Source organism: Corynebacterium sp. H130, from assembly GCF_037572395.1.
GTDB lineage: Bacteria > Actinomycetota > Actinomycetes > Mycobacteriales > Mycobacteriaceae > Corynebacterium.
On record NZ_JBBHLA010000004.1, the window covers coordinates 288358 to 344327 of the forward strand.

General features: G+C 58.5%; 57 protein-coding genes, 3 tRNA genes and 1 other RNA gene (2 of these 61 only partly in view). 39 read left to right on the forward strand and 22 right to left on the reverse strand.

Going from position 1 to position 55970, the window contains the following annotated elements; all coding sequences use genetic code 11:
* The 8 genes in view from WG939_RS09490 to WG939_RS09525 are tightly spaced (at most 39 nt apart) and all read left to right on the forward strand, a layout consistent with a single transcriptional unit that may run on beyond the window.
* A protein-coding gene (locus tag WG939_RS09490) for a 16S rRNA (uracil(1498)-N(3))-methyltransferase (RefSeq protein ID WP_339985099.1) crosses the window boundary here: on the forward strand, positions 1–345 show its 3' portion. The gene continues 411 nt to the left of window position 1, outside the view; 345 of the gene's 756 nt are visible here — the last part of the coding sequence; the start codon falls outside the window, past its left edge; it ends in the stop codon at positions 343–345.
* A 39-nt stretch (positions 346–384) separates the two neighbouring features.
* Positions 385–1359 (forward strand): PhoH family protein, encoded by a 975-nt coding sequence (locus WG939_RS09495; RefSeq protein ID WP_339985101.1) that lies wholly within the window; start codon positions 385–387, stop codon positions 1357–1359.
* The gene (ybeY, locus tag WG939_RS09500; RefSeq protein WP_339985103.1) at positions 1356–1901 is read left to right on the forward strand and encodes an rRNA maturation RNase YbeY; all 546 of its coding nucleotides are present in this window, start codon (positions 1356–1358) and stop codon (positions 1899–1901) included. The genes WG939_RS09495 and ybeY overlap by 4 nt, the downstream gene beginning before the upstream one ends.
* Positions 1892–3196: a hemolysin family protein gene (locus tag WG939_RS09505; RefSeq protein WP_445227899.1), complete on the forward strand. Its 1305-nt coding sequence runs from the start codon at positions 1892–1894 to the stop codon at positions 3194–3196. The genes ybeY and WG939_RS09505 overlap by 10 nt, the downstream gene beginning before the upstream one ends.
* A complete protein-coding gene (gene era, locus WG939_RS09510; RefSeq protein WP_339985105.1) occupies positions 3193–4110 on the forward strand; it encodes a GTPase Era in 918 nt (305 codons plus the stop codon). The genes WG939_RS09505 and era overlap by 4 nt, the downstream gene beginning before the upstream one ends.
* Positions 4111–4848: a DNA repair protein RecO gene (recO, locus tag WG939_RS09515; RefSeq protein ID WP_339985107.1), complete on the forward strand. Its 738-nt coding sequence runs from the start codon at positions 4111–4113 to the stop codon at positions 4846–4848.
* A gap of 1 nt (position 4849) precedes the next feature.
* A complete protein-coding gene (locus tag WG939_RS09520; RefSeq protein WP_339985246.1) occupies positions 4850–5584 on the forward strand; it encodes an isoprenyl transferase in 735 nt (244 codons plus the stop codon).
* The gene (locus WG939_RS09525; RefSeq protein WP_339985248.1) at positions 5581–6651 is read left to right on the forward strand and encodes a VIT1/CCC1 transporter family protein; all 1071 of its coding nucleotides are present in this window, start codon (positions 5581–5583) and stop codon (positions 6649–6651) included. Before WG939_RS09520 ends, WG939_RS09525 begins: the two co-directional genes overlap by 4 nt.
* Positions 6652–6698: 47 nt before the next feature.
* Here WG939_RS09525 and WG939_RS09530 read toward each other — a convergent pair whose 3' ends face one another.
* Positions 6699–7115 (reverse strand): Fur family transcriptional regulator, encoded by a 417-nt coding sequence (locus WG939_RS09530; RefSeq protein ID WP_339985109.1) that lies wholly within the window; start codon positions 7113–7115, stop codon positions 6699–6701.
* A gap of 57 nt (positions 7116–7172) precedes the next feature.
* Positions 7173–7508: an ArsR/SmtB family transcription factor gene (locus WG939_RS09535; protein WP_339985111.1), complete on the reverse strand. Its 336-nt coding sequence runs from the start codon at positions 7506–7508 to the stop codon at positions 7173–7175.
* Between the two features lie 268 nt (positions 7509–7776).
* Here WG939_RS09535 and WG939_RS09540 point away from each other — a divergent pair, with 268 nt between their 5' ends.
* The 3 genes from WG939_RS09540 to WG939_RS09550 are packed head-to-tail and all read left to right on the forward strand — an operon-like array spanning position 7777 to position 10124.
* Positions 7777–9156, forward strand: coding sequence for a glycine--tRNA ligase (locus WG939_RS09540; RefSeq protein ID WP_339985113.1), 1380 nt, complete (start codon positions 7777–7779; stop codon positions 9154–9156).
* Entirely contained in the window at positions 9156–9662 is a 507-nt protein-coding gene (locus tag WG939_RS09545) for a hypothetical protein (RefSeq protein ID WP_339985115.1), read from the forward strand. The genes WG939_RS09540 and WG939_RS09545 overlap by 1 nt, the downstream gene beginning before the upstream one ends.
* Before the next feature lie 12 nt (positions 9663–9674).
* The gene (locus WG939_RS09550; RefSeq protein WP_339985117.1) at positions 9675–10124 is read left to right on the forward strand and encodes a hypothetical protein; all 450 of its coding nucleotides are present in this window, start codon (positions 9675–9677) and stop codon (positions 10122–10124) included.
* Between the two features lie 3 nt (positions 10125–10127).
* Here WG939_RS09550 and WG939_RS09555 read toward each other — a convergent pair whose 3' ends face one another.
* Positions 10128–12122: a TPM domain-containing protein gene (locus WG939_RS09555; protein ID WP_339985119.1), complete on the reverse strand. Its 1995-nt coding sequence runs from the start codon at positions 12120–12122 to the stop codon at positions 10128–10130.
* Positions 12123–12196: 74 nt separating this feature from the next.
* Here WG939_RS09555 and WG939_RS09560 point away from each other — a divergent pair, with 74 nt between their 5' ends.
* On the forward strand, positions 12197–13456 hold the full coding sequence (locus tag WG939_RS09560) for a deoxyguanosinetriphosphate triphosphohydrolase (RefSeq protein ID WP_339985251.1): 1260 nt from the start codon (positions 12197–12199) through the stop codon (positions 13454–13456).
* Here the strand turns inward: WG939_RS09560 and WG939_RS09565 are convergent.
* Positions 13453–13695 carry a hypothetical protein gene (locus WG939_RS09565; RefSeq protein ID WP_339985121.1) on the reverse strand — a complete coding sequence of 81 codons (243 nt, stop codon included), beginning with the start codon at positions 13693–13695 and terminating at the stop codon, positions 13453–13455. The genes WG939_RS09560 and WG939_RS09565 overlap by 4 nt on opposite strands.
* A complete protein-coding gene (locus WG939_RS09570) occupies positions 13685–14161 on the reverse strand; it encodes a ribonuclease domain-containing protein (RefSeq protein WP_445227895.1) in 477 nt (158 codons plus the stop codon). Before WG939_RS09570 ends, WG939_RS09565 begins: the two co-directional genes overlap by 11 nt.
* A gap of 38 nt (positions 14162–14199) precedes the next feature.
* Here WG939_RS09570 and dnaG point away from each other — a divergent pair, with 38 nt between their 5' ends.
* Positions 14200–16062, forward strand: a complete 1863-nt coding sequence (gene dnaG / locus WG939_RS09575; RefSeq protein ID WP_339985125.1) for a DNA primase — start codon at positions 14200–14202, stop codon at positions 16060–16062.
* Here dnaG and WG939_RS09580 read toward each other — a convergent pair whose 3' ends face one another.
* Positions 16063–16305 (reverse strand): hypothetical protein, encoded by a 243-nt coding sequence (locus WG939_RS09580; protein WP_339985126.1) that lies wholly within the window; start codon positions 16303–16305, stop codon positions 16063–16065.
* A 108-nt stretch (positions 16306–16413) separates the two neighbouring features.
* On the opposite strand from WG939_RS09580, the gene WG939_RS09585 reads away from it, so the two are divergent.
* Positions 16414–17232 carry a cytochrome c biogenesis CcdA family protein gene (locus WG939_RS09585; RefSeq protein ID WP_339985254.1) on the forward strand — a complete coding sequence of 273 codons (819 nt, stop codon included), beginning with the start codon at positions 16414–16416 and terminating at the stop codon, positions 17230–17232.
* 52 nt (positions 17233–17284) lie between these two features.
* The gene (locus WG939_RS09590; protein ID WP_339985128.1) at positions 17285–17866 is read left to right on the forward strand and encodes a CPBP family intramembrane glutamic endopeptidase; all 582 of its coding nucleotides are present in this window, start codon (positions 17285–17287) and stop codon (positions 17864–17866) included.
* 74 nt (positions 17867–17940) lie between these two features.
* Here the strand turns inward: WG939_RS09590 and WG939_RS09595 are convergent.
* A tRNA-Asn gene (locus WG939_RS09595) sits at positions 17941–18013 on the reverse strand.
* A gap of 128 nt (positions 18014–18141) precedes the next feature.
* Here WG939_RS09595 and WG939_RS09600 point away from each other — a divergent pair.
* The 4 genes from WG939_RS09600 to WG939_RS09615 all read left to right on the forward strand — a co-directional run bounded on the left by WG939_RS09600 (position 18142) and on the right by WG939_RS09615 (position 20925).
* Positions 18142–18215, forward strand: a tRNA-Ile gene (locus WG939_RS09600).
* 153 nt (positions 18216–18368) lie between these two features.
* Positions 18369–19643, forward strand: coding sequence for a dicarboxylate/amino acid:cation symporter (locus WG939_RS09605; protein ID WP_339985130.1), 1275 nt, complete (start codon positions 18369–18371; stop codon positions 19641–19643).
* 18 nt (positions 19644–19661) lie between these two features.
* The gene (locus tag WG939_RS09610) at positions 19662–20459 is read left to right on the forward strand and encodes a serine hydrolase domain-containing protein (protein ID WP_339985132.1); all 798 of its coding nucleotides are present in this window, start codon (positions 19662–19664) and stop codon (positions 20457–20459) included.
* Positions 20460–20610: 151 nt separating this feature from the next.
* The gene (locus tag WG939_RS09615) at positions 20611–20925 is read left to right on the forward strand and encodes a hypothetical protein (RefSeq protein ID WP_339985134.1); all 315 of its coding nucleotides are present in this window, start codon (positions 20611–20613) and stop codon (positions 20923–20925) included.
* Here the strand turns inward: WG939_RS09615 and WG939_RS09620 are convergent.
* Positions 20922–21173 carry an acyl carrier protein gene (locus WG939_RS09620; protein ID WP_339985136.1) on the reverse strand — a complete coding sequence of 84 codons (252 nt, stop codon included), beginning with the start codon at positions 21171–21173 and terminating at the stop codon, positions 20922–20924. The genes WG939_RS09615 and WG939_RS09620 overlap by 4 nt on opposite strands.
* 65 nt (positions 21174–21238) lie before the next feature.
* Here WG939_RS09620 and WG939_RS09625 point away from each other — a divergent pair, with 65 nt between their 5' ends.
* Entirely contained in the window at positions 21239–22216 is a 978-nt protein-coding gene (locus tag WG939_RS09625) for an alpha/beta fold hydrolase (RefSeq protein WP_339985138.1), read from the forward strand.
* Between the two features lie 34 nt (positions 22217–22250).
* Here WG939_RS09625 and aceE read toward each other — a convergent pair whose 3' ends face one another.
* A complete protein-coding gene (gene aceE, locus WG939_RS09630) occupies positions 22251–24998 on the reverse strand; it encodes a pyruvate dehydrogenase (acetyl-transferring), homodimeric type (protein ID WP_339985140.1) in 2748 nt (915 codons plus the stop codon).
* 328 nt (positions 24999–25326) lie between these two features.
* Here aceE and WG939_RS09635 point away from each other — a divergent pair, with 328 nt between their 5' ends.
* Both WG939_RS09635 and WG939_RS09640 read left to right on the forward strand, forming a co-directional pair.
* Positions 25327–25752, forward strand: coding sequence for a DUF3052 domain-containing protein (locus WG939_RS09635; RefSeq protein WP_339985142.1), 426 nt, complete (start codon positions 25327–25329; stop codon positions 25750–25752).
* Between the two features lie 78 nt (positions 25753–25830).
* Positions 25831–25903: transfer RNA gene (locus WG939_RS09640), tRNA-Val, on the forward strand.
* Positions 25904–26059: 156 nt separating this feature from the next.
* On the opposite strand, the gene WG939_RS09645 is transcribed toward WG939_RS09640, so the two are convergent.
* A complete protein-coding gene (locus tag WG939_RS09645; RefSeq protein ID WP_339985144.1) occupies positions 26060–26929 on the reverse strand; it encodes a DUF1963 domain-containing protein in 870 nt (289 codons plus the stop codon).
* Positions 26930–26958: 29 nt separating this feature from the next.
* On the opposite strand from WG939_RS09645, the gene cbiB reads away from it, so the two are divergent.
* Positions 26959–27900: an adenosylcobinamide-phosphate synthase CbiB gene (gene cbiB / locus WG939_RS09650; protein ID WP_339985146.1), complete on the forward strand. Its 942-nt coding sequence runs from the start codon at positions 26959–26961 to the stop codon at positions 27898–27900.
* Here cbiB and WG939_RS09655 read toward each other — a convergent pair.
* The 3 genes from WG939_RS09655 to WG939_RS09665 are packed head-to-tail and all read right to left on the reverse strand — an operon-like array spanning position 27817 to position 29845.
* The gene (locus WG939_RS09655) at positions 27817–28671 is read right to left on the reverse strand and encodes an SURF1 family cytochrome oxidase biogenesis protein (protein ID WP_339985148.1); all 855 of its coding nucleotides are present in this window, start codon (positions 28669–28671) and stop codon (positions 27817–27819) included. The two genes, cbiB and WG939_RS09655, sit on opposite strands and share 84 nt — an antisense overlap.
* Before the next feature lie 12 nt (positions 28672–28683).
* Positions 28684–29214 (reverse strand): low molecular weight protein-tyrosine-phosphatase, encoded by a 531-nt coding sequence (locus WG939_RS09660; protein WP_339985151.1) that lies wholly within the window; start codon positions 29212–29214, stop codon positions 28684–28686.
* Complete coding sequence (locus WG939_RS09665; protein ID WP_339985153.1) at positions 29192–29845, reverse strand: HAD-IA family hydrolase; 654 nt, start codon at positions 29843–29845, stop codon at positions 29192–29194. Before WG939_RS09665 ends, WG939_RS09660 begins: the two co-directional genes overlap by 23 nt.
* 34 nt (positions 29846–29879) lie before the next feature.
* Between WG939_RS09665 and cobC the strand changes: the two genes are divergently transcribed.
* From cobC to WG939_RS09710, 9 genes are all read left to right on the forward strand, one after another.
* The gene (cobC, locus tag WG939_RS09670) at positions 29880–30893 is read left to right on the forward strand and encodes an Rv2231c family pyridoxal phosphate-dependent protein CobC (protein WP_339985155.1); all 1014 of its coding nucleotides are present in this window, start codon (positions 29880–29882) and stop codon (positions 30891–30893) included.
* A 1-nt stretch (position 30894) separates the two neighbouring features.
* The gene (locus WG939_RS09675; protein WP_339985157.1) at positions 30895–32022 is read left to right on the forward strand and encodes a Nif3-like dinuclear metal center hexameric protein; all 1128 of its coding nucleotides are present in this window, start codon (positions 30895–30897) and stop codon (positions 32020–32022) included.
* A gap of 8 nt (positions 32023–32030) precedes the next feature.
* Entirely contained in the window at positions 32031–32738 is a 708-nt protein-coding gene (locus WG939_RS09680) for a zinc ribbon domain-containing protein (RefSeq protein WP_339985159.1), read from the forward strand.
* Positions 32735–33835, forward strand: a complete 1101-nt coding sequence (locus WG939_RS09685) for a bifunctional RNase H/acid phosphatase (protein ID WP_339985161.1) — start codon at positions 32735–32737, stop codon at positions 33833–33835. Before WG939_RS09680 ends, WG939_RS09685 begins: the two co-directional genes overlap by 4 nt.
* A 10-nt stretch (positions 33836–33845) precedes the next feature.
* Positions 33846–34439, forward strand: coding sequence for a Type 1 glutamine amidotransferase-like domain-containing protein (locus WG939_RS09690; protein WP_339985164.1), 594 nt, complete (start codon positions 33846–33848; stop codon positions 34437–34439).
* A 73-nt stretch (positions 34440–34512) separates the two neighbouring features.
* On the forward strand, positions 34513–35619 hold the full coding sequence (locus tag WG939_RS09695; RefSeq protein WP_339985166.1) for an S-(hydroxymethyl)mycothiol dehydrogenase: 1107 nt from the start codon (positions 34513–34515) through the stop codon (positions 35617–35619).
* 2 nt (positions 35620–35621) lie between these two features.
* A complete protein-coding gene (locus WG939_RS09700) occupies positions 35622–36248 on the forward strand; it encodes an MBL fold metallo-hydrolase (RefSeq protein WP_339985168.1) in 627 nt (208 codons plus the stop codon).
* Between the two features lie 217 nt (positions 36249–36465).
* Positions 36466–37887: a gamma-aminobutyraldehyde dehydrogenase gene (locus tag WG939_RS09705; RefSeq protein ID WP_339985170.1), complete on the forward strand. Its 1422-nt coding sequence runs from the start codon at positions 36466–36468 to the stop codon at positions 37885–37887.
* A gap of 9 nt (positions 37888–37896) precedes the next feature.
* Positions 37897–38667 (forward strand): nuclear transport factor 2 family protein, encoded by a 771-nt coding sequence (locus WG939_RS09710; RefSeq protein WP_339985172.1) that lies wholly within the window; start codon positions 37897–37899, stop codon positions 38665–38667.
* 47 nt (positions 38668–38714) lie between these two features.
* Here WG939_RS09710 and WG939_RS09715 read toward each other — a convergent pair whose 3' ends face one another.
* On the reverse strand, positions 38715–40175 hold the full coding sequence (locus tag WG939_RS09715; RefSeq protein WP_339985174.1) for an NAD-dependent succinate-semialdehyde dehydrogenase: 1461 nt from the start codon (positions 40173–40175) through the stop codon (positions 38715–38717).
* A gap of 15 nt (positions 40176–40190) precedes the next feature.
* Complete coding sequence (gene gabT, locus WG939_RS09720) at positions 40191–41519, reverse strand: 4-aminobutyrate--2-oxoglutarate transaminase (protein ID WP_339985176.1); 1329 nt, start codon at positions 41517–41519, stop codon at positions 40191–40193.
* Between the two features lie 122 nt (positions 41520–41641).
* Between gabT and WG939_RS09725 the strand changes: the two genes are divergently transcribed.
* The 3 genes from WG939_RS09725 to WG939_RS09735 all read left to right on the forward strand — a co-directional run bounded on the left by WG939_RS09725 (position 41642) and on the right by WG939_RS09735 (position 44993).
* Positions 41642–43144, forward strand: a complete 1503-nt coding sequence (locus tag WG939_RS09725; RefSeq protein WP_339985178.1) for a PucR family transcriptional regulator — start codon at positions 41642–41644, stop codon at positions 43142–43144.
* 16 nt (positions 43145–43160) lie between these two features.
* An RNA gene (gene rnpB, locus WG939_RS09730) (RNase P RNA component class A) lies at positions 43161–43557 on the forward strand.
* A 29-nt stretch (positions 43558–43586) separates the two neighbouring features.
* Positions 43587–44993 (forward strand): RNB domain-containing ribonuclease, encoded by a 1407-nt coding sequence (locus WG939_RS09735; RefSeq protein WP_339985180.1) that lies wholly within the window; start codon positions 43587–43589, stop codon positions 44991–44993.
* Here the strand turns inward: WG939_RS09735 and WG939_RS09740 are convergent.
* A complete protein-coding gene (locus tag WG939_RS09740) occupies positions 44980–46203 on the reverse strand; it encodes a galactokinase family protein (protein ID WP_339985182.1) in 1224 nt (407 codons plus the stop codon). The two genes, WG939_RS09735 and WG939_RS09740, sit on opposite strands and share 14 nt — an antisense overlap.
* Positions 46204–46329: 126 nt before the next feature.
* Here WG939_RS09740 and WG939_RS09745 point away from each other — a divergent pair, with 126 nt between their 5' ends.
* Positions 46330–46542 carry a hypothetical protein gene (locus tag WG939_RS09745; RefSeq protein ID WP_339985184.1) on the forward strand — a complete coding sequence of 71 codons (213 nt, stop codon included), beginning with the start codon at positions 46330–46332 and terminating at the stop codon, positions 46540–46542.
* A gap of 1 nt (position 46543) precedes the next feature.
* Here the strand turns inward: WG939_RS09745 and WG939_RS09750 are convergent, their stop codons facing one another.
* Entirely contained in the window at positions 46544–48160 is a 1617-nt protein-coding gene (locus WG939_RS09750) for a CYTH and CHAD domain-containing protein (RefSeq protein WP_339985186.1), read from the reverse strand.
* Between the two features lie 107 nt (positions 48161–48267).
* Here WG939_RS09750 and WG939_RS09755 point away from each other — a divergent pair, with 107 nt between their 5' ends.
* The 3 genes from WG939_RS09755 to WG939_RS09765 are packed head-to-tail and all read left to right on the forward strand — an operon-like array spanning position 48268 to position 52993.
* Positions 48268–49602 carry a glutamine synthetase family protein gene (locus tag WG939_RS09755; protein WP_339985188.1) on the forward strand — a complete coding sequence of 445 codons (1335 nt, stop codon included), beginning with the start codon at positions 48268–48270 and terminating at the stop codon, positions 49600–49602.
* Positions 49603–49614: 12 nt separating this feature from the next.
* The gene (locus tag WG939_RS09760) at positions 49615–52683 is read left to right on the forward strand and encodes a bifunctional [glutamine synthetase] adenylyltransferase/[glutamine synthetase]-adenylyl-L-tyrosine phosphorylase (RefSeq protein ID WP_339985190.1); all 3069 of its coding nucleotides are present in this window, start codon (positions 49615–49617) and stop codon (positions 52681–52683) included.
* A gap of 10 nt (positions 52684–52693) precedes the next feature.
* Positions 52694–52993, forward strand: a complete 300-nt coding sequence (locus tag WG939_RS09765; protein WP_339985192.1) for a hypothetical protein — start codon at positions 52694–52696, stop codon at positions 52991–52993.
* A gap of 24 nt (positions 52994–53017) precedes the next feature.
* Here WG939_RS09765 and WG939_RS09770 read toward each other — a convergent pair whose 3' ends face one another.
* The 5 genes from WG939_RS09770 to WG939_RS09790 form a co-directional block, all read right to left on the reverse strand.
* Positions 53018–54241 carry an MFS transporter gene (locus tag WG939_RS09770; RefSeq protein ID WP_339985195.1) on the reverse strand — a complete coding sequence of 408 codons (1224 nt, stop codon included), beginning with the start codon at positions 54239–54241 and terminating at the stop codon, positions 53018–53020.
* Positions 54234–54914: a sortase gene (locus WG939_RS09775; protein WP_339985197.1), complete on the reverse strand. Its 681-nt coding sequence runs from the start codon at positions 54912–54914 to the stop codon at positions 54234–54236. Before WG939_RS09775 ends, WG939_RS09770 begins: the two co-directional genes overlap by 8 nt.
* An 11-nt stretch (positions 54915–54925) precedes the next feature.
* Complete coding sequence (locus WG939_RS09780; RefSeq protein WP_339985199.1) at positions 54926–55654, reverse strand: hypothetical protein; 729 nt, start codon at positions 55652–55654, stop codon at positions 54926–54928.
* A 62-nt stretch (positions 55655–55716) separates the two neighbouring features.
* Positions 55717–55914 (reverse strand): hypothetical protein, encoded by a 198-nt coding sequence (locus WG939_RS09785; protein WP_339985201.1) that lies wholly within the window; start codon positions 55912–55914, stop codon positions 55717–55719.
* 8 nt (positions 55915–55922) lie between these two features.
* Positions 55923–55970, reverse strand: the 3' end of a protein-coding gene (locus WG939_RS09790) for a PRC and DUF2382 domain-containing protein (protein WP_339985203.1). The gene runs 789 nt beyond the window's last position; the window shows 48 of its 837 coding nt (coding positions 790–837); the start codon falls outside the window, past its right edge; the stop codon is at positions 55923–55925.

A 55970-nucleotide genomic window follows, 5' to 3' on the forward strand; every position in this document is an offset into this window, starting at 1 on the left:
TCGATGGCGGTTTCCGCATCGAAGCAGTCCCGAAGGATGTACATTCCGGAAGTGACGGAGCTTGCGACGACGCAGCAGGTCATCGAGTTGATTGCGGAGCATACCGGGCGAGGCGGGCTCGCCGTCATGCTGCACGAAGAAGCCGCGGTTGCCTTTACCTCCCTGGATTTTGGGGAGCAGGAAGTACTATTCGTGGTCGGCCCGGAAGGCGGCCTCGCGCCCGATGAGGTCGCGGCATTTGGTGAGGCCGGTGCTGTAACTGCATTGCTAGGCCCGGAAGTGCTACGCACGGCGAGTGCTGGGCTTGTGGCACTAGCAGCGCATGGGGCGCTTGCGCGTTGGTAAAGTGTGACCCAATAGCTGACAGCAAAGAAAAGGCATAACTTGGCGATTTACAAGCGCGAGGACATCATCACCCAGAATTACGTGTTGGATGAAACCCATGCGAGCACAGTGCTGGGCATAGCTGATGACAACCTGCGAGTGTTGGAAAACCTCATTCCAGCGGACATTTTCGTGCGCGGGACCGAAGTGACTCTCACTGGGCCTGATTACGAAGTTGCTCGGATGAAGAAGGTGCTGGACGAGCTGCAGGCTATCGCCCGCCGTGGTCATGTGATCAGCACGGATACAGTGAAGAACGCGGTGAAGATCGTCACCCAAGAAGCTCCGAAATCGGTGCGCGAGGTGCTCGCTGCCGACATCATTGCGCGCAAGGGCAAAGTCATTCGTCCTAAGACGCTGGGCCAGAAAGACTACGTTGACGCCATCGACCAAAACACCATCGTTTTTGGCCTGGGACCCGCAGGTTCCGGTAAGACGTACTTGGCGATGGCCAAGGCCGTCCAAGCGCTGCACTCCCGCCAGGTTAGCCGCATTATTTTGACCCGCCCGGCCGTGGAAGCAGGCGAGAAGCTCGGCTTCCTGCCAGGCACGCTGAACGAGAAGATCGACCCGTACCTGCGTCCGCTGCACGACGCACTTCGCGACATGGTCGATCCGGAGATCATTCCGAAGCTCATGGAATCGGGCATCGTGGAGGTCGCCCCGCTGGCCTACATGCGTGGCCGCACGCTGAGCGATTCCTTCGTCATTCTTGATGAAGCCCAGAACACCACGCCAGCGCAAATGAAGATGTTCCTGACCCGTCTTGGATTCGGTTCGAAGATGGTAGTCACCGGCGATATCACGCAGGTAGACCTGCCGGGTGGTCAAAAGTCCGGTCTGCGCGTGGTGCGCGACATTCTGCGTAATGTGGAAGACGTCCATTTCGCGGAACTGACCAGTGAAGACGTCGTCCGCCATGCGCTGGTGGGACGTATTGTGGACGCATACGACAAGTACGAGGAGCAACTGTGAGCATCGAGGTTTTCAACGAATCCGGCTACGACGGCGTCAATGAGGAAATGCTCATCGACGTTGCCTCCTACGCCCTCACCCGCATGGACATCCACTCCGCTGCGGAGATGAGCCTGCACATCGTCGACCTGGACACCATCGCAGACCTGCACGTGCGCTGGCTGGACCTCGAAGGCCCAACTGATGTCATGAGCTTCCCAATGGACGAGCTCACCCCAGGTGGCGGACGTCCAGACGCGGCAGCCCTCGGTCCAGCCATGCTCGGCGACATCGTGCTGTGCCCAGAGTTCGCCGAAAAGCAAGCGGCGAAGGCTGGCCACGACCTCGGACACGAACTCTGCCTGCTCACCGTGCATGGCTGCTTGCACCTGCTGGGCTACGATCACGTCACCCCAGCTGAAGAGCAAGAAATGTTCGCGCTGCAAAATGAACTTCTGGCGGACTGGTACGAAGACGTCGAAAAGCGCGGCGTTAAATACCAGCCAAAGCCGAGCGGCTCTGGGGCGTTCCCCAGCGCTGCAGATAGGGAGCAATTAGGGTGATTCAGAGCGCTGCTCTGTTAGTGTCGGCGCTCGTTATTTCGGGCGCCCTCACCACGGTGGAATCGGCAGTCGCCAGCATCTCGCGCGCCCGCGTCGAGGAGCTGGTGAAGGACGAACGCCCCGGCGCCGAAGCGCTGCTGAAGGTGGTGTCCAAGCGCGCCGAACACATCAACTTGTTGGTGCTGCTCCGCACGCTTCTCGATGCCGTCGCCGCCGTATTCACGGTCTCGCTGTGCATCGAGATTATCGATTCCCGCCCACTCGCGATCACCGTGGCCGTGGTGGCGCTGACGCTCGTCACCTTCGCGGTAATCGGTGTGTTCTCGCGTACCGCTGGCCGGCAGAACCCGTACACGGTGTCGCTGAATTCGGCGCTGATCCTCAATTCGATGTCTTACGTTTTGGGGCCGATTCCGAAACTGCTGATTTGGCTGGGCAATCGCCTCGCCCCGGGGTCGGGCTTTCGTGACGGCCCATACGCGACCGAAATTGAACTGCGCGAGATGGTCGACATTGCGCAGGAGCACGGAATCGTGGAGGTCGAAGAGCGACGCATGATTCAAAATGTGTTCGATCTCGCGGGTACCTCTGCGCGCTCAGTCATGGTGCCGCGCCCGGAGATGATCTGGATTGAACGCGATAAGACAGCAGGTCAGGCGACGGCTTTGTGCGTGCGATCTGGGCATTCCCGCATTCCGGTGATTGGCGAAAATGTCGATGACATCGTCGGCATCATCTATCTGAAGGACCTGGTACAGAAGACGTACCACCTGCCGGATGGCGGCAAGTCGGTTCGGGTAGATGAGATTATGCGTGGCGCTACCTTTGTGCCCGATTCCAAGCCTCTCGATAGCTTGTTGCATGACATGCAGTTGCACCGCAACCACATCGCGATGCTGGTGGACGAATACGGTGGCATTGCTGGCCTGATTTCCATTGAGGACATCCTGGAGGAGATCGTGGGTGAGATTGCGGATGAGTACGACCACACAGAAATCGCCCCAGTTGAGAAGCTAGGGGAGCGCGAATTCCGGGTTGTCTCCAGGCTGTCGCTGGATGATCTCGCGCAGCTGATGGACGAGGAGTTAGACCTTGACCTGGACTTTGAGGAATACGCCGAGCAGGTTGATACCGTTGGCGGCCTGATTGCTTACGAGCTCGGCCGGGTGCCACTTCCAGGTGCGCAAGTCGAGGTCGAAGGACTGAAATTCACCACTGAGGGCAGCCGGGATCGTCGCGGGCGAATGCGTGTGACATCGGCGATTGTCGAAGTGGTTGATACACTCGAGGCATGACAGAACTTGGTTTTACCGAAGATGGCTTCCGTTCCGGCTTCGTCAGTTTTGTGGGCCGGCCAAACACCGGTAAATCCACACTGACCAATGCATTGGTGGGCGAGAAGATCGCCATCACCGCCAATCAACCAGAGACCACCCGCCACCCGATTCGTGGCTTGGTGCATCGGCCAAACGCGCAGATCATCGTGGTTGACACACCAGGTTTGCACCGCCCGCGCACGCTGCTGGGTGAGCGCCTTAATGAGATGGTCAAGGAGACCTACACTGACGTAGACCTCATCTGCCTCGTCATTCCGGCTGACGAAAAGATCGGACCTGGCGATCGCTGGATCCTCGACGCGGTGAAGAACTCTGCGCCGAAGACCAAGCTCATGGGCGTGGTGACCAAGATCGACAAGGTCTCCCGCGATGAGGTCGGCGCCCAGCTCATGGCGCTCCACGAACTGCTGGAAGGCGCCGAAGTCGTTCCAGTATCTGCGAAAAAGGAAGAACAGCTTGACGTGCTCGTCGACGTTATTTCTTCCCAGCTTCCCGAGGGACCGAAGTTCTACCCAGACGATCACATCACTGACGACGACACCGAAAAACGCATGTCCGAGCTCATCCGCGAAGCTGCGCTCTCTGGCCTCAAGGATGAACTACCGCACTCTGTGGCGGTGGAAATCGATGAAATCCTGCCGAGCGAGGAGCGCGAAGGCGTCCTTGATGTCCACGCCGTGATTTACGTGGAACGACCAGGTCAGAAGACGATCCTCATGGGTAAGGACAATCGTCGATTCGGACGCATCATCCACAACTCCCGCCAAGAAATCATCAAGCTGCTGGGACAAAACGTATTTCTCGACCTGCGCATCAAGGTGCTGAAAGATTGGCAGTCCGATCCGAAGGCCCTGGGGCGCCTCGGCTTCTAAATGCAGTCCTACCGTGCCCGCGCCCTCGTGGTGCGCACCTATGACTTCAGTGAAGCCGACCGAGTGGTGGTGCTGCTGACTTCGCGTGGGGTGGTCAGGGCCGTCGCAAAGGGCGTGCGGCGGTCCAAGTCGCGCTTCGGCTCGCGCGTGCAGCCGTTTGTGCTTCTCGACGTGCACCTCTACCCAGGCAGAAACCTCGACACCATCACCGCCGCGGACACGGTGGAATTTTTTGGTGCGGGCATCATCGAAAGCTATGAGCATTACACCGCGGCCAGCGCTGTCATGGAAGCTGCCGAAAACCTCAGCCTGTACGAGGGCGAGCTGTTTGATCTCACGGTGGCGGCGTTGCGCCGAATGCAGCACAGCCCGTATCCAACCGCGGTACTGGACGCTTTTCTACTGAAAGCCATGGAGATCGCAGGCTGGGCCCCAAGCCTCTTTGACTGCGCCCACTGTGGTGCGCCCGGGCCACACGAGGCTTTTCACCCCGCGGCCGGCGGTGCGCTGTGTGAAAACTGCCACCTCTCGGGTTGCGCCACACCACCGACTGAGGGGCTTCGCTTGATGTGGTGGCTCGCCAACGATGCGTGGGATGCAGTGGATGCAGCCTCTTCAAGCAGCGAGTTCACTGATCTGCTAAGCACCGCCCATCAACTCACCAAAGCGCACCTACAGTGGCACCTGGAACGCAAAGTGAAAGCGCTAAACTTCGTGGACTCAGGTTGGAGCCAGTAGGATAGTCAGAGTGACTGCACCAAACATTCCACTCGAGTTTCGCCCGAAGCACATCGCACTAGTGATGGACGGAAACGGCCGTTGGGCCGAGCAACGAGGAATGAAGCGCACCGAAGGGCACAAGCGCGGAGAAGCAGTGCTCATGGACGTCATTGACGCCTGCTTGGAATTGGATATTCCTTACCTTTCCGCTTACGCATTCTCCACGGAGAACTGGCGTCGTTCCGCAGACGAGGTCCGCTTCCTCATGGGCTTCAACCGGGACGTGCTTCGCCGTCAACGTGACGTCTTGAACGAAAAGGGTGTGCGCGTGCGCTGGGCAGGTCGTCGCCCACGCCTGTGGCGCTCGGTGATCAAGGAGCTGGAGGCAGCCGAAGAGCTCACCAAGAACAACACGCGCATGACCTTGGCAATGTGTGTGAACTACGGTGGCCGCGCTGAGATCGTCGATGCCGCGCGAGAAATTGCGAGGCGCGCAGCTGCGGGTGAGCTACGCCCGGATGATATTTCAGAAAAGAACTTCGGACAGTTCCTGGACGAACCAGACATGCCCGACGTCGACCTCTTCCTGCGCCCTTCCGGTGAAAAGCGCACGTCGAACTTCCTGTTGTGGCAGTCGGCGTACGCGGAAATGGTCTACCAAGACAAGCTGTTCCCCGACTTCACCCCACAAGACCTCTACGACGCAGTGCTGGAATACGCCAAGCGCGATCGTCGCTTCGGGGGAGTGAAATAGCGGTGCCTTCCAAGCAGCAAGTCAAACGTTGGCAGCGTTATCTTGCTAACGAACGGGCTGAGGCTGCGGTCTATCGCAAGCTCGCCGACCGCAAGGAAGGCGAAGAACGTGAAATCCTGCTCTCCCTTGCAGACGCGGAATCCCGCCACCAAGCTCACTGGGAAAAGCTCCTGGGTGAGGATGCGATGCGGAAGATCCGGCCGGATCTGTCCACACACATTCACGGCTTCCTGGCCACCCATTTCGGCTCAGTGTTCGCGCTGGCTCTGATGCAGGCTGCGGAATCGCGCAGCCCGTATGAACGCGACGAGGACGCAACCGACCAAATGTCTGCGGACGAACGCATTCACGCGGAAGTCGTCCGCGGGCTTGCCGAGCGCGGCCGCGAACAAATGTCCGGCAACTTCCGAGCTGCTGTGTTCGGTATGAACGACGGCCTCGTGTCCAATCTGGCCCTCGTGCTGGGCATCGTCGGGTCCGGTGTCTCCAACCACTTCGTACTGCTCACCGGCATGTCCGGATTGCTTGCCGGCGCGTTGTCGATGGGCGCTGGCGAATACGTGTCTGTGTCGTCGCAACGCGAGCTTCTCGACGCCTCAAAGCCCAATCCCGATGCGGCCACAGCGATCCCCGCTTTGGACGTTGACGCGAATGAATTGGCCCTGGTCTACCGGGCTAGGGGAATGTCGATTGATGAGGCTGAGCACAAAGCCCAGCTCGTGATTCGCTCCATTCATCATCCTTCGAGCAACAGCGCATTGGAAGCGGGCGGAGACAAGTCCGAGGTGGTGGGTAGCGGAATGGCGGCCGCTGTGTCGTCGTTCTTGTTCTTCGCTTCTGGAGCCTTGATTCCGATCATTCCATTCCTCTTCGGCCTTTCCACTGCGGTAGCTGCGACGATAGCGTGCGTACTGGTGGGGCTGGCCTTGATGATGACCGGTGGCGTTGTTGGTGTGCTCTCTGGTGCATCGCCACTGCTCCGTGCACTTCGCCAGGTTGCCATTGGTCTGGGTGCCGCAGCAATCACCTATGGCCTTGGCTGGGCGTTCGGCGTTTCTGTGGCGTAAAAAAAAGGGGCAAGACGAACGATCGTCTTACCCCTCTTGAGTGTCTGCTAGGCGCACTTGGAACACAGACCAAAGACCTCAGCGGTATGGCCCATGAGCTTGAAGCCGTTTTCCTTCGCTACCTTTTCAGCCCACGTTTCCACTTCAGCGCCAGGGATTTCGACGGTGGTGCCACACTTCTGGCACACCAGGTGGTGGTGATGATCATCGGATTCGCAGTGGCGGTACAGTGACTCGCCACCGGCCATGTGCAAAACATCAACCGCATTGATTTCAGCGAGAGACTGGAGGGTGCGGTAGACGGTGGTGAGTCCTACGCGGGCTTCTCGCTCGATGAGTGCCTGGTGGATGTCCTTGGCAGAGGAGAAAGTATCGATGTCTCGCAGTACCTCGATCACAGCTGCACGCTGGCGAGTGCTACGTTGTCCCAGCTTTGGGATTGAGGAATCAGAGCGTGAAGCCATCGCTACCGGGGGCCTTTCATAATCTTCTAAGTATTGTTGAAAATTAAGTTACCATGTCTACAAAATTTTGCTCGCGGTATGGGGGACTCGCGCAAAAGTAGCTTCCAAAATAGGGATAGCGTCGATGGAGGATAGGGAGTAAAACATCTCGCGGCCTCTCCGTTCGCTTTCGACAAGCCCGGCGTTACGTAGCACCTTCAGGTGTTGGCTGATTAGGGGCTGGCTGGACCCTAGGATCTTGACCAGCTCATGAACGCACTTGGGTGCGGGACGAAGGAGGTAGAGAATCTTCATACGCATCTGTGAATCCAGTGCGCGAATAATCTTCTCAGCGCCGGCAAAATCCCGGTCCGAGGGGAGTGGCCCTTCCGTTGTTTTCACTTGACGATTCACTTCCTAAACCCTGGCTAGTGAAACACGCTAGAAATACCTTATGTATCCAGTTAAGCCCACCCCTGAATCGCTGGTCAAGGGGTAGTTAAGGGACATTGGGCACACTTCGTTACACTTGAGGGCACAAGTAAAGCTCGGCAGCCAGTCGAGTCCAACCTTATTTTGTTTTGCAGCCCTAAGCGGCTCGGGTTTTGCCAGTTCACTCCGGAATGTGGCACACCGAGGGTTTGGCGGATGATCTGCGAACAGTGATCACTCAAGGAGTGTCGTGGCCTCAGTAATTGATTCCGTAGTTAGCCTGGCGAAGCGCCGTGGATTGGTCTACCCATGTGGTGAGATCTATGGTGGTACCCGTTCTGCCTGGGATTACGGTCCGCTCGGAGTAGAGCTGAAAGAAAATATCAAGCGCCAGTGGTGGCGTACCTTTGTGCAGGGGCGCGACGATGTTGTGGGTCTGGATTCCTCGATCATCCTTCCTCGCCAGGTCTGGGAGGCTTCCGGACACGTGGAAACCTTCACCGATCCTCTCGTTGAATCCCTCCACACGCACAAGCGCTACCGTGCTGATCACCTCATCGAGGCATACGAAGCAAAGCACGGCCACCCACCTGCAAACGGTCTTGCGGACATCAATGACCCAGAGACTGGACAGCCAGGCAACTGGACCGAGCCAAAGATGTTCTCGGGCCTGATGAAGACCTACCTCGGCGCCGTGGATGACAAGGAAGGCCTGGCCTACCTGCGTCCAGAGACCGCACAGGGCATCTTCATTAACTTCAAGAACGTGGCAACCACTGCCCGCATGAAGCCACCATTCGGCATCGGCCAGATGGGTAAGGCTTTCCGTAACGAGATCACCCCAGGCAACTTCATTTTCCGTACCCGCGAGTTCGAACAGATGGAGATCGAGTACTTCGTGCACCCATCTGAGGTGGATGCTAAGTTCGACGAATGGGTAGACGCCTGCTGGAACTGGTTCATTGACCTCGGCATCAAGCCTGAGAACCTGCGTCAGTTCGACGTGCCTGCGGAAGATCGCGCACACTACTCCGACCGCACCATCGACTTCGAGTACCGCTTCGGATTCGGTGGCAACGAGTGGGGCGAGCTCATGGGTGTGGCTAACCGTACGGATTACGACCTGTCCCAGCACACTGAGCATTCTGTTGACGACATGAAGTACTTCGACCAGGTCACTGGCGAAAAGTACCACCCATACGTCATCGAGCCTTCCTTCGGACTGACCCGTTCCCTGATGGCCTTCCTCATCGATGCGTACACCGAGGATGAGGCACCTAACGCAAAGGGTGGCGTCGATAAGCGCACCGTGCTGAAGCTGGATCGTCGTCTGGCACCTGTCAAGGTTGCCGTCCTGCCGCTGTCCAAGAAGGATGAGCTGGCTGCTCCTGCGCAGGAGATCGCTAAGGAGCTGCGTCAGCTGTGGAACATCGACTACGACACCTCTGGTGCAATTGGTCGCCGTTACCGCCGTCAGGACGAGATCGGCACGCCGTTCTGTGTCACCGTTGACTTCGACACCCTCGAAGACAATGCCGTCACCGTCCGCGAGCGCGACACCATGAGCCAGGAGCGCGTCCCTGTGGCTGAGCTCCAGGCCTACCTCGCGGCACGTCTGGTTGGCTGCTAATGATGCAGTGGGGTAAACGCCAAAACGGTCGCATTTCCCTGTCCGAAAACGGGGAGCAGGTCACCGAGTTCGTCCTTGATGGCGACAGCAAAGCCACTGCGCTTATCGACGGCGAAAGCTGGGAATTCACCCTGGAGGATACCGTCGCATCGGCAACGAATGGCGAAGTGACCTGGTCGGCCACGGCCGACAAGGGCTTCAAGAAGGCGAAGCAGTTTGTGGCCCAGGTGGGCGACCGCTCGATCGACTTCATCAATGAGCAAAAGACCGACTGGATCATTGATGAAAACGATGTGAAGCTGGGCCAGTTCACCGGCGCGGCCAACGGCGTTCGCCATGTTGAAGTTGATTACGAACCGGATGTAAAACTGGACGTCAAGCAGCGAGTTTTCCTCGCGTGGCTGGCGCGCATTGCCCTTGAGCAGCGACTAGTTAATTCCACGTGGATTTTGACGCTGGTTCTGCTTATCCTGGCACCGTTCATCCTGTTTGTTTTCTTCCTCTAGATAAGGGGTGCCATGTCGGATCAGTTTCCGCGCTGGACATGGACCGGCAACGAGTTGCATGACTCTGCCGGTCACTTGGTGGCGACGGTTCGATCCGACGTTATCGACCTCGATGGGGATCGTCTCCTCATCGAGTCCACCCCCGGCCCGTTTCGATTTCGGGCTCGTGCCACCACGACTAATGGTGAAGTGTTCACCGTGAGCCAGCGCAGTTTCACGGTGAATACGCTGGTGGCCCAATGTGGCCCATCAGGCTATATCCTCGAACGCACCTCGATCTGGCGCAAAGAGCGCGTCATTCGCGACGCTATCGGAGACCTGGCCTACGTTCGCCCCATGGTCAGCGGAAAAGTTGAAATGGTGGGCACCGAACTTGCTAACAAGCTCCCTGACCTTCACGCAGTCTTTCTGAGCTGGGCCTGCGTTCTTGTGGATTCCCCAGTACGCAGGCCCCGGGTGTAGCGGCTAGAATTTGCCGCCGGTGACGCCGCCACCGCCGAACCCTCCGCCACCGCCACCGCTGTAGCCGCCTCCGAATCCGCCACCGAATCCGCCGCCTCCGCTGAGCATTTCACCCAGAATCATGCCGGTGACCAGGCCGCCCATGTTTGAGTTGCTACCGGAGTGGCGACGCCGGTAATCGTCGATGTCTTCCTGAGCTGATGCCGCTGCGCGCTGGGCAGCAGTGAGTGCCTTGCGTGCGAAATCAATCGCTTGGCGAGTATCAGCAACCCGGATGTTGAGGGCTTGGGCATGAAGGTTCTTGGCGTCGGCAAGCTGCGTGCGAGCGGTGGAGCCAACGATGCGTCCACGGGTAGCAATCAGGTCCTCAGCTCCCTGAATGGCGCTAGCTGCGGAACGCGCAGTGTTGTCAAAGACTTGCAGGGTACGGGCCTGATCCGCAGCGGATGCTCGAACCTTGTCCAGCTGCTCATCGACGTGTGAATCTGCGGTAACCAGCGCGTCGTATGCGCCGAGTGGATCAGCCTCGAATGAAGCCTGGGACGTTCCCAACACCTCGCGGGCCTCAGCGATGACGGCATGCAGGGCCTCCCAATCCGCCTTGGTGCCGGTTGCCATGCCTTGCTGCTCGAGGTGCTGTGCCTCCGCGATTTCGCCTTCTACTTCAGCAACCAGGGCAGGGAAGCGGTCGCGGGCCACCGCAATGTTTTCCTCGGCGTGCTCGATACCGGAAAGCAGGTGATCGGCCTTCTGCACGGCAGTTTCGGCGCGACGAATATCTTCGATCAGTCGGCCCTGTTCACCAGCTGGCAAGTGCACGACAGCGCGGGCAGATTCCAGCGACTTTTCTGCCTCTTCCAAGGCCGCGGTTGCCAACTCGACGTTGTCACCGAGCCGTGCGATCACAGAGGAGTCGTAGCGGCTCTGCAGTGCAGTGAGCTGTTCCGCAGATCGCGGCAGGCGAGTACGCACGTCGATGGTTGCCCGAGTGAGCTCTTCCACCTTGGTGTCTGCATTGATCAGCAGATTGCGCATGTTGGCAAAATCTGCCGCTTCCTTGTCTAACGCGTCATCGGCTTGGCCACAGCTGGAGATGATGTCGACCAGCATGGCGCGACGATCTTCCTCAGATTCTGGAATGGAATCATTGAGGCGCTGCTGCAGGCCGAAGGCCCGCTGCAAGGTTGCAGTGGAGTTGTTCATCGCCTTGGTAAATGGGCGAGCTCGTTCTGCACCAAACTCGGCGATAGCGATGTCGAGTTCTTCCCGGCCCCGGCGAATCGATTCGTCAGTGGACACCAGTTCCTCGTGGGCGCGCTGCTCCAGAACCTCCGTTGGCAGGGAATTGAGGGCGCCGATGTTCTTCGGATCAATGTTGCGAGCATCGGTCACCATCGCCTCATTCGTCCGCTTGCGGTTTCGCTTGCTCCACGCGTACGCGCCAATGCCAAGGCCACCTACAGCGGCTGCGCCACCACCGAGCCAGCCAAGATCAGAGGAGTCCATAGCAGGGGCACTGGAGGAGCCTTTGCCGTCGACGGCGTCGACAAGCGCGAGGGCTGCGCCGTTAAAGTCGCGGTCGACGAGCTTGTCGTAGGCAGCCTTGTCGATGCGTTGCTGATCGGAAGACGAGAATTGGTTTCCGTAAGAAATGCCGTAGTCATTGGTGGATGGGGAAACACCGAAGACGATTACGTTGCCACCCTGATTCTTCTGCATTGCAGCGGTGGCCCATTGATCGCCAGTCATCCCAGCGAAGTCCTTGGCAAAAACGACGTACACCTTTTTCTGGGTGTCCTTCTGCAGCTGCTTGATCTTGGCTTCCAGTTCAGCTTCCTGTGCTGGAGTCAGGACGTCGGCGGTATCAGTGACCGTCTTGGTGTACTGGACCGGTGCTTGCGCCACAATATGCTCCATGGCAAAAGCAGGACCTGCGAAGCTAAGTCCAAGTCCCGCAGTGGCGAGCGTGATGACGCTAAATTTCTGGAGGCCGTTCATATTGGACAAGGTTACCCGCCTTTCGGCGAGGTGCGCACGAATTGCGCAGGAAAACCGGCAGAATCGATGTCGTGATGAAGCAGTTTGAATACGGTGTAGCCGACACAGAGAGGCGATTTTTCGAGCCCGAAAAGGGGAGCTCGATGCCTGGCTCCGAACCGGAACATCGTGGGGCGTTTTCGCGAGATCGAGCCCGCGTGCTCCATTCAGCTGCGCTGCGCAGACTGGCAGACAAAACCCAAGTGGTTGGGCCTCGGGACGGCGACACTCCTCGCACCAGGCTGACTCACTCGTTGGAAGTTGCCCAAATTTCCCGTGGGATCGGCAGCGGGCTGGGCCTTGACCCTGACTTGTGCGAACTCGCCGCGCTGTCACACGACATCGGGCATCCACCTTATGGGCACAACGGGGAAGTGGCCCTCAATGAGATCGCTGACCTTTGTGGCGGATTTGAAGGCAACGCTCAGACGCTTCGTATCCTGAGCCGGCTGGAGCCAAAGGTGATGCGTGGTTCGGAAAGCTTGGGGCTCAACCTGACCCGCGCCTCCCTTGACGCGGCCTGCAAATACCCGTGGACCCGCGCCGAAAACAGTCGCAAATACGGCGCCTATGACGACGATGCCGAATTGCTAGCCTGGCTGCGTGAAGGCCACACTGACCTGCGCAAACCCATCGAAGCGCAGGTGATGGACTGGTCCGATGACATCGCTTATTCCGTCCACGACGTCGAAGACGGTATCGTCGCAGGCCGCATCGATCTTGCAGTGTTGTGGGACCTCGTCGAACTCGCCGCCCTCGCTGACAAAGGAGCGCGCGCCTTCGGCGGCAGCGCAGAGGCGCTTGTCTACGCCGCCGACCGACTCCGCCAGCTCCCCGTGATTTCCAGGGCCTCGGAATACGATGGGACGCTTAGCTCCATGGTCGCCCTCAAGGCAATGACGTCTGAACTGGTCGGCCGCTATGTCGGAATCACCGTCGCAGCTACTCGGGAGGCCAATGAGCTGATCGGGCGCCAGCACGGCGACCTCGTCGTACCCGAAAACGCCGCCAACGAGGTCAAACTGCTCAAGACGATTGCTGTGCTCTACGTGATGGACGACCCCGGGCACTTGGCGCGCCAGGATCGCCAGCGCGAACGCATCCACCGCGTCTATGACTATCTGGCGATGGGCGCGCCGGGAACGCTTGATCCGATGTTCCAATCCTGGTTCAACGCTGCCGATTCGGATGCTGCTCGCCAACGGGTGATCATTGACCAGATTGCGTCGATGACCGAAACGCGACTTGAACGGGTTGCCCGCAGTTCCGCAGAAGTCTCGGGCTTCTTCGGTTAGGAGTCAGCCGTAGTGACCGAAACACCCTCGTCTCGGCACACATTAGCCAGGAGGGTGTAGTCACTGATGGAGAGGCGACAGCCCCTGAACACGATTGCTTTCACGCGGGTTTCGCGAAGGAAATCTGCAAAGCCATCGAGGTTGCGTGGGGTGGGCTGGTAGGTACCGGACAGCGCGCTGAACACTTCCGGGAGGGTGGAGTGGTGGCGGGCGTCGATAAGCAAAGTCTTATTCGGCATCAGGGATCTCGCAGAAGGATTCGTAGTGATTGTCGGTGTAGTACCAAACGTCAGGGTCTTGCTTGGTGCCACCACCAGTGATGATGCGGCGCTCGCCACGGTGGTTGAGGCCAGGGGTGTCCACGGTGTACTCGCGGTAATAATTGCTGTCTTGCTTAGGCAGGTGGCCCTCGTAGTTGCCGAAACGCACGCCGTCATTCTCTGGATACTTAGGCTTCTTACCTGCGAGGATACTGTCGATGACGGGGTGGACCTGCTCAGGCAAAGTATCGACCGGGCACTGGCCGTCCTTTGCCTTCTTCTGGGCGCTTGGCTTAGGCGCCTGGCTGGATGGCTTGGCGGTTGCCTGCGTGGTCGGCTTTGGTTCCTTTGATTGTTCGGGACCGAGGTCCAAACCGAAGAAAGCGCTGGCGAGCAGCACGAGCACGCCGCCCACTCCAGCGATAGCTTTACGTTGAGATGCCATAGAAACCATCATGTCAGATAACAACTAAGGTGTATGTCATGGCCAAAGGCAGGATCCCACAAAGCGATATTGAAGCAATTCGCGAACGAACTCCGATCGAGGAGATTGTTGGCGAATACGTGCAGCTCAAACCTGCCGGTGCTGACTCGCTCAAGGGCCTGTCCCCATTTAAGGATGAAAAGACGCCGTCCTTTCACGTTCGGCCGAATCGCGGATATTTCCACTGTTTCTCCACTGGCGAAGGTGGCGATGTTTTCTCCTTCCTGATGAAGATGGAGCACATCACCTTCCCCGAGGCTGTCGAGGTCTGCGCCGACAAAATCGGCTACCGCATCAACTACGAGGGTGGGGGACCGGGGCGCCGGGAAGAACCGGGAACGCGCCAGCGGCTGATCCTGGCCAACCGGCACGCGCACGAGTATTACATGCAGCAGTTGGAGACCCCAGAGGCCGCGCCCGCTCGTGACTTCCTCACCCAACGCGGTTTTTCTGCCGAGCACGCCCACCAGTTTGGTTGTGGCTACGCGCCAGCGGGCTGGGACACCATGACCAAGCACATGCTGCGCAAAGGTTTTACATTCGAGGAACTGGAGGCTGCAGGCCTGTCCAAGATGGGCAAACGTGGTCCGATCGACCAGTTCCATCGCCGCCTGCTGTGGCCGATCAAGAACACCTCCGGCGACGTGATTGGCTTCGGCGCCCGCAAGCTTTTCGACGACGACAAGCTCGGCAAGTACATGAACACGCGCGATACGCTCTTGTACAACAAATCTAAGGTGCTTTTCGGTCTAGACCAGGCGAAGAAGCACATCGCTGCAGGCCACCAGGCTGTGGTCGTGGAAGGCTACACCGATGTGATGGCCATGCACGCAGCTGGCGTCACCACTGCTGTTGCTTCTTGTGGCACCGCCTTTGGTGAGGAACACCTGCAGATGCTGCGTCGTCTCATGCTGGATGACAGCTACTTCCGGGGTGAACTTATCTACACCTTCGACGGCGACGAAGCAGGCCAAAAGGCAGCGATGCGCGCCTTCGAAGGCGACCAGAAGTTCACCGGACAGTCTTTCGTTGCCGTCGCTCCTGACGGCATGGACCCTTGCGACTTGCGGTTGGCGCGTGGCGACGCAGCTGTGCGCGACCTTGTCGCCTCCCGCATCCCGATGTTTGAGTTCGTGCTGCGCGCGCTTATCGCCGAATACAACTTGGACACCGTGGAAGGTCGCTTGCAGGCGCTGCGCCGGACGGTTCCTGTCCTAGCCGATATTCGCGACGCCACCTTGCGGGGCGAGTACGCGCGTCAGCTTGCTGGGTGGATCGGCTGGGCGGATCCGGCAGAAATCGTGCGTCAAGTGGCTAATGAGGCGCGTAAGCCTCGGGCGGGTCGCGCGGAGCCTCAAGCGCAGCCTGATGCACGCGGGGCATTGCCAGATCCTCGTGATCCCTCGCTCTGGCCTGAACGTGAATCGTTGAAGCTTGCCCTGCAATTCCCGATGCTTGCGGGCAACTATTTCGACGGTCTTGCTTCCGAATGTTTCACCGCCGAAGGCTACCGGGCGGTTCACGCTGCCATTTTGAGTACTGGTGGGTGCTCAGCTGGCATTGAGCAGGGGATGGAGTGGTTGCCAAACATCGCCGAGCATTTGGATCTCGCCGGACGCTCGCTGCTCTCCGAGCTTGCTGTCGAGCAGATCAACTGTGAGCAAGAGGATCTGGAAAAATACACGGATAGTGTGCTCTCCCGGCTGCAGGAAGTGCGCGTGGGTAATCAGATTGCCAGGCTCAAGGGGCAATTGCAGCGCATGCGACCTTCGGACAACGAAGAGGCCTACAATGCGCTATTCGCCGACTTGTTGGCATTGGAGCAGGCGCGCCGCGAGTTGTTGGCGCGTGCCTTCAAGTAATTAATCGTGGTCGGGCTCGAGGACGTGGGTGCCGTCCTCACGGCGCAGGTTCTTGACTTCCTTCATGCGAGGTTCTGGGTCGAGCTTGTTCGCAATGGCACGCCGGGTCGCATTGATAGCTGCCTTGGAAGCGGGGGAGTTGACGGCAAATTCGTAACCCTTCTTGATCTGCTCATAGCGACGGCGCCCGGCCTTAGTTCCGAGCACATAGCCAGCAGCGACACCAACGACTAGTTGAATCATGGGAAGAGTTCGCACCTTCGGTTCCGACGACAAATTCTGGCTCCACACTACCAAGTGCTGAGCGACCGCGAGAAGATCAATCGTTAGACATCATCTATGGTGATACTCATGGTCTCAGTGGGGATTTTCGGTGCATTTATCGCTGGCATCTTTTCGCTTCTCAGTCCCTGTTCCGCACTGCTATTACCTGCGTTCTTTGCTTACGCATTCAGTTCCAAGCGGCAGCTAGTATCCCGCACCGTGGCCTTTTTCCTCGGTTTGGCAGCTGTGATGGTCCCGCTGGGCGTCGGTGTGGGCTGGTTCGGGCAATTGCTCATGACCCGTCGCTCCACCCTCATTCTCCTAGGGGGACTCGCGATGATCATTTTCGGCATCATCTCCTTCTTCGGCAAGGGCTTCAATATCCCCCTTATCTCAGGACTGAATAATCGCGTCCGGGGCACCAGCTGGCTGGCTGTCTTCTGCCTAGGCGCCGTCTACGGCTTCGCGGGTTTCTGTGCCGGCCCACTCCTCGGCGCCGTCCTCACCACCGCGATGCTCTCCACCAACTCTGTCTACGGCGGGCTGATCATGGCGATGTACGCGCTGGGGATGACCCTGCCCCTTTTCCTGCTCGCATGGGCGTGGGATGCCCGCAAGCTTGGCGACGCCCGATGGCTCCGAGGTCGGGAAGTCGTAGTCTTTGGGCTGCAACTGAACACGATTTCGATGGCCTCGGGCCTCTTTTTCATACTCATCGGGGCGCTGTTCATTAAGACCAACGGACTTACCGGAATGCCATCTGTGGTGTCGGTGGATCGGCAGCTGTCGATGCAGGAATGGATGCAATCTTTCTTGGATGGGCGAGAGTTGATGTTTTTACTGGGAGCCCTCGTGATTGCCCTTGTGGTGGCAATATGGATGTATGCGAAAAGTGAGCGAACTTGAGCCGGCAAGGAGCTGGCTCGTTTGGCTGTGCGCAGTAGCCGGATGGGGCTACATGTCTGCACAAACTCTCCAGGAGCTTGGCGTGCCTTCGGCACCAGGTCCAGTGCTTTATCTGGTAGCTGCGATAGCGCTCGTTCTTGTCTTCCGGCATTCGATTTCAGGGCTCAAATCCGGCGGCTGGCGGATCTGGGGAACGATCCTGCTAGGTGTTGCCATCACGTTCACCTTTGAGACGATTTGGTACAGCTTGCTGGACACTATCGGTGTTGCCCCCAACTCCAACACGGAAGCCATTCGGCAACAACTGCTTGACAACCCCATTGGCATGGGAATTGGCGCCATAGTCATCGGGCCCGTGGTGGAGGAAATGCTCTACCGTTTCGGCATCTTCCGCGTGCTAGCAAAACTCAATCTCATCGTCGGTTATCTCGGCACTGCGGTCTTCTTCGCCTTTCAGCACGTCGCAGTGGGATGGATAGTGGGAGGGGATCCTCAGCAACTGTGGTATGTACCCGCGTTTGTGGTGTTTAGTCTGGTCACGTGCACTCTGTACCGGCGGGCGGGATCAATTCTGGCGCCAATTTTGATGCATGTTGCTAGCAATGCGATCGGCGTGGCAGCCATGCTTGCTTGAGCTAGCGCACGTGCCGAGTTGGCAGGCCTTAGAAAAGCAAAAAACCCGCTGTTTCCAGCGGGTTTTTCATCTTGCTCCTCCAACTGGGCTCGAACCAGTGACCCTGCGATTAACAGTCGCATGCTCTGCCAACTGAGCTATGGAGGAATACTTTGTTTCAAGGTCTCCCTTGCAACGAGAACTAACTATATAGAAGGCCTTGGTTTGAAATCAAATCGGCAGGTAGGGGGTGGATTTCGTCCCTCAATGTGGTGATGGATATACTCATTCGAGTTGGGGCTATAGCTCAGTCGGTTAGAGCCGTGGACTCATAATCCATTGGTCCCGGGTTCGAGCCCCGGTGGCCCCACGCGGCAGTAAAAGCCCAGGTGGAAACGCCTGGGCTTTTCTCCTGTCTTAAATTAGTAGACCGTTCGGTCTGAATTTTAATTTGAACAACCGTTCCGAGCAGCGTAATCTCCATTGAAGTAAATTTAGTGCAAAATAGACAAGGTTGTCTGAAATGAAGAAGTATTTCACGAGCTTTGGAGCTCAAATCGGTTATGGCTTGATCGCCGGTCTCGTGCTTGGCCTCATTGCCCGGCAAATGGGGGATGGGAACTGGCTTACCAAGGGCCTGACGGAAGTTGGCAGCGCTTACGTCAGCCTGCTCAAGGTCCTTATTCCGCCATTGATCGTGACGGCGGTAGTTACTTCGATTGCGAACTTGCGCCAGGTAACTAACGCAGCTCGCTTGGCGTGGCGGACCATCGTGTGGTTCATGATCACCGCCTTCGCGTCCGTGGTTGCGGGTATCGGTGTTGGTCTGCTGGTTAACCCTGGTTTGAACACCAGCATCGATCCTTCCACCGCTAAGGCTCCGAGCTCAGTTGGTTCCTGGTGGGCCTTCTTGCAGGGGCTCGTACCGAGCAACATCATGGGCTTGGGTGTGAGCCTGAAAGGCGATTCTGCGAGCGTGAACTTCAATGTTCTCCAACTGCTCTTACTTTCCATCGCTTTTGGCATTGCTGCCGTCCAGGTGGGCAAAAAGGCCGAACCAGTTCTTGAATTCGCAGCTAGCTTGCTCGAGATCGTGCAGAAGGTACTTTGGTGGATCATTCGACTCGCTCCGATCGGTACAGCTGCACTCATCGGTAAGGCGGTAGCTGTCTATGGCTGGGAGGCTCTCGGCAGCCTGGGCAAGTTTGTATTCGCGATCTACCTTGGCCTGCTTCTTGTCATCGGCGTTATTTACCCTGCGATTCTCAAGCTGCATGGCATCAGTGTGCTGCAATTCTTCCGCAAGGTGTGGCCTGTGACGTCGCTGGGCTTCGTCACCCGCTCGTCCATGGGCGTTATGCCGGTCACCGAGCGTGTCACCGAGCAGGCGCTGGGCGTGCCTCGTGCGTACGCTTCATTCGCAATTCCACTTGGCGCCACCACCAAGATGGATGGTTGTGCTTCGATTTATCCAGCAATTGCTGCGATCTTCGTATCGCAGTTCTATGGAATGCCACTGCACGCCACTGATTACCTGCTGATTGCTTTCGTCTCCGTCATTGGTTCCGCAGCCACGGCCGGCACCACTGGTGCAACGGTGATGCTCACCCTGACGCTCTCGACCCTTGGCTTGCCTCTTGAAGGCGTGGGCCTCTTGCTTGCCGTGGATCCGATCGTAGATATGGGCCGCACTGCAGTGAACGTAACGGGCCAGGCGCTGGTTGCCATGGTCGTCGCGACGCGCGAGAAGATTTTGGATCGCGCTGTGTTTGAGGACCCTCGAGCTGTGGCTCGCTAAGCATCTACACTAGGTCTCATGACGTTCTTTGCAGGCCTAGACCAGTGGCCGGTAGACAATGTGTCTGCCGGCCTTGTTGGCGTTCAGGAAGAAACCTTTGGGGACATCGATCGCGTTTACGAGCTTGCGAGCGTAACCAAGCTCCTGAGCGCCTATGGCTTCCTCGTCGCCCTCGAGGAAGGCGTTTTCGAGCTCGACACCCCTATGGGGCCTGCCACAGTCGAGCATCTGCTTGCGCATGCCTCTGGCGTCGGTTTCGCAACTCGCGAACCCGAGCGAGAGCCGGAAGATCGACGCATCTACTCCAGTGCGGGCTTTGAAATCCTTGCCGATGGCGTCGAGAAGCTCGCTGGCATTCCTTTCCCTGACTACCTGCGCGAGGCGGTCTTTGAGCCACTCGGCATGGATGCCACCGAATTCCACGCCTGGGCTGGGCACGGCGCCAAATCGACGGTGCGGGACCTGATGAAGTTTGCCAAGGAGCTGCTCGAACCGCAGCTTATCGACGCCACAACGCTGCACGACGCGACGACTGTGCACTTCCCGGAACTTGCCGGCATCGTTCCAGGCTATGGGCGGCAAGTGCCGTGCCCTTGGGGACTTGGATTCGAGATCAAGGGGGAGAAGTCGCCGCACTGGACCGGAGCGTCGATGCCGTCGGACCTTTTCGGGCACTTTGGGCAGGCAGGAACCTTCCTGTGGGCTCACCCGGCCACGGGGCATGCCTGCGTGGTGCTCACCAACCGCCTGTTTGGTGAATGGGCGAAGCCGCTGTGGTCGGATTTCAACGAGAAGCTGTGGCTAAGCCTGAACTAGAGCTTGAATAAATGGGGGAGTCAACCAGCACTTTAGGGTTGCTGGTGTGAATTCTGGTGCGTAAAAATGCGGGTGTTGCTTCAAGTTGTCGCACGAGTCCGTTGGGGAAGACGCTCTCGTCTTGCACGCCACAAACTTGAAGGACTTAATCGTGACTACTTTTCTTACACACACGCCCGTAGCTTGCACTGCGGTGCTGCGAATCTCGCGCCTGCCCAGGCGACTGCGGCCGGTTGTAGAAGAACTCATGTACCGGCTCATTCCCAGTGATTCTGAGCTAGAAATTCCAGGAGCAGACCCGCTTGGCACTGCCTGGTGTACGCGCTGGGAACGCTCCGGTGTGGGCACCGTCGAAACTCGGCAGGTTCTCACGGGGCTTCCAGATGAATTGGCCGAATTTGCGACCTCGCTGGGCGAACTGTGCGCCCAATACGACTGCGAAGCGGAGCTACGCCTCGTAGACTAATCCTGGGCTCGATGAGAGTCGATGTAGTTGACTACATCGCCAACGGTCTCGAATTGAGCTGCGTCCTTGTCGCTGATGTACACGCCGAAGGCGTCCTCAGCGCGAACCGAAATTTCAACAATGGACAGCGAATCGACGGCCAGCTCGGAAGCGATTTTCGAGTCGAGGGTGATGTCCTCAGGGTCGTAGCCAGTGCTGTCGACGATGATGTCGCGTAGCGTGGCAAAGGTACTCTGAGCATCAGTCATGTGGGGACTCCTCATCTGGCCGAATCGTTGACCCTTCAAGAATACCCTGTAGAAAGCGAAGCTATATGGACGTGCCTCCGGTGCCCCAGTTCCTCGCCCGACTCATGCGCGGCGTCTCTTCAGAAGAAGTTGAACTCGGGCTTTCGGGGCTGTGTGAACAGGGCAAAGTGGCGTCGACAAGCGTGCCCGTAGTCACCTACACCGCCGGGCCCGTCGACGCCGACCTCACCGTCGTGTTCGTCCATGGCTTCACTCTCGCCGCGGACTGCTATTTCCTGCAGGTAGAGCACCTCGTGAAGAATCACCCAGAGGTGCGCAGCGTACTGCTCGACCTGCGCGGACACGGCCGAACTGGGGAAGTTCCGCCCGAACAATGCACGATTGAAGGGTCGGCGCAGGACGTGCTCTCTGTCATCGATGAACTGGTGCCCAACGGCAAGATCATCTTGGTTGGGCATTCGCTCGGCGGGCACGTGGTGCTTAACGCCATCCGAACCTGCTCAGACGAGATTTTCCAGCGGTTGGCGGGGGTAGTTTTGATCGCGACCTCGATCGATTCGCTCTCGGCCCAAGGTGTGCCACGACTACTCACGACCAAGCTTGCCGACGAAGTGTACGGGCGCATGGCATCGACCCCGGAAGCGGTGGCAAAGCTACGCCAAGACATTGGCAAGATGCTTGCGCCAGCGTTGGCTGCCATGGTGTTCAAACGGATCAGCACCCCGTACAACCTGGTGAAATTCCACGCCCAGATGATCAACGACACCCCACTGGCCACCTTCATTGGTTACTTCGACGACCTCGAAACCCACTCCGAGGTGGCAGCAGCCGAGCGACTGTCACAACTTCCTGGGTACGTTCTTGTTGGCGACGACGACCATGTGACTCCACTTTCCCAAAGCAAGCGGATCCTCGAGCTGTGGCCAAACGCGCAATTGCGTGACTGTGACCGCTGTGGCCACATGATGATTCTGGAAGCACCGGAGCTGGTCAACGAAGTGCTTGATGAGTTAATTGAAAGCGTGAAAAAGCCCCGATGCTAGGACGTGAAGTCAGCATCGGGGCCTTGGGTGGGGTTTAGACCGAGGTTGGGTCAGTCAGATTGAACTTCTTGGCAGCGTTTGCTGCGACAGACATCTCAATCTTGCCCTCTCGTGCCAGGCCAGCCAGGACTGCAACAACGACAGACTCAGCGTCGATGTTGAAGAAGCGACGTGCCGCAGCGCGGGTGTCGGAGAAACCGAAGCCGTCTGCACCGAGAACGGTGTAGTCGCCCGGAATCCACTTGCGGATCTGCTCAGGGAGAGCAGTAGCAAAGTCAGACACTGCTACGAATGGGCCGGATACGCCGTCCAGCTGCTTAGTCAGGAACGCAGGCTCAACCTTTGCGGAAGGATCGCGCAGCTGCTCCAGATCGCGGGCCTGGCCGTCGCGGGCCAGCTCGTTCCAGGAGGTGACGGAGAAGATGTTGGACTTCACTCCGTACTCGTCGCGCAGGATCTCGGCTGCGCGCAGCGCCTGCTGCATGCCGATACCAGAAGCCAGGATGTTAGCCTCGTGGCCTTCGCCCTCAGCAGCGGAGTACTTGTAGATGCCCTTGTGTAGACCCTCGATGTCGAGGTTCTCTGGCTCTGCTGGCTGTGGGGTTGGCTCGTTGTAGATCGTCAGGTAGTAGATGACATCCTCACCACGGCCAGGGCCGTACATGCGGTCGATGCCTTCGCGGACCAAGTGAGCGATCTCGTAGGCGAACGCAGGGTCGTAGGACACCACTGCTGGGTTCGTAGAAGCCAGGACAGGGGAGTGGCCGTCCATATGCTGCAGGCCCTCACCGGTCAGGGTGGTGCGACCAGCAGTTGCGCCCAGCAGGAAGCCACGAGCCATCTGGTCTGCAGCAGCCCAAATGGAGTCTGCGGTGCGCTGGAAACCGAACATCGAGTAGAAGATGTACAGCGGAACCATCGCGTGACCGTGGGTGGCGTAGGAAGTGCCAGCCGCGATGAAGGATGCGGTGGAACCTGCCTCGTTAATGCCTTCGTGCAGGATGTGGCCATCAGTGGCCTCACGGTAGGACAGCATCAGATCGTGGTCCACAGGGGTGTAGTTCTGGCCGTGTGGATTGTAGATCTTCAGCGTTGGGAACCAGGAGTCCATACCGAAGGTACGTGCCTCATCCGGGATGATTGGCACCAGGCGATCAGCCAGGTCCTTGTCACGCATGAGTTCCTTGAAGGTACGCACCACAGCCATCGTGGTTGCCACCTGCTGCTTGCCGGAGCCCTTGCGCAGGGACTTCAGAGCGTCAATCTCAGGAACCTGGATTGGCTCGTAGGTGCTGCGACGCTCAGGCAGGAATCCGCCCAGTTCCTTACGACGCTCCAGCATGTACTTGATCTCTGGGGCGTCCATACCTGGGTGGTAGTAAGGAGGAAGGTATGGATCCTTTTCGAGCTGCTCGTCGGTGATCGGAATGCCCTGCTTGTCGCGGAACTTCTTCAGATCATCCAGGGTCAGCTTCTTCATCTGGTGGGTCGCGTTGCGGCCCTCGAAGTTGTGGCCGAGGCCGTAGCCCTTAATGGTGTGAGCAAGGATCACGGTTGGGCGCTCGGTCTCTTCCATCGCGCGCTTGTAGGCAGCGTAGATCTTGCGGTAGTCGTGGCCGCCACGTGGCAGGTTCCAGATTTCCTCGTCGGTCATGTCTTCAACGAGCTTCAGGGTGCGAGGATCGCGACCGAAGAAGTGCTCGCGGACGTATGCGCCGTCGTTAGCCTTGAAGGTCTGGTAGTCGCCGTCCGGGGTGTCGTTCATGATATCAACCAGGGCGCCGTCCTTGTCCTTTTCGAACAATGCGTCCCACTCGCGACCCCACACGACCTTGATCACGGACCAGCCGGCGCCGCGGAAGAAGGATTCGAGCTCCTGAATGATCTGGGTGTTGCCACGGACCGGGCCGTCGAGACGCTGCAGGTTGCAGTTGATGACGAAGGTCAGGTTGTTCAGGCCGTACAGCGTTGCGGTCTGAATCAGGCCACGAGACTCTGGCTCGTCCATTTCGCCGTCGCCGAGGAATGCCCAGACATGCTGCTGGGAGGTGTCCTTGATGCCACGGTTGTGCAGGTACTTGTTGAAGCGGGCCTGGTAGATGGCGTCCATTGGGCCAAGGCCCATGGACACGGTTGGGAACTCCCAGAAGTCCTTCATGCCGTGTGGGTGTGGGTAGGACGGGATGCCGCCCTGTGGGCGGGAAACTTCCTGACGGAAGCCGTCGAGGTCGTCCTCAGTCAGGCGACCTTCGAGGAACGCGCGGGCGTACATGCCTGGGGAAGCGTGACCCTGGAAGAAGATCTGGTCGCCGCCACCTGGGTGGTCCTTGCCCCGGAAGAAGTGGTTGAAGCCAACTTCGTACAGCGGGGCAGCGCCTGCGTAGGTGGAAATGTGGCCACCGACGCCGATGCCTGGGCGCTGAGCGCGGTGCACCATGATGGCTGCGTTCCAACGCATCCAGCGACGGTAACGCTTCTCAATAGCCTCATCGCCAGGGAACTCCGGCTCCTGGGAGGTTGGAATGGTGTTGACGTAGTCGGTGGACGTCAGGGATGGCAGCTCAACGCGCTTGGCGGTTGCGCGCTCCAGCAGACGCAGCATGAGGTAGCGAGCGCGCTCCGGGCTGGATTCTTCCAGCAGGCCGTCGAGCGAATCCATCCACTCCTGAGTCTCTTCAGGATCGGAGTCATTGAGGTAGGACGCCACACCATCGCGGATCAGGGCGATGTTGGAGTCGTCAGGTGAATGACCACCGAATTTCGGTTCAGTTGCGTCAGCCATGGCATTCCTTACGTCTACTTGGGTGTTGAATATCGGCAATCCCACGCCAATGGTGGGGTGCCGGTCTGTGCACCAGGATACGGGTTTCAGCCCCTCGACGTACAGATCGCAATAGTTTGTCCTGGTAGCGACGTGCTTCTTTGCAAAGTTAACTAAAATTTAGGGTGAATTTTGCATCATTTTTGGTTATGTGGTTTTTGCGAGTTGGGAGCAAAAAACTCCACATAGTCTGTAATTTGCCACGAGACCTGGTATTTTCAACCCTTGATACGAACATTTGGCTGTCATACAAGGTGTGTCAGCCTAAGAAACTAGGAGGATAACTACAGTGGTCGACGTTCCGGGCGTCACCAAAGCGAGCGCCCAGGATTACGCGCTTGTCTTAGGTGTGGAAGCAGGACAGCTTGTCCAAGAAATTGGATGGGATGAAGACTGCGACAGCGCCATCAGTGAAGCAGTAGAAGATCGCATCGGCGATGTTCTGCTCGATGAAGATACTGACGAAATTTGCGACGTCGTACTGCTGTGGTGGCGAGAGGAAGACGGCGACCTCGTCGACGGGCTTGTCGACGCCATCCGCTCCCTCGCAGATGCCGGCCGAATCTGGCTACTGACCCCTGGCGCAGGAAAGCCTGGACACATTGTCGCGGGCGAAATCGCAGAATCCGCGAAACTTGCTGGTCTGGTGCAGACGAAGGCAACTCGCCTTGGCCAGTGGCAGGGTAGCTGCCTGGTGCAGCCTGGAAAGAAGTAAAACTGCTCACTAGCTGGCGATTTTGTCAAGAAAGTGAGTGCATGATACGCTTCTTCGAGTCGCTAAGCAGTGACGTGCGCGCCTTTAGCTCAGCTGGAAGAGCAGCTGGTTTACACCCAGCAGGTCGGCGGTTCGAGCCCGTCAGGGCGCACAATTGAAAGCCCCTTCGTATGAAGGGGCTTTTCTTGTTTGTTGAGGCAGTTTGACGAGGTTGTTTGGACGAAGATCCGAGGTCACTCCTCGTAAGTGGATCGCATATCCAGGAATCCTCGTCCAAACAACCTCGTCAAACACAACCGGTGGAGCACTAGGTTTGCATGTACACGCCTGCCACCTTGGTGAAATCCCTGGCTGCCAAATCGCTTTTCCGAATCAGGAAGTACACCTCGCCCTCGCGCACTTCCACGTTGGCATAACAAAGCAGATTGACCCACTCGTCGGCGGAATCAGGGGCGATGTAACCTCGGGGATCTGACTGGCAAGGAACCGGGATACCGAGCATTTGGTGGTGCCTCCACTCTGGCTCAACGAAGCAATCGTCAGCCTCACAGAACTCATCGAATTCGTCCGCCCACGGGGACAGCGGGTGGTTGCCTTCGTCGATCAGCTCAAAGAGTGGCTCAGTTTCCGGGCAGAGGGAACCTCGTTGGGGCGTCGTGACGCTAGCGAAGAGCTCACTGGGTTTCGGTGGGTAAATGAGGTGCGCACCTCGGGAAACCAGGGCGGCAGGCGCCTGCGCTGTTTGGAGCTTGTCGACGGGGCTGCGGTCCCATATCACGCGGACTGCCTCGGGGCCTTCCAAGTAGCTGCCGGCGATGTGGTCAAAGAAGAACAGCAACCGTCCGTGGTCGGGCAACAGTTCCGCAACTTCTCCTAGCGCGTGAGCTTCAGCCAGATCGACTTGGGCGAGAAACCATAGCGGTGACGGGCCAGAGGGTAGTTCCTCGGCGGAGACATCGAAGCGCGAGAGATCCGGGTGCACGGACAAATCTGCCACGGGCCACTCAAATTCAGGTGAAACGTCGGGCGTACCGTCAATTCGGGTGCCACCGATTCGGTCAGTAGACACCGGACGGATACCAATAGCAGGGATAAGCTGAGCCATCGCTGGAACGATCGCATGTGCTGGAAGAATATCTACGGCTGTAGCGTGGGCATGGTCCAAACTTTCAAACATGCCCCTTTTCTACCGCCTAGGATGAATGAGTGCATTCAAAAGCTATTCTTCTGGGCCTAGCGCTCGATCGCCTGCTGGGAGACCCGCAAAAGTATCACCCCGTGGCGCTCTTCGGAACAGCCGTAACCAAAGCGGAGAAGAAGCTTTATCAGGACTCTCGGGCGGCAGGGATGGCATTAGTTGGGGTCACGGTCACTCCGGTTGTTGCCACCACCTGGGTGCTCCACAAGAAGGCCCCAACCATCATCACAGCGCTGGCCTTGTGGATCGCACTGGGCGGTCGAACCCTGGAAGAAGTCGGAACGAAGCTGGCGACTGATCTGGAATCCGGGGACGTCGAAAAGGCTAGGCAATGGATTCCATGGCTGTGTTCCCGCGACCCGAAGCTGTTGGATGAGCCGGGAATGGCGCGCGCAGCAGTGGAATCGATAGCTGAGAACACCTCCGATGCTGCGATTTCGCCTATCGTATGGGCTGCCATCGGGGGAGCGCCGGCAGTAGTGCTGCACCGTTGCGTCAACACGCTTGACGCCATGGTCGGATATAAGAGTGAGCGCTACCTAAAGTTCGGCTGGGCAGCTGCGAAATTTGACGATGTGCTGGCGTATTTACCTGCTCGTATTACGGCAGCGACTCACGTTGCCATTGCAAAGGCCAGAGGCAGGGGAAGCAGCGCGATTCGGGCGTGGAAAGAAGACGCTCCACAACACCCGAGTCCCAATGCAGGGCCAGTGGAAGCAACTGCTGCCGCTGCGCTAGGCGTGCAGCTTGGAGGTAAAACTCACTATCACTACGGGGTGGAACTGCGGCCGACGCTGGGGAAAGGTCCCACGCCGACAGTGCAGACGATCAAGGATGCGGTGAAACTAGCCCAGCTGACTCAAGGATTAGTAGCGCTGCTCGTCGTCACGCTGCCAATTGGCTCGCGGGGTATTCGTGCCATAACGGCTACGCTCCGGCGCGCTAACTGAGCCCGCCGCTAGCTCAGCCTGCTCGGCTTCCTCACGGCGTCGCTCTCGCAGCTCGGCAAAGACAAAGTATCCCAAACCAATTGGGGCTAGCAGGCCGAAGGCGATCCACTGGATGCCGTAGGACAAGTGCGGGCCATTATCCAGCTGAGGGAGGGGGAAGGCGGTGATGACTCCGGGTTGGTCCGCAGCCAGCTGGACGTAATCCTTGGCCAAAGTCATACCGGTTAGCCCGGAGATTTCCTCGGTGTCGATGCCAGTGACCATCTGGCGGCCGGATTCGATCGACGGCGCAATGTGCGGGGTGGCCTCGTCTACGCGGGCGTATCCCACGATGGTGACTTTCCCGGAGGGAGCTGCCGGAAAATCAGCAGGGAGCTGGCTGTTTTCCGGACGGGCCCAGCCACGGTTGACGAGGACCACGGTGCCGTCGTCAAGCTGAAACGGCGTGAGTGCGTGGTAGGCGGGGCCGGATTCGACCGGGCGTACGCGCATGACAACCTCGGACTGTTGGAGGTAGTGGCCGGTCATGCGGACACGGAGGTACTCGTTATCGGGCTCCAGAGCGCCATCGGTGCCGAAGACTTGGCTGAAAGGGGCAGGCTCGCTGTCGAAGTGCTCGGCGATCAAATCGTTGCGGTGACTGACCGTCGTGTTCTTGTGGAGCTGCCACGGTGCCAACACGCTGAAGGCCAGGTACGTGAAGGCGATGATGATGGCGAACGTGAAAATCCAGCCCGGCTTCAGGAAGGTTTTCCACACTTTGGAGTTCATAGTTTGCTTAGTCTAGCGCGCAGAGGCACTAGCAAGCATAGTCTTAACCCACTGCAGCATGCCCGGAACCGCAGCCTCGATTTGAGTGCGGGTGGTGACGAAGTCAGATTCGTCGCCGTAGTAAGGATCCTTCACGTCAGCGTCCTCGGGGGAGGCCGGATCGAAAGAACGCAGGAGCCGGATGCGCTCAGGGTAAATGCCACGAGCGGTGAGGTCGGCGACGTGACCATTGTCCAGCGCGACGAAGAGGTCGGCGGTGCGATGGATGTCGCTCAGCTGTGCAGCGCGGTGCTGGGAGCCGTCGTGGCCGGAGTTACGCAGCTCGGCAACAGCACGGTGGTCCGCTTTTTGACCAATGTGCCAGCCACCAATGCCACAGGAGCGAACGCGCACGAAACGAGTGAGACCAGCGTCTTCGATGGCATCCCGGAAGATCACCTCCGCCATCGGGGAACGGCAAATGTTGCCCGTGCATACGAACACCACGTACAGGCTCTCGGTCCGTTCGGTGTCGAAGGCGTTAACGGCTACGCGACCATTCATCAACAATGCTCTCTAACTCAGCTGGAGAGGCCGCCTGGTAGGCAGCCTGTGTGCGTTCTTCCTCGGTTCCGTATCCCCAGGCCACCGCAACTGTGTCGATTCCGAATTCGCGGGCACCTTCAATATCGTGAATACGGTCACCGACCATGAGGATAGTACCTTCCTGTCCGTGAAGCGTCATCGAGTCCAATACGTGGGCAATGACAGCGGACTTGGTGCGTCGTTCCCCATCCTCCTGCGCAGCGCCCATGAAGTCGAAAAACTCCCAAAAGCCGTGGTGGCGCAGTGCCTGTTCGGCAAAGTACTCACCCTTCGAGGTGGCGGTGCACAGGCGGAATCCGGAATTGCGAGCCCAGGAAAGAAACTCGTGCATGCCCGGAAACGGAGAACTCATTTTCCAGCCGGTGTGGCCATAGAAATCTAGGTAATGGGCGAGAGCCATCTGTGCCAGCCCCGGATCCATTCCCAGGGACAGCATGGTGTCGATCATCGGCGGTCCCGCAATTTCCGCGATGCGTTCCTCCGGCGGAATCGGCCAATCCACCTGCTCGAGGGCGTAAAGGAAGCTTGCGCGGATGCCTGGGAAGGAGTCGACAAGGGTGCCGTCGACATCAATGAGTAGCGTATTCACGCACTCCAGTGTGTCAGACAATAGAGTGGTACGGGTGAGTGCCTTTGACCCCTACCGTTTTCACGGCGACATCGATGCCGCCGGCGCTACTGTCGATTTCGCCGTTAACGTGCGCGGCACGAAACCACCTGAGTGGCTGCAACGCACGCTTATCGACGCCATCGGTGACCTCGCCGCGTACCCTTCGACCGCCGATGAACAGCTAGCTCGCAAGGCCATTGCCCAACTTCACGATGTCTCGGAAGAGTCGGTGTTGCTGCTTGCCGGGGCTTCTGAAGGGTTTGCTCTGCTGCCACAACTTGAGCCCAAGAGCGTGGACATCATTCACCCAGGGTTCACCGAGGCCAACGTGGTGTTTCGTCAGGCAGGGATCCAGGTCACCAACCGCGTTCTGCCGGCTCCGTTTGAACTAGATCTGCTCATGGATTCCGGTGACGGGGACATGGTGATTATTGGCAATCCCACTAATCCAACAGGCGTGCTGCACGATCACGAGGATCTCCTGGCCCTCGGCAAGGGGCGCATCCTTGTGGTTGACGAGGCCTTCCTCGATGTCACCGATGAAACCGAGTCCCTTGCACAGCAGGCGGCGATTCGGGAGGACATCATCGTCCTTCGCAGTTTCACCAAGACCTGGGCGCTCGCCGGACTTCGCTGTGGCTATGCGATTGCGCATCCACGGAACGTCGAGAAGCTTGCGGCTAGGCGCCCGCAGTGGCCACTCGGCACCCTCCAGCTTCGCGCGATGGCAGCGATTGCCATGGCTGCAGCGGATGAAGCAGAGAAGGAACGTGGCATCATTGCGGCGGAACGAGCCACGATGCTCGAGGCGTTGGGGCGCGCTGGGTTCGAGATTGCTGCCGCTACTCAGGCACCATATGTGCTGGTGAGGCCTCCGGGAGATGATCCGGAAGGGATGCGACTGCGTTTGAAGGAAGCCGGGATCGCCGTTCGTCGGTGCGATACGTTCCCAGGACTAGATAAAACCTATTGGCGCCTGGCGGTGCGCCCGGCGAATCAACTGGCCAAGCTACTCAAGGAGCTGTGAGATGACCACTGTCGGTGATATTCGGGATGTGCTGGAAAAGGCGTATCCGCCTTATTTGGCTGAGTCCTGGGACAAAGTCGGACTGATCTGCGGCGACCCAGCAGCTGAAGTGACACGCGCGGCCTTTGCCCTCGACTGCACGCAATCCGTGGCCGAAAAGGCAGTGGAGATGGGCGCGCAGATGCTCGTCGTGCACCACCCGCTGCTCTTGCGTGGTGTTACCTCGGTAGCAGCCGATACTCCGAAAGGCAAGGTCATTCACCCCCTGATCACCGGGGGAGTGGCACTGTTCGCTGCGCACACGAATGCTGATTCGGCGCGCCCTGGCGTCAACGATCGGCTCGCGGAGCTGGTTGGCATCACGCCAGGTAGGCCGATCTTGCCAAAGCCTGCTGCTAGTACCGATAAGTGGGGTGTCATGGTGCCAGTCGCAGATGCGGACGCCGTTAAAGCCGCGATCTTTGCAGCCGGTGCCGGGGCGATCGGGCAGTACAGCGAGTGTGCGTTCCAGTTCGAAGGCACCGGGCAATTCCGTCCTTCCGAAGGGGCTAACCCGACGATCGGGACTCGAAATGATCTGGAGAAGGTCGCCGAAGCCCGCATTGAATTCGTGGCCCCAACTGCGCTTCGGGGCGCAATCCACAACGCCCTGCTCGCCGCGCACCCGTATGAGGAACCGGCCTTCGATTGCGTTGCCATGGAAACCTTTGCCGACCTCGACCAGGCCACCGGCTTGGGGCGCATCGGCGAGCTGCCGGAGCCGATGACGCTGCGCGAATTCACCCAGCAGGTAGCTAATGCGCTGCCGGTTACCGAGTGGGGAATTCGCGCCGCCGGAGACCCAGACAAGCTAGTACGCAAGGTTGCCGTATCCTCCGGCTCCGGCGATAGTTTCCTCGACACGATTCGAGGCCTCGACGTAGACGTCTACGTCACCTCTGACCTGCGACACCACCCAGTGGATGAATATCTTCGCGCCGGGGGACCAGCCGTGATCGACACTGCTCACTGGGCAAGCGAATTCCCGTGGTGCCAGCAAGCAGCCGAGATCGTTTCAACAACCGGCGTCGCCACCGATATCATCGATATTCGAACCGATCCGTGGACCTTGTCCGCACACGCCCAGTAGGAGAAGACATGAAGATCACTACCGCAGAACAGAAACTCCTCCTGGAGCTTGCCGATCTCGAACGCACCCTCGATCTGGGGCTCGCTGCTGGATCCGCGGAGCGCACCGAGCTTGCAGCCTTGGAAAAAGAACGTGACCGCCAGCGTGAAGTGACTGCGTCTGCGCAGCTCAATGTTGCAGACGTTGAGTTGGAAATCCGTCGTATCCAAGACGACATGGGCAAGCTCACTCGCCGACTTAATGCGGACCGTGAAGGCCTCGGTGCGGCCACTGACACCGAGCACCGTCGCGACCTCGAGCATGACATTGCTGCTACCTCTCGTCGCCTCTCCGACCTGCAGCAAGAGCTCAAGGAAGCCCACGACGAAATCGCTGCCATGCGCGCCAACGTCGACCGCAACGGCGCGCTTCTCGACGAACTGGAGCGTAAAGTCGCAGCGGCCGCTCGCGCCGCAACAGCAGCAGAGGATGCGCACTCAGCGGAGGACGCAACTGCTCGAGTAACCGAGCTGCGTGAGCAGCTTTCCGTCCAGATCCTTTCTGAATATGACGATCAACGCGGCATTTTTGGTGTTGGCGCAGCAGCTTTCAAGGGCCGTTCTTGCGGTGGCTGCCACATCGTCCTGCCACCAGCTGCGCTGTCCGAAATCCGCGCGACCCCGGCAGACGAAATGCCACGTTGCCCTGACTGCGGCACGTTCCTGGTGCGCGTATGAAAGTAATTATCGAAGCTGACGGCGGTTCCCGCGGAAATCCAGGCGTTGCCGGTTCCGGCACTGTTGTCTACTCGTCTTCCCGGGATGTGCTGCGCGAAATTGCCTACGTTGTGGGCAAAGCCTCCAACAATGTGGCTGAGTACCACGGTTTGTTGCGTGGCTTGGAAGTAGCAGCAGAACTGGGCGCCACCGAGGTTGACGTCTACATGGACTCGAAGCTCGTTGTCGAGCAAATGTCTGGTCGCTGGAAGATCAAACACCCGGACATGAAGGAGCTCGCACTCAAGGCGCAGCAGATCGCCAGGGGGTTTGAACAGATTTCCTACACCTGGATTCCGCGCGAGAAGAATAAGAAAGCCGACGCGCTGTCCAACGTCGCGATGGATGCCTGCGCTGCTGGCAAACCTGTTGGCATCCTTGCGGAGGAAGATCCTGAGCCGGCCAGCGAAAAGAAGGCCGAGGCGACGTGGACCGGAGCGGTAACCAGGCCATTGCGATTGCTGCTGCTTCGACACGGTGAGACATCAATGAGCGTCGCGAAGCAATACAGCGGTACCTCGGATCCGGCCCTCACGCCGCGTGGGGAGCAGATGGCGCAGCAGGCAGCGGCGCGCATCGCTTCAGTTGGCGGTATCGACGCGATTGTGTGCTCGCCGCTGGGCAGGGCTCGTCAGACGGCGCAGTATTGCGCTGATGCGCTCGGCATGAAGGTCGACGTGATGGATGAGCTCGCCGAGCTGGACTTTGGACTCTGGGAAGGGAAGACTTTCGCTGAAGTTATCTCGGCCGATCCTGAGCTGCACCAGAATTGGCTCGCTGACACCAGTGTTTCGGCGCCAGGCGGTGAATCCGTACAAGCTGTGAATCGGCGGGTGAAGAAGGCACTGGAGTCGCTGAAAGAGCAGTACCCTGCGGGGAACGTGCTGGTTGTCAGCCATGTCACCCCGATCAAACTGCTGCTGCGTGCTGCCCTTGATGCGCCGACCTCGGTAGTGAACAAGATCCACTTGGATTTGGCGTCGCTGTCGATCGCCGAGTTCTATGCCGATGGGCCGACCACAATAAAGTTGGTCAACGATACTGCGCATATTCGTTAGGAGTCTTTCCATGAAGTTGCTTTTAGTGTCATGGGGTATCGGTGCACTGCCGGGATTTCTTCCTTCTGGAAGTCGCATTGGTTACATTAACGAAGCGGTCCGCTTGGAAGGTGAGGCCGACTGGATCAACGCTGAGTCCCGTCGGTTGAGCGATCTTGGCTATGAGGTGGTCCATGTGTCGCTTGAGAATTTGGCGACCGAGCTTGAGGACATGGATGCCGTGTATGTGTGCGGCGGAAACACCTTCGTGCTTCTCGACGGCCTAAAGCGCACCCGCGCGGACCAGATCTTGATTGAGCGAGTTCGCGCGGGCTTGCCTTACATTGGTCTCAGTGCCGGGGCAGCCATTTGTGGCTCGCCCATTGAACCCATTCGCTTGATGGATGATGCTGGTGCCGCTCCGGAGCTAGCCTCCACTGATGCGCTTGGCTTCGTACCGCAGGTCATTGTCCCGCATGCCGACGGTGGCTTTGGGCCTTATGACGTTGCCCTGAATGAGCGGATCAACGCCGAATACGGCGGGCAATTCACGTTGCGGAATCTGGGCAATTGTCAAGCACTACTTGTGACGGATGAGGGAGTTCAACTCATCAAGTCCCCTTAATGAAAACCCTCCCCAAAACTGCAGCGTGGGTAGGGTGGGGCATGTTCATTAACCTCAACCAATTGGAGTGTTCATGTCTTACAAGGTGGCAGGCATCATCGCGCGAGAAAAAAGGGCGCCCGTCGAGCGGACGACTATCGTCATCCCGGATCCGGGTCCCAATGACGTGGTGGTTAAGGTCCAGGCGTGCGGTGTTTGCCACACGGACCTCGCGTACCGTGACGGCGACATCGAAGATGCCTTCCCATTCCTCCTCGGACATGAAGCTGCTGGCGTAGTGGAGGAAGTCGGCTCCGCCGTTTCACACGTGGCTGTTGGCGACTTCGTTGTGCTCAACTGGCGCGCGGTGTGCGGTGAGTGTCGCGCTTGCAAGAAGGGCGAGCCAAAGTATTGCTTTGCCACTCACAATGCCTCCAAGAAGATGACGCTGGAAGATGGCACTGAGCTCAAGCCAGCACTGGGCATCGGCGCGTTTGCGGAAAAGACACTGGTTCACGAAGGTCAGTGCACCAAGGTCAATCCCGACGAGGATCCGGCAATCGCTGGTTTGCTCGGATGTGGCGTCATGGCTGGTCTCGGCGCAGCGGTGAACACCGGAAACGTAAGTCGCGGTGACTCCGTCGCTGTTTTCGGTGTTGGCGGCGTCGGCATGGCTGCCATTGCAGGTGCAAAGCTTGCTGGGGCGACGACCATCATTGCCGTCGACCTCTCTGACGACAAACTTGAGATGGCCCGCCAGTTTGGCGCAACCCACACCATCAATTCTTCCGGAACCACTGGAACTGGCGATTCTGACTCCACCGTCGCCAAGATTCGCGAGCTTACCGACGGTTTTGGTGTCGATGTTGCCATCGATGCCGTCGGCCGACCAGAGACCTGGACCCAGGCTTTCTATGCTCGCGATCTTGCCGGCACCGTTGTTATGGTCGGTGTGCCAAACCCAACGGCGCGCATCGACGTTCCCGCCATCGACGTCTTTGGTCGTGGCGGCTCCCTCAAATCCTCCTGGTATGGCGACTGCCTGCCGGAGCGCGACTTCCCAATGTATGTTGACCTGCACCTGCAAGGTCAATTCCCACTGGGAGACTTTGTTTCCGAGCGCGTCGAACTCGACGATGTTGAGGCTGCCTTCGACACAATGAAGACCGGCAAGGTCTTGCGATCGGTGGTAGTGCTGTAACCATGACTCTTCGCATTGATCACGTAGTAACCAACGGAATTTTCGCCCTCGACGGAGGCGAATGGGAAGTAGACAACAACATTTGGATCGTCGGCGATGATTCTGAATGCTATGTCATCGACGCCGCCCACAGCGCAGCGCCCATTATCGAGGCTGTCGCCGGTAGGAAGGTCAAAGGCATCATCTGTACACATGCCCACAATGACCACATCACCGTTGCCCCGGAACTCTCTGAAAAACTCGACGCCCCGATCTTTGTGCACCCCGGTGATCAGATGCTGTGGGAGGAAACCCACGGCTCCTTGGCGCACGAAAACCTGGAGAACCTGCAGAAGTTCCAGATCGCAGGCACCGATCTGCAGGTGCTGAACACTCCGGGCCACAGCCCAGGGTCCTGCTGTCTTTACCTGCCTGAAGCTGGGGAGCTGTTCTCCGGAGACACCCTCTTCCAAGGCGGACCTGGCGCCACAGGGCGGTCCTACAGTTCCTTTGACACGATCATCGACTCGCTGCAGAAGTCGATTTTGACCCTGCCTGCGGAAACCATTGTCCGCACCGGACATGGCGATCACACCACCATCGGCTCCGAGGCACCACACCTGGAAGAGTGGATCAAGCGCGGGTATTAATCAACACGTGCCGAATGTAGCGTCCGAAACGGATCTTTTCTTGCTGAAAAGCTTGTTTCGGACGTTATTTTTATCCCATAGACATTCTGTCGATTATGTATCGGCCACTTTGTACATTTTGTACATTGTCCCTTCCGTGTTCTGTAGGCAAACTGGTCCCAACTGAGAGGCCCGTCACATTTGGGCCCGGTTTCGTAAACAGACACAGGAGGCTAGGATGCAAAAGCTACAGAACTACATCGGTGGAAAACTCGTTGATGCCAACGCAGCCGACACCTTTGAACTGATCAACCCTGTTGACGAATCCGTCAACGGTCTTTCTCCAATTTCCAATGCTCAGGACGTGGATGCCGCTTATGTTGCAGCCAAGGAAGCGTCCAAGGAATGGGGAGCTACTACTCCAGCACAGCGCCAGGAGGCTCTGCTCAAGTTGGCGGATGCGGTGCTGGAGCGTGCGGATGAACTTGTCGCTGCACAGGTCCGCAACACTGGACAGCCTGCATACCTGGTGAAGTCGGAGGAAATCGAGGCCGGTGCCGATCAGATTCGCTTCTTTGCCGGAGCTGCTCGTCAGCTGAACGGTCTGTCTGCCGCGGAATACATGGAAGGAATGACCTCTTACATTCGTCGTGAGCCAATTGGCGTCGTTGGCCAGGTAGCTCCGTGGAATTACCCATTCATGATGGCAGTGTGGAAGATCGCTCCGGCTTTGGCAGCCGGCAACACGATCGTTCTGAAGCCAAGCGAAACTACTCCAGAGTCCACGCTGCTCTTTGCTCAGATCGCTGGCGAGTTCTTGCCGAAGGGTACGCTCAACGTCGTTCTGGGTGACGCTTCCACCGGTGACCTCGTCGTCTCCCATAAGACTCCTGGTCTGGTGTCGATCACTGGCTCAGTCCGCGCAGGTCGCGAGGTGGCCAAGTCGGCAGCTGAAAACCTCACCCGTTCTCACCTCGAGCTGGGTGGAAAGGCACCATGCGTAGTGTTCGGCGATGCAGATCTGGATGAGGCGGCAGCAGGCATCGCAGAAGCTGGCCTGTTCAACGCGGGCCAGGATTGCACGGCCGCCACGCGAGTTTTAGTGGAGAAGTCAGCAGCTGAGGACTTCATCGCCAAGTTAACCAAGGCTGTCTCCGAAACTCAGTTCGGTGATCCCGACAGTGAAGACGTGTTGTACGGACCGCTCAACAATGTGCGTCAGCTTGAGCGCCTGGAGAAGATTTTCGCGGACATGCCAGGCCACGCAAAGGTGGAAACCGGTGGTAAGCGTGCAGATCGCAAGGGCTTCTTCTTCGAGCCGACCGTCGTGACCGGCCTGAAGCAGGATGATGAAATGATCCAGAACGAGATCTTCGGCCCAGTCATCACTGTCCAGACCTTCGACAATGATGATGATGCACTCGAGAAAGCCAACGGGGTGGAGTACGGTCTCGCATCCTCCGTGTGGACCGCTGATGTCAAGCGTTCCCAGCGCTTCTCCCGCGAACTGGACTTCGGTTGCGTGTGGATCAACACCCACATCCCGCTTGTCGCTGAAATGCCACATGGCGGCTTCAAGAACTCCGGCTACGGCAAGGATCTGTCGATCTACGGCCTCGAAGAGTACACCCGCATCAAGCACGTCATGAGCGCGAACTAGGAGACAGCAATGCATAAGGATTTTGTAAAAGACGCACACGTTCGACTTTTCGACGGCCATGACCTCGCAGTCCTCGATGAAGCCTTCGCCCCCGACTTCATCGAACACTCGCCGCTCGTGACTGGCGATCGCGCCGGTCTCGCTGACTTCGTTAAAGAGTGTGGAGAGGCGCTTTCCTACACTCCGCACCGCGTCCTGGGTAACGACGAATTCGTCGCACTCCATGGCCGTTTCGACGGCATCGAGGGCGAATCCTACGTCGGGTTCGATCTCTACCGAGTAGAAAATGGTCTGATAGCCGAGCACTGGGATGGACTGGTTCCGCTGGCCGAACCGAACCCATCTGGTCGCTCCCAGTTGGACGGCCCGACCGAACAGGATGACTCGTTTGGGGACGAGGCTGTTTCTTTTGTCGAGAAGTTCTTCGATGACTTCCTCATCAACCAGAACTACGGCAATATCAGTGAGTACACGGCAAGTGATCAATTCGCCCAGCATGCCAGCGACATTGCAGACGGCGCCAAGGAGATGGCCGATTTCCTCACTCAGCTCAAGAAAGATGGGACACCGTTGGTGTACCACAAGCGCCACCGCGCCCTGGGATTCGGCAACTTCGTCCTCACGCAGTCCGATGGTGAGATCGATGGCGAACGCCACTTCTTCTACGAGCTCTGGCGCGTAGAAAAGGAAGAAGGTCGCTTGGTCGTTGCAGAGCTCTGGGACTCCATCGGCCCGTTGCCAGCGGATTCCGATATGAAGCACCAGCACGGCGCGTTCTAGAGCAATACCAAATAAGCCTCGGCCTGAGTGGCCGAGGCTTATTTCGCTTACAGCGCGATGTACTTTACGTCGAGGTACTCCTCGATTCCTTCGGAACCGCCTTCGCGCCCAAAACCGGATTGCTTGATGCCACCGAATGGTGCCGCAGGATCAGAGATCGCAGCGCGGTTGATGCCAACCATGCCCGCGCGTAGTTCGCGAGCAAGTTTTCGAGCTAGTTGAAAATCCCTGGTGAATCCGTATGCTGCTAGACCAAACTCGGTGCTGTTAGCCATCGCAATGCCCTCGTCGAGCGTTGAGAACGTGGAAATCGTAGCGACGGGGCCAAAGATTTCCTCACTCAGGATCCGAGCATCCGTAGGAACGTCGGCCAGCACAGTGGCAGGGTAGAAGTAGCCGGGGCCGTCGGGGACATCGCCTCCGGTTGTTACTCGTGCTCCTTGAGCAACTGCCTCCGATACGAGTTCGGCAATCCGGTCACGCTGCTTGGACGTGATGACGGGGCCGAGCGTGGTGCCGCCGTCAAGCCCATGCCCCATGCGGACAGCTGACATCGTCTCAGTGAGGCGAGACGTAAATTCTGGTGCGATCGCTGCATCGACAAGGAAGCGGTTAGCAGCAATGCACGCCTCGCCGCCGTTACGCATCTTCGCCTGCATGGCGCAACCAAGCACGAGGTCGAGGTCTGCGTCGGCCGCCACAATGAATGGCGCATTTCCGCCCAACTCCATCGACGTGCGCAACAATTGATCCGCAGATTGGCGCACCAGCAGCTTGCCCACCGCAGTCGAACCAGTAAAGGTGACTTTCCGCAACCGCGGATCGTTCATCAGGCGCGTGGACATCCCAGCCGAATCAGTGGTGGGCAAAATAGCAATGATTCCCGTCGGCGCATTGTGCTTGGCCAACACTTCGCGGACCACGTCACCAAAGAGCAACATAGTCAACGGGGTTTCCGCGGCAGGTTTTACCAAGACCGGGCAACCGGCGGCAAGAGCCGGGGCTATCTTGCGCGTAGCCATCGCAAGCGGGAAATTCCACGGCGTAATCGCCAGCACCGGACCGACCGGAGTGCGGGTGACAACCATCGATCCCGTTCCAGCTGGGGCGGTGGAAAAACGCCCGGGAAGACGCACCGCTTCCTCTGCAAACCAACGTAAGTACTCGGCACCATAAGTTACCTCGCCATGCGCTTCAGCCAGTGGTTTTCCCATCTCCAGCGTCATGGTGCGCGCGAAATCCTCTGACCTAGCGCGCACGACATTGAAGATATCCAGCAAAATTTCTGAGCGCATTCGAGGTGAAAACTTCGCCCATTCGGACTGTGCTGCGACTGCAAGAGAAAGAGCTTCGTCCCATTCACAGGCAGATGAATCTGCAACCTGCGCAAGGATTCGGCCTGTGGCGGGGTCTTCGACATCAAAGGTCTTTCCATCAGTGGCGGGACGAAACTGCCCGCCAATCAAGATGGATGTTGGAACGTTTTTCGGGAGATCGTAAGAGGTCATAGTTCTCCTTTGAAGTTAGAAGTGCTTGCGAAGTGCGTCGATAAGCACTTGCAGACCGTCGCGAAGCAATGCCTCTTCAATGACAAGCGGTGGCAAAAGGCGGATTACGTTGCCATCGAGTCCGCAAGTGAGGATGAGTACGCCTTCCTTCTTGCATTCAGCAGCCACGGCTGCGGTGAGTTCAGCGTCGGGCGCGCCGTCTGCGGTGACGAGCTCGAGGGCGACCATTGCGCCACGGCCTCGTAACTCGGCAATGCGCCCGGTGGAAAGGAGCGGTTCCACCATTTCCCGAACGATCTTCTCAATCTCCAGCGCGCGTTCGCATAGCTGCAGCGTATCCATTTGTTCAATCGCGGCAAGTGCTGCGGCGCAGGCAACCGGGTTGCCACCGTAGGTACCGCCCAGCGCACCTGGTCCGGGAGCATCCATGATCTCGGCGGTGCCAGTCACAGCGGACAGTGGCAAACCACCGGCGATGCCCTTCGCCAGGGTCACCAGGTCAGGCACGACCCCTTCGTATTCACAAGCAAACCATTGACCCGTGCGGCAAAAACCAGCCTGAATTTCATCGGCGACGAACACTACGTTGTTGTCTTCGCACCAGGTCTTAAGCGCAGGTAGGAATCCCTTTGCCGGCTCGATAAAGCCGCCTTCGCCCTGGATGGGTTCGATTACGATGCAAGCAATATTGTCCGCACCTACCTGCTGCTCCATCATCTTGATCGAACGGCCAGCTGCATCAGCGCCGCTGAGACTGTCCCGCAATGGGTAAGACATCGGGGCGCGGTAGACCTCGGGGGCGAGGGGGCCGAACCCGGACTTGTACGGCTTGTTCTTGGCAGTCATTGCCATTGTCAGATTCGTGCGGCCGTGATAACCGTGATCAAATACGATCACCGCCTGCTTTTTCGTGTATGCACGCGCAATTTTGACAGCGTTTTCTACAGCCTCGGATCCCGAGTTGAGCAGCACCGACTTCTTAGCATGGTCTCCAGGAGTGATTTCATTGAGCTTTTCGGCTACAGCAACGTAGGACTCGTAAGGGGAGACCATGAAACTGGTGTGGGTGAGGTGCGCGACCTGTTCCGCCACGGCACGTGCCACCGCAGGGTTCGATGCTCCGACTGAAGTCACAGCGATTCCGGACGCGAAGTCGATAAAGGAATTACCGTCGGCATCGACGAGGACGCCACCGTCGCCGTCGACGACAAAGCCAGGAAGCCCCGGGGAGAGGGCGCGTGCGACCGCAGCTTCTCGACGGCGGGTGAGTTCCGCACTCTTTGGACCCGGCAGTTCGTTGGCGATGCTGCGCTGTTGCGAAATTCGGTGTTCTAGCTCTTTCATTTCTCTCCTTGAAAATGGGTAATGGTTGAGAGGATTCGATTAATTCTTTCAGGAATTTCGTGATGTAGGCCATGTACAATTTGGTGAATTAGTAGCGCTAAACATGACGAAATGGCCAGGGGATGAGTGATCAGATTTCACTGAAGTGGCTCTATGAGCAACAGACATTGGCCCTTGTTCCAGTCCATAAGGTTGGTGCAGGGTTTGAGGTGATCGCACCGACCGAACTTGCTGATCCGACCGAGTTTCTTCCTCCCTCCTGCCTCGTGCTCACACTTGGGCTGTCCTTTGTGGAGAAACAAGCCGGCTGGAGCGAGTATGTCTCCCGGCTAAAGTCGGCAGGGGTAGCAGCAATTGGGTTTGGCACCGGACTTGGGCATCCAATCGTTCCAAAGGAGCTCGTTGCTGCGGCTAGAAAACACGAAGTTGAGCTGTTTGAAGTCCCGCGCCACATTCCTTTTGTTTCGATCATTCGTACCGCTCATGAAGAATTCGCGCGGCGCGGGCAACGTGCGACTGAGCAATTACTGGACATCCAGGAAAAGCTCAACCGCTCGGCACTAGAAGGCGGTTTGAGCAAAGTTCTGGAGCAAGCAAGTGTTTTGCTGCATGCAGGATTGTGCGTTGTGGATAACGACGGTCGAATAGTTTCCTGCGCTGATTCTCAACGAATGGGGGCCGCTGCATATGCCGAGTCGGTGATTAGCAGGGGCTATCGGGCATCGCGTGCGTTTCAAGAAGGCGATAACCACGTACTCGCGCACAGATTGATGGGGCAGGGGGAGCGATTTCATTTCCTCGTCGCGGTGTCAGCAAGCCCCTTCCCTTCGGAAATCCGGAGCGCAATCCGACATTGCGCGGGCTTGCTCGACATTTTGATCCAGCGTCCGCTGTATCTGCGCTCGAAGCAATCAGAACTCAACACCATGGCATTATCGATTCTTCTCGGAGCTGAAGGATCCCATCAATCGATGTCGCCACTTTTTGCTCATGTGGCAGACGCAGAGGGCAACGTGAGGCCGGTTGTGATCTCAGCTGATGGCAATCGAAACATTCAACAGGCTTTGAAACGCATTAACACGAACCTCGAAAGCGATTCGCGTGGCTTATTCGCACTTGAAATTCGTCCCAACGTCGTTGCCTTACTCTTTCGTGGCACCCGCGGAGTGGCCAATGTGATTGAGATGTTCGGGGAAACTCGAGAGCGGATACGGCTAGCAGTTGGCGCCCCAGTTCCCTGGCGCAGCCTCACCATGGAAACGTTTCAAGAGCTGGAAATGCGAGCAAAAACTGTTCCCGTCGGTGAGGTCGCAGGTCCTGGTGACGGAGTGCTTCGGTGGACTCAGGATACGCACGTGCAAACTTTGCTCAAGGTTCGTAGTGAAGAAACCTACGGCAGGCTCGCTTCGTACGATTCAAAACACAACTCCGAGCTCTCCAGTACTCTTGCCGCTTTTCTCAAATGCGGTGGTCACCTTGGAAATACTGCTCATGCGTTGGGGGTGCATCGCCATACAGTGCGTACCAGAATCCAGAAGATTTCAGAGATTTGTGAATGCGATTTGGACAACCCAGTAACCCGGGCTGAGCTGCTGCTAGTGTACGTTTCCCGCGGAACCGAGTAGAGTCAAATTTCGCGAACGAGCCGACCGGGTAATCGCGGCTGCATGTATCGGCCTTTTAAAGGTGCTGACCTGCGTCGAGGAAAGTCCGGACTCCACAGAGCACGGTGGTTGCTAACAGCAACCCAGGGCGACCTGAGGGAACAGTGCAACAGAGAGTAAACCGCCTTCTTTTGGGAAGGTAAGGGTGAAAGGGTGCGGTAAGAGCGCACCGGCAGCCTAGGTGACTAGGTTGGCCAGGTAAACCCCACTGGGAGCAAGGCAAGAGGCCGCACCGCAAGGTGTGGCTGCGCGGGTTGGGCTGCTCGTCCGATAACCCGCGGGTAGCTGCTTGAGGCATCGTGGCAACACGGTGTCCAGATAGATGATTACCGCCCGCAAGGGAACATAATCCGGCTCATAGGTTGGCTCGTTCGCCCACCTTAATTCCCTACAATGGGAAGGCATGAAACTTTATGCCGCTGCTCTTAACTTCCGTCCGATCGCGGAAGAGTTTTCCGTACCGACGGATTTTTCAGCCCAGCTGCACACTGAAGCGGCCCACGCGAAGGATCGATTCGCGGATCAGCGCATAGATAGGCGTGACATCGAGCTTGTGACCATCGATCCGAAAGGGTCCATGGATCTTGACCAGGCGGTGTGCATCAAGAAGACAGTGCAGGGTTTCCGGGTTTTCTACGCCATCGCTGATGTCGCGGCCTTTATCGCGCCGGGTACAGCGCTGGAAGCGGAGTCCTTCCGCCGTGGTCAAACAATTTACCTTCCGGACGAGCCTGCCCGCCTGCACCCGGAAGAAATCTCGGAAGGGGCCGCAAGTTTACTTCCCGAGGTGGATCGACCTGCCGTCCTCTGGACCTTTGACCTGGATGACAAGGGAGAAGTGACAGGAAACAGCGTCGAACGTGCCCTGGTGCGCAGCCGTGCGCGACTCGATTACGTGGAAGTTCAGGAAGACTTTGAAAAGGGACGCCTTCATCCTTCGATCGCATTGCTCCCAGCCGTCGGCAAGCTGCGTCAGGAAAGTGCGCTGAGGCGCAGCGCGGTCAATCTGCGGCTGCCGAGCCAGCGGGTCGAGCGGCGCGATGATGGCCGATATGAGTTGGAGCTTGAGCCTCGCCTGGAGGTCATGGAGTGGAACTCCGAGATTTCCCTGCTCACTGGCATGGTTGCCGGGCAGATGATGGCTGCGGCGGGCGTCGGCGTGCTGCGTACTTTGGGGCCGGCCGATGAGAAGGCGCTGCGCACGTTTGCCGTGGAAGCGCAGGCGTTGGGCTTTGGTTATGAGCCGAAGCAGCCAGTCGGTGAATTCATCGCCGGGCTGGATGTCACGACCAACGCCGGCATGGCTGTCATGCGGGAAGCACAGAAGCTGCTGCGCGGTGCGGACTACGACGTGCTGCACGGCGCGCCGGGTGAGGAGGATGTTCACGCGGGGGTCGGTGGTTACTATGCCCACGTGACCGCGCCGTTACGACGCCTCGTAGACAGGTTCGCCACTGAAACGTGCCTTGCTATTGCCGCGGGGATCGACGTGCCGGAATGGGTGAGCTCTCGCTACGAGGAACTCGTCGAAACGATGCGGAGCTCCGGGACTACCGCCAGCAATGTTGATCGGGCCTGCTTGCGACTTACCGAAGCCACGGTGCTTGCCCCGCATGTCGGCGAGGATTTCGAAGCAGTAGTGCTGGCAACTCAGCCGGAGAAAGACAAGTGCCGGATCTTCATCGCAGAGCCACCGATGCTGTGTGGATGCTCAGGCAGCCCAGAGGAAGCAACTCAGGTGACAGTGCGACTCGAGGATGCCAACATTGCCGACCGCACCGTCACCTTTCGGTGGCCTAGCAGCCACTAAGAGCCACCACAGTAAAGCCGTCCTCTGACAAGTCGGCCATCAAGTTCAGCGCCTTGGCAGCAGAACAGTGGACGACCACACCCTGCACCAGTCCTGCTGCGGCACTGCGAGCAGCGGTAGCTCCCCGGGCCAAGCATAGATTGGCAAGGTGGCGTTCCTGTTCCGGAACGATGCCGTAGAGGTTTTCCAACTCTCGTTGCGACGCACACACCAGCTCCAAGGCCTCTGTGGCCTTGCGGGCACGCAGGAGCATCGAAGCCCTAGCTGCACGCTCGGTTTCCTGCTCGAAGAAAGTCAGCCAACGGTGGGCTTCCTCCAAACCAGGCTGCGCTGTATCTGGTTGGTCTTGATGCATCGCTGCCAGCCACTGCGTCACGCGTTGCGTGGCATCCGGAAGGCGGCGCAAGTAGTCCACTCCGAAGGCATCGCTGGCCTCACGAACAAATGACTCGCGCGTAGCCATATCTGTGGCATTGTCGGTGAGCTGCGGAAGCGCGACGAGGAAGCTCTCGTAAGCGTCGGCGTCGCGAAGCAATGGCGCGTGCGTAACAGAACCGTCCGCATAGTCGACGATGTTGAACTGGTCCTCGGACCCACGAAGGGCGGCGGTGTAGCGAGCGCGGAAACTTGGGACGGCGGAGAAATACTGTGCGGATGTTGCGCACAAATCGGCAAGCCGGGCTCGCAGTGGCGCATCGAGCTTGTGATCGGCGCTTTCAGCGAGGATGCTTGCGAAGGCGACTTCAGCAGCGACTTCATCGCCAAGACCGACACGAGTCGGGATCTCGGAGACGACCGTGATGTTAAAACCCTTGGTGTCCCGGCTGAGGTACTGCCGGTTAATCATGGACCACACGACTCCACCCAAGCGCACCTCGGGTCCGCCGACCTGCAAATTCTTGCTTTGCTGGTGCTGGGCTACTTCAGCCAAGGTCACGCTGTCAGTGAAGGTGACGGACTCGCCATCGCTGTCGAGTTCGTGGGTGGTGACCATGATGGTGTCATCGGTGCGCGGGCTTGCTGCCACAGCAACTCGGAGCGCCGCTGTCGAGTTGATGACAATGCCTCCAACCTGGTCCGTGTGCTCGCCTAGGAAACTCCAGGTAGCTGGGGCAGTAGCCACGGCAGGGACCGTCGCGTCATATGACGCCTGATGAAGCTGCGTGACGCGTTCGATCAAGTTGGCATCGGGCTGTGGCCACACCGGCATGAAAATCAAGGCTCCTTGGGCGATTTCGTAACAGTCGCATCTACTTTACCTATCCGGCCGGTGACACGGCGGTTTCGGTAGAAAACTTTCAGTACCGTGGAGGTACCCACCAACAAAGGAGGAACAATGGAACAAGAAGATCTCAAGTGGTACTTCAACCCAACCACCGGCGAAGTGTCCCAGGGCCAGGAAGGTGGCTGGGACGAGCGGATGGGGCCATACGACAGCCGTGAAGAAGCGGCCTCCGCGCTGGCAAAAGCTGCCGAGCGCACGAAGGCCGCCGATGATTATGACCAGAAGGACGACGACTGGGGCGTCAAGCCTTCCTGGGACAAGTAACCTACTTTTGTGATTGCGCTGCTACTCGAGCGGCCTCTTTCTTCATCGACTTAGCCAACTTCTTGTATGCTGCCTCGATGTCCTTGGCCGCCTCGTGGTATCCGCGCAGCGCCTCCATGCCGATCTCTCGTTCGCGCTGGTACAGCACGCCGTAAGCAAAGGTATCCTCACCGTGCTTGCGGGCCTGCTTGGCCAGGCTCAGCAGCTCGTCGCGAGAGGTCACGGAGTCCTGGAAATCGCCGAGGACAGATTGCATCGTCTTGCAAGCAGCGTACAGCTCCTTGGTCTTTAGACCCGTGGCGCGACCGACGGCGTCGGCGGAGTAGCGCAGCTTCTTCGCTGCCTTGCGCATGTTGTGGAAGTTTTCCTCGCGCTCGCGCAGCGGGGTATCCGTATCATCCCACTCGGTGACTGCCACGTTGTGACGCTTCATCAGCTTTTTGTATGCGCCGACGAGGTGCTCGAAGAGAGCTGCCTCTTCCTCATGCTTGACGTCCTCCACCGATTCCGCAGCGGTCTCAGACTCAGCCAGCGGTGGGTTGGCGATGAGGTTTTCCAGCCCCGCAAGCAGGTCAAAGTAGCGCTGCGAATTCAACACCTTCAGGATGGTGCGGTGTGCCCGCGCGTACTTGCGCTGCATGTCATGAGCGAGGTGCTCACGTGCAGCATCGTCAATGATGTTGTCATCATCCAGCCCGATCAGCATTTGGAATCGCTCAGCCACCACTTCGGCATCGCGGGCAATACCCAAAGTCGACGCCAGCAACTTCAGCTCTTCCTCGAGCTTGAGGTATTCCTCGCCCACGAGGATGCCCTCAAAAGTCTGCATGAGGCTGCGCAGCTCGCGAGTGGCAACGCGCATCTGGTGCACCGAATCCCATTCATCGCGACGCACCTGCGGATCCACCTCAAGCAAACGGTCACGATTCACACGCAGAGCATTGACGACGGCAAAAGCTGCCGTCGACTCGTCCAGCTGGGCCATTGCCGGAGGCAGGGGAGCGTAATTAACGGAAGTGCCCAAGGCCGCAACCAGCTTCGATGGGCTTTCGGAAGGAACTGCACCAGCAGCTTCGAAGACGTCCTTGGCGGATTCGAAGAACTCTGGGGTTGCCTCGAAATCCGATGCTGCCTCAAGCTCCCATTCGCGCCATTCCTGCTTCTTGCCTGCTGGCAGGAGGGACCACGCGGTGACGTGATCGTCGCAGAACTCAGCGATGATGGCGCCCTGCTCGTCGGCAAGCAGGTGCTCGTGACGCTCGTTGTCCACCTGGGCGATGACATTCAGTGGCAGGTCGCGGATGATGGCGCGGACCGGGTCGAGGATGTCATTGGTTGGCTCGTCGGTGAGTGGTGCGCCGATTTCGAGGCGACCATGAGCAGCAGGGAGCTTAATGTGCCAACCTTCATCCTTGCCACCCGTGCGACGGCGAAGCGTGATCTTGGAGCGGGTAAGACGCAGATCGGCGGTGTCGTAGTAGCGGGCAGACAAGGAGTGCACCACGGTCGAGACTACGGAGCCCACGCCATCGATCTGGGTGAGATCCGGGACCGTCGTGGTTGGGGAAGCTGCGTACTTCACTTCCACCTCAATGTTGCGGGTGACAGAATCGGTCATCGTTCCTACCTTTCATGGCGCGACCAGGGGCAGGCTACGCGCAGGTTAATTCACCCCCAGCGTATCGGAGAAACCTCCGGAGCAAAAAGAAAACTACTGTAGAGGTCATGAACAGCCAACAGGAATTTGTGCTCCGGGCGATCGAAGAGCGCGACATCAGGTACATCCGACTTTGGTTCACTGATATTCTCGGCTACCTCAAATCTGTGGCCGTCGTGCCAGCGGAAATAGAATCTGCCTTTGAAGAAGGCATCGGATTTGATGGCTCAGCAATTGAAGGCTTCTCCCGCGTGTCCGAAGCCGACACCGTGGCGCGCCCCGATCCATCCACCTTCCAGGTACTGCCGTTTTCAGATACTGAACCTCACTCGGCCCGCATGTTCTGCGACATCACCATGCCAGGTGGTGAACCCAGCTGGGCGGACCCGCGTCAGGTCATGCGTCGCCAAATGGATGCGGCTGCAAAAGAGGGATTTACCTGCAACATTCACCCGGAAATCGAGTTCTACCTGACCAAGAACCTGCCTACCGATGGTTCCGCGCCGGAGCCGACTGACTCGGGTAGTTACTTCGATCAGGCCGTGCATGATGAGGCTCCTCATTTCCGTCGTGATGCCATCGCAGCTCTCGAGGCGATGGGGATCTCGGTGGAGTTTTCGCATCACGAAATCGGACCGGGCCAGCAAGAAATTGACCTGCGTTACGCCGATGCACTGACGATGTCCGACCACATCATGACCTTCCGCTACTTGGTGAAGGAAGTGGCCCGTCGCAACAACGTCTACGCCACCTTCATGCCGAAGCCTTATCAGGAGCATGCAGGTTCAGCGATGCACTCGCATATGTCCCTCTTTGAGGGGGACACGAATGCCTTCCACGATCCGGACGACGAGTACAACCTGTCCAAGACGGCCAAGCAGTTCATCGCGGGAATCTTGTACCACGCGCCCGAGGTATCGGCGGTGACGAACCAGTTTGTAAATTCCTACAAGCGCCTCATGTTCGGCAACGAAGCCCCAACAGCAGCCACCTGGGGTATCTCGAACCGGTCGGCCATGATTCGTGTTCCGACCTACAGCCCAGGCAAGACGAGTTCACGCCGCATTGAGATTCGTAGCCTCGATTCCTCTGCGAACCCTTACCTGTCTTACTCGGTGCTGCTCGCCGCAGGCCTGAAGGGAATCAAGGAAGGATACGACCTCCCTGATCCTGCCGAAGATGACATTTCTTTGCTCACCCGCCGTGAGCGCCTGGCCATGGGCTATGTGGACCTGCCACAAAGCCTTGACCAGGCACTCGCCCTCATGGAGAAGTCCGAGTTGGTGGCGGATGCGCTGGGCGAGCACGTCTTTGAAGTGTTCCTGCGCAACAAGTGGCGCGAATGTCGCGACTACCAAGCACAAGTCACCCCTTGGGAACTGAAAACTGACCTCGGCTACTAGGAGTAACCTGCTGTGTCCAGCCCCCGTTCATCCCGATCCACACTCCCGACCCCAGGTGCCCTCAGTCTGCATGGGCGCACAGCCGAAGCTGATCTTGAGCTGCTTGGGTGGTACAACAACGACTCTCTTGAGGTGTTGTGGGCACTGTCGGGGGCAGGAGACGGCGACCTAGCACTCAACAACTTGGTTCGCCTGCACAGCGCACTTGAAGAAACTGGTCAGTGGGAGGAGTTCAACCAGCAGCTCCGCTCCGACCTTGCCTTCCGAGTCCGACTGTTTTCCCTGTTCGGGGCATCCTCTGCCCTGGGTGATCACCTGGTAGCGAATCCAGACACCTGGCGCCTTCTCACCTTGCCGCTTCCCACCTCGGGGGAGCTTATGCAGGAAATGCTCGGGTGTGTCCACGCCGAGCCTGCGGGGATTGACGGCGATACCGCCACCCCGGATCTTTCGTCCCCAGGATCCTATATCGCCGGGGAATCGGGCCTGGACACGGAGCGAAAACTGCAGGTGACGTACCGCAGTCTCATCATGCGGATTGCGGCTCACGATCTTGCGGGAACCTATCCCAGCAATTCGCGCCGTCCAGGGCAGCCTGAGGTGCCGTTTACCGTGGTGTCGGGCCTGTTGGCTGATCTCGCGGACGCTAGTTTGACGGCGGCCTTGGCCGTCGCGAAGCATGCGGTGGGCGGTGAGCAGGGTGAGCTCGCGGTGATCGCGATGGGCAAGTGCGGTGCGCGCGAACTCAACTACATCTCGGATGTTGACGTCATCTTCATCGCCGAGCCCGCGGATACCACAGCCACGAAGGTGGCAGCGGAATTGATGCGGATCGGTTCCAAGTGCTTCTTCGAGGTCGACGCGGCGTTGCGACCAGAAGGCAAAGCTGGCGCCCTGGTACGAACGCTGGAATCACACGTCACCTATTACAAGCGTTGGGCGCACACTTGGGAGTTCCAGGCGCTGCTCAAGGCCCGACCGATGACGGGCTTCATACCGCTGGCCGAGCAGTACATGGACGCGCTTGACCCGATGGTATGGGTGGCGTCCGAACGCGACAGCTTTGTCTCCGACGTTCAAGCTATGCGACGTCGCGTGATCGAGAACGTGCCCGCCAGCCTGCGCGAACGCGAGCTGAAGCTGGGCATTGGCGGGCTTCGCGACGTCGAATTCGCGGTTCAACTCCTCCAATTGGTCCATGGTCGTAGCGATGAAACCCTGCGCGCAAAGTCGACCATCAACGCCCTGCAAGCGCTGGTGACCGCTGGATATGTTGGCCGTGAAGACGGTCGAGTTCTCATCGAGGACTACGAGTACCTCCGCCTGCTCGAGCACCGTTTGCAGCTTCAAAAACTTCGTCGCACGCACACCATGCCTCCTGAGGAGGATTCCCAGTCGCTGAGTTGGTTGGCGCGCACGACGGGCACGGTCAGCACTGGATCGCAACGAAGCAGCGAGATTTTGGCGGAAGAGTTCCGGAAAGTCCGCATGGACATTTCCACGCTGCACTCCAAGCTGTTCTACCGCCCGCTGCTCGAATCCGTGACCTCGCTGTCTGTCGACACTCTGCGCCTGTCTCCGGAGGCTGCAAAGCGCCAGCTCGCCGCGCTGAATTACCAATTCCCAGACCGCGCCTACGAGCACCTCACCGCGCTCGCCGCCGGACAAAGCCGCAAGGCGAAAATCCAAGCCATGCTGCTGCCGACCCTCATGGGTTGGCTCGCCGAAACCCCGGACCCTGACGCCGGTTTGCTTGGCTACCGTCGCCTCTCCGACGCAGCATTGGACCGCCAATGGTTCCTCCGCATGCTCCGCGACGAAGGCATCGTTGGCCAGCGCCTCATGCACATCCTGGGCACCTCGCCGTACATCACGGAGCTGCTGCTCAACACCCCTGATGCAGTAAAACTGCTGCGCGATGGTGCTGGTGGCCCCATGCTGCTACAGACTGACCCAGATACTGTGTCGACATCCCTGGTTGCTGCAGCCGGACGGCACCCGGATCCAGACAAAGCAGTCAAGGTGGCACGCAGCCTTCGACGCGTGGAACTCACCCGCATTGCTGCAGCTGATCTACTTGGGCTGATGCCCGTTAAGGACGTCTGCGAAAGCCTCTCCCGGGTCTGGGACGCCGTACTCGACGCGGCTTTCGCAGCAGAAATCGCAGCATCTACACCCCCGGAGGAAGAACCACCCGCACGCATCGCCGTCATCGGCATGGGCCGCCTCGGAGGCGCAGAACTCGGCTTCGGCTCCGACGCTGATGTTATGTTCGTTTGCCAACCACACGCAGGTGCGGACGAACACGACGCCGTGAAATGGGCGATCGGCGTCTGCGACCGAGTACGCAGCCGACTGTCCAAGCCTTCAGGAGACCCCGCCCTCGAAGTTGACCTAGGCCTGCGCCCCGAAGGACGCTCCGGCGCAGTCGTAAGAACGATGGAATCCTACGAACAGTACTACGAGCGCTGGGGCGAAACCTGGGAAATCCAAGCGCTGCTGCGCGCCGAATACATCGCCGGCGACGAGCCATTGGGCAGGGCATTCATCGCCATGATCGACCGATTCCGTTATCCAGAATCCGGGGCATCCCGCAAGACAGTGCAAGAAGTACGCCGGATGAAGGCACGCGTCGATAATGAGCGTCTCCCACGTGGCGCCGACCGCAACATGCACACCAAGCTCGGCCGTGGCGCGCTCACCGACATCGAATGGACCGTCCAGCTCCTCACCATGCTGCACTCCCACGAAGTGAAAGAGCTGCGCACCCCGTCCACTCTCGAGGCGTTGGATGTGCTGGAAGACAAAAAGGTCCTGGAGCCTGCGAAGGTTGATATTTTGCGCACAGCTTGGCTCACGGCAACCAAGGCACGCAATGCTCTCGTGCTAATCCGAGGACGTCGCACCGACGAACTACCACCATCCGGGCCTCACCTCGCGGCAGTGGCGGGTGCAGCCGGCTGGGGACGTTGGCAATCCCAAGAATTCCTCGACCACTACCTGAAGGTCACGCGCCGGGCGCGCGCTGTGGTGGACGAGGTGTTTTGGGGAGAACCGGCACCCGACACGCACCTGGATTAGGGTGGGGTGCATGGGAATCTCAATGTCACTGGACCTATCCACCGCGACGCTGGCTGAGCTCGCCGCGCTTGTCGACGCCGCCCAGGCCGCAGGAGTGTCGCCAGACACCGAGCTGAAGGTCGTAGGCGACACCCTGTCACTAGAATTCGGTGAAGTGGTGCGTCCCGAGGTCGTAGATGCGGAGCCAGTCGGTCCATCCGCATCAGATGCGCTGCGCGACTCCGTGCGCCAAGTCTTGAGCGAAGAAGCAGTTCGCGGACTGTTCGACACCCTGATTACGAAGAACACGCAGCGCCGGCCTGGGGCTTAACAAACCGGCAGGCTATTTAACGCACTACACCCGCATTGCCTTGGCTCGGCTAACCACCAAGCCGACAATCAGGACTGCCCAGACTGCGAAGAGGGCGATCCACGCAATGCGGAAATCGGCCCAGGTCCATGCGCCGTCCGAGACATGGCCCAGCACAATGCCGACGCCCTGGGAGGCAACCATTCCGGAGAGGAAGCCTCCCATGTTGGCAAGTCCGGTTCCCGTGGTGACCACGGAGTGGGGGAGCGTTTCGCGGATCGTGTCGAAGCCGTAGTTGGAAGCCGGGACCAAGATTCCGAGCACGGCCGCCATCACGGCGACAAACCCGAAACTCGGCGGGGTAGATTGCCAGAAGAATGAGCCCATCCACGCCATCATGATCAGCGCGAAAACGAGTGACACAAGTTCGCGCTTGCGTCCAGCCCGGGCAGACAAGATCCCGTGGAAAGGTCCCGCCAAGACCGTACAAACTGTGTTGATCACCAGAACGGATGCTGCCGTGGCAGCAGCCATGCCCATGCCTTTGGTCATGGTGGGCATGCCCCAGAGAAGGTTGAAAACAATCAGTGGCATCAGCATGACGCCGTGATTGAAAAATCCGAGCCAGCAGACAGGGAGCCGAAGGACGTCGACAAGCGGGGTGGTGCGGGCACCGCGCGACTCGTGGGGGCTGTCCTTGATGAGGATGTTGGCAGCAAGAGCCACCAACACGCCGACGGCACCGAGGGAGAGGAACGCGGCGCGCCAACCGTGGATCCCGAGGATCGCGAGGAATGGGATCGCGGAGAGGAATTGGCCGACCTGTCCGAGAGCCGCGCTGAGCTGCGCGAACAACGGGGTGTGCTTGAGTGGGAACCAGAACGGCAGGATCCTCATGAGGGAGAGGAATGCGGTGGCATCACCTGCACCAATGAGGACGCGAGCGCCAATGGCGACGGCATAGGTCGACGTTAGACCAAGGATGAGTTGGCCGATCGCCATGACCACCGCGCCGGCGAACAACAGACGACGGGCGCCGAAACGGTCAATGAGGATACCAGTGGGGATTTGCACGAGCGCATACACGCCCACCTGCACCGATGTGAACACGGCGAGGCGGGAGGCGTCGATATGAAAATGCTCGGTTGCGGCGACACCAGCGACACCCATCGAGGTACGACCAGCGATGGCAACGATGTAGACCGCCACCGCAGCCGCCCACACGATGATCGCTGTGCGACTGAGCTTCTTGCGTGGATCGTTACTCAAGGTGACCCGACACAATCACGTTGTAACCAAGGTCCTGGGTGCCGGACACGGAGCACGCAATCAGGATGATGCGTCCCTTGTCATGCTCGTCCATGAGTTCCTTGTCCTCGATCGCGTCGTACTTATCTACCAGCCACGCATTATCGACGACCCACACACGCTCGTGCCCGGCCTCGTCCTTCATAGTGATGCGGGAGCCGTTCAGCACATCGCTGGCATAGCGCCCGACCGTACCGCCAGAAACAGCGGGAACCTGCTGCGGTGGCTTATTCAGATCGACGGCGGCCGTAACCACTTCAGAAATCGAATTAAACACCAGCTTTTGCTGGCCCCAGGCGTGTCCGAGCACGTACATCGTGCCTTGTTCGCTGTTGCTTGGGTTCACGCCCCAACCTTCAACCCACCGCACCATCGTTTCCTGCGGGCCTGCCGGGTTGAGTGGCAGTACATATGGCATGGACGCATACTGAGCGCCCGTGACTTTTGCAGGGCCGTCCATTTCGAAGCTGCCCAGGGTGGCAGGGGGCGGGGTAGGAGTCTTGGTGGGAGTTGGCGTTGGGGTAGGCGTCGCGCTCGTGGTGGTGAGCGGCCCAGCTTCAATCTTTTCTTCGTCTTTTCCACATCCAACAAGGAGCAGGGCAGGCAGGAGAATGAGGGCAGTGACGCGTTTCATAGGTATGTAGGTTACCCAAGAACCCAGCCGCTGTGTCCATAGGTCAGTTCCTCGCCAGGTGTTTCGCCGTGGAAGAAGAGGCGGCTGCCGTGGAGACGAGGAATAACTGCCAGGGCAGTGGTGCGTGTGAAGTTATCAAGGTCTGCCAGAAACTCTTCGGTCTCTTCGTTGGTGAGCACCATGAACCGGTGGTACGGCATGGCCCGAATCTTTCGTAAGGGGGCAACCGATGAGTGCTTCGACTCGAATACGGTGATTGACGATAGCGCTTCATCAGAAACCTCAGGCATGGCATTGGTGCGGAACAAATCGCAAAAAGCTAGTGGCTTTCGGGCCCTAGTAATAGTGATCGCGCTGAGCGTTTCTCGTGCGATAAGTTCTGCTTCCGCCTCAGTCAGCGCGATGATTTCGGACCATTGACCTTCCGTAACCACCAAGCCTTGGATGGCAGTTCCTTGCAGGAGGGGCTGGTCATTGAGCCACACCCGGCCCGGGATCCAAGGAGAATCCTTCCGGCCGAGCACCACTCTGAGCAGCGCGACCGCCGCGCCGAGGTCTGGCTCCAACACGGTGATGCAGTAGTCCTGTGGCTCACTGACAGTGCAGACAGTCACCAGCTTTGTGGTGGCATCGAAGGTGTGCCTAAATGCCCAGATCTCTGCGTTCAGGCCAGGATCCTTGATTTGTACTCGTTGCAGGCCGTAGGCGTATTCCAGTTGGCGCAGCTTTTCATCGGTCATGTCTTAAGCATGCCATGAACGCGAAAACGGGCGCCCCGTGTGGGGCGCCCGAATACGAGGGGTTAGTTCACCTCGCGGCCGAATTCTCGCTCGACCTCAAAATCACGCTCGTCTTCAGTCTCCGGGGAGGTGATGCGTGCGAGACGCTCAGCTGCCTCGGTCTTGAAGTTGCCACTGTTCGCTGGAGCGTTCTCGCCATTGGATTGCTCCGGGTCGAACGTACGTGGCGGGTTGCGGTCTCCGAAAGGGGAGTCAGACATAGTGGGTCCTATCGACGGATGTCACGGTCACGCTCGAGGCCATCAACCTCGATCTT

Excerpts from the sequence above, each read along its gene's own strand:
- WG939_RS09560 (WP_339985251.1), top strand. The coding sequence starts at position 12,197 with ATGAAGCAGTTTGAATACGGTGTAGCCGACACAGAGAGGCGATTTTTC.
- dnaG (WP_339985125.1), top strand. The coding sequence starts at position 14,200 with ATGGCCAAAGGCAGGATCCCACAAAGCGATATTGAAGCAATTCGCGAA.
- era (WP_339985105.1), top strand. The coding sequence starts at position 3,193 with ATGACAGAACTTGGTTTTACCGAAGATGGCTTCCGTTCCGGCTTCGTC.
- WG939_RS09775 (WP_339985197.1), bottom strand. The coding sequence starts at position 54,914 with ATGAAACGCGTCACTGCCCTCATTCTCCTGCCTGCCCTGCTCCTTGTT.
- WG939_RS09765 (WP_339985192.1), top strand. The coding sequence starts at position 52,694 with ATGGGAATCTCAATGTCACTGGACCTATCCACCGCGACGCTGGCTGAG.
- WG939_RS09555 (WP_339985119.1), bottom strand. The coding sequence starts at position 12,122 with ATGAACGGCCTCCAGAAATTTAGCGTCATCACGCTCGCCACTGCGGGA.
- WG939_RS09590 (WP_339985128.1), top strand. The coding sequence starts at position 17,285 with ATGTCTGCACAAACTCTCCAGGAGCTTGGCGTGCCTTCGGCACCAGGT.
- WG939_RS09620 (WP_339985136.1), bottom strand. The coding sequence starts at position 21,173 with ATGACTGATGCTCAGAGTACCTTTGCCACGCTACGCGACATCATCGTC.
- WG939_RS09750 (WP_339985186.1), bottom strand. The coding sequence starts at position 48,160 with ATGACCGATTCTGTCACCCGCAACATTGAGGTGGAAGTGAAGTACGCA.
- WG939_RS09605 (WP_339985130.1), top strand. The coding sequence starts at position 18,369 with ATGAAGAAGTATTTCACGAGCTTTGGAGCTCAAATCGGTTATGGCTTG.
- WG939_RS09725 (WP_339985178.1), top strand. The coding sequence starts at position 41,642 with ATGAGTGATCAGATTTCACTGAAGTGGCTCTATGAGCAACAGACATTG.
- WG939_RS09705 (WP_339985170.1), top strand. The coding sequence starts at position 36,466 with ATGCAAAAGCTACAGAACTACATCGGTGGAAAACTCGTTGATGCCAAC.
- WG939_RS09715 (WP_339985174.1), bottom strand. The coding sequence starts at position 40,175 with ATGACCTCTTACGATCTCCCGAAAAACGTTCCAACATCCATCTTGATT.
- WG939_RS09660 (WP_339985151.1), bottom strand. The coding sequence starts at position 29,214 with ATGAATGGTCGCGTAGCCGTTAACGCCTTCGACACCGAACGGACCGAG.
- WG939_RS09685 (WP_339985161.1), top strand. The coding sequence starts at position 32,735 with ATGAAAGTAATTATCGAAGCTGACGGCGGTTCCCGCGGAAATCCAGGC.
- WG939_RS09780 (WP_339985199.1), bottom strand. The coding sequence starts at position 55,654 with ATGACCGATGAAAAGCTGCGCCAACTGGAATACGCCTACGGCCTGCAA.
- WG939_RS09645 (WP_339985144.1), bottom strand. The coding sequence starts at position 26,929 with ATGTTTGAAAGTTTGGACCATGCCCACGCTACAGCCGTAGATATTCTT.
- WG939_RS09625 (WP_339985138.1), top strand. The coding sequence starts at position 21,239 with ATGGACGTGCCTCCGGTGCCCCAGTTCCTCGCCCGACTCATGCGCGGC.
- WG939_RS09565 (WP_339985121.1), bottom strand. The coding sequence starts at position 13,695 with ATGCCGAATAAGACTTTGCTTATCGACGCCCGCCACCACTCCACCCTC.
- WG939_RS09570 (WP_445227895.1), bottom strand. The coding sequence starts at position 14,161 with ATGGCATCTCAACGTAAAGCTATCGCTGGAGTGGGCGGCGTGCTCGTG.
- gabT (WP_339985176.1), bottom strand. The coding sequence starts at position 41,519 with ATGAAAGAGCTAGAACACCGAATTTCGCAACAGCGCAGCATCGCCAAC.
- WG939_RS09545 (WP_339985115.1), top strand. The coding sequence starts at position 9,156 with ATGATGCAGTGGGGTAAACGCCAAAACGGTCGCATTTCCCTGTCCGAA.
- WG939_RS09710 (WP_339985172.1), top strand. The coding sequence starts at position 37,897 with ATGCATAAGGATTTTGTAAAAGACGCACACGTTCGACTTTTCGACGGC.
- WG939_RS09580 (WP_339985126.1), bottom strand. The coding sequence starts at position 16,305 with ATGATTCAACTAGTCGTTGGTGTCGCTGCTGGCTATGTGCTCGGAACT.
- WG939_RS09680 (WP_339985159.1), top strand. The coding sequence starts at position 32,031 with ATGAAGATCACTACCGCAGAACAGAAACTCCTCCTGGAGCTTGCCGAT.
- recO (WP_339985107.1), top strand. The coding sequence starts at position 4,111 with ATGCAGTCCTACCGTGCCCGCGCCCTCGTGGTGCGCACCTATGACTTC.
- WG939_RS09740 (WP_339985182.1), bottom strand. The coding sequence starts at position 46,203 with ATGCCGGTGTGGCCACAGCCCGATGCCAACTTGATCGAACGCGTCACG.
- WG939_RS09735 (WP_339985180.1), top strand. The coding sequence starts at position 43,587 with ATGAAACTTTATGCCGCTGCTCTTAACTTCCGTCCGATCGCGGAAGAG.
- WG939_RS09610 (WP_339985132.1), top strand. The coding sequence starts at position 19,662 with ATGACGTTCTTTGCAGGCCTAGACCAGTGGCCGGTAGACAATGTGTCT.
- WG939_RS09550 (WP_339985117.1), top strand. The coding sequence starts at position 9,675 with ATGTCGGATCAGTTTCCGCGCTGGACATGGACCGGCAACGAGTTGCAT.
- WG939_RS09700 (WP_339985168.1), top strand. The coding sequence starts at position 35,622 with ATGACTCTTCGCATTGATCACGTAGTAACCAACGGAATTTTCGCCCTC.
- WG939_RS09530 (WP_339985109.1), bottom strand. The coding sequence starts at position 7,115 with ATGGCTTCACGCTCTGATTCCTCAATCCCAAAGCTGGGACAACGTAGC.
- WG939_RS09755 (WP_339985188.1), top strand. The coding sequence starts at position 48,268 with ATGAACAGCCAACAGGAATTTGTGCTCCGGGCGATCGAAGAGCGCGAC.
- WG939_RS09745 (WP_339985184.1), top strand. The coding sequence starts at position 46,330 with ATGGAACAAGAAGATCTCAAGTGGTACTTCAACCCAACCACCGGCGAA.
- WG939_RS09585 (WP_339985254.1), top strand. The coding sequence starts at position 16,414 with ATGGTCTCAGTGGGGATTTTCGGTGCATTTATCGCTGGCATCTTTTCG.
- WG939_RS09675 (WP_339985157.1), top strand. The coding sequence starts at position 30,895 with ATGACCACTGTCGGTGATATTCGGGATGTGCTGGAAAAGGCGTATCCG.
- WG939_RS09690 (WP_339985164.1), top strand. The coding sequence starts at position 33,846 with ATGAAGTTGCTTTTAGTGTCATGGGGTATCGGTGCACTGCCGGGATTT.
- WG939_RS09695 (WP_339985166.1), top strand. The coding sequence starts at position 34,513 with ATGTCTTACAAGGTGGCAGGCATCATCGCGCGAGAAAAAAGGGCGCCC.
- WG939_RS09785 (WP_339985201.1), bottom strand. The coding sequence starts at position 55,914 with ATGTCTGACTCCCCTTTCGGAGACCGCAACCCGCCACGTACGTTCGAC.
- aceE (WP_339985140.1), bottom strand. The coding sequence starts at position 24,998 with ATGGCTGACGCAACTGAACCGAAATTCGGTGGTCATTCACCTGACGAC.
- WG939_RS09655 (WP_339985148.1), bottom strand. The coding sequence starts at position 28,671 with ATGAACTCCAAAGTGTGGAAAACCTTCCTGAAGCCGGGCTGGATTTTC.